Source organism: Paenibacillus prosopidis (assembly GCF_003337375.1).
GTDB lineage: Bacteria > Bacillota > Bacilli > Paenibacillales > Paenibacillaceae > Pristimantibacillus > Pristimantibacillus prosopidis.
This window is the reverse complement of the sequence record NZ_QPJD01000001.1, coordinates 449,248-506,918: the sequence shown is the minus strand read 5'-3', so window position 1 is coordinate 506,918 and position 57,671 is coordinate 449,248. Positions and strand designations below refer to the sequence as shown.

Genomic DNA, 57,671 nt, shown 5'->3' with positions numbered 1-57,671 from the left:
CCCTCCATTCCCCGTTGCCGTAGGGGACGGCAAACGTTACCCGCGCCCCGCTCTCGGGACGGTTCCCGTACGTAAGCGATGCTTCCGGGCCAAGTAAACTGATTAATCGCTGATTGACATTGTGAACGCCCAGGCCGGTGCTCCCGCTTCCGCTCATCGGGACCGTGCCAAGCTTGTCCAAGAGGCCGCCCGGAATTCCTTCACCGTTGTCCTCTACGATGATCCGCACCGCGTTCCCTTCCCGCTTCAATTCAATTCGAACCCATCCCCCGTTCGTTTTTTTCTTAAGCCCGTGCTGGATGCTGTTCTCAACGAGGGGCTGCAGCGTTGATGGCGGGATCAGAACCATCTCAAGATTCGGCTCCGAGACGCATTCCACCTTCAATTGATCGGCGAACCGAATCCGGATGATCTCCAAATAGGTGTTCAGATGCTCCATCTCCCGGTAAAGGGGAACAAGCGGCGACTGGGTCATCGTCAAGTTCATCCTCATGAAATGCCCCAGCTGTACCGTCATATGGCGCGCATGGTCCGGATCGATCCGGATTAATGTCACGATGGAATTTAACGTATTAAACAGAAAATGCGGATTAATCTGCGCTTGCAGTACCCGGAGCTCCGCATCCTTCATCAGCGCTTCCAGCTTCTCGCCCATCGCGCTCGTTAACTGGCTGGAGATCAGCTTTCTCAAACCGTATGCAAACTCAACCTCCACCTTGCGGATCTGTTTGGGACTGCGAAAATAAAGCTTGATTAATCCCGCCGTCCGGCCCGATTGGTTGAACGGCACAATGATGGCTGCTCCCAAATCGGGATGATGAGGCTGGATTTGTTCCCGGTTAGCCGCAATCTGAATCATTCCGGTACGGATCGCCGTTCTCGACAATTCCGTCACAATGGATTCCCCGGGGACGTGCCGGGAAGTGCCGATACCGGCATGCGCAAGAATCCGTTCCGTGTCCGTCACGCCCACGGCGTCGGCATGCAATTCCCGCAGCAGAATGGCTGCCGTCTCCCGTGCCGTCTCATAGGACAGTCCCTGCTTGAGGTGAGGAAGCACCATTTCGGTAATGGTAAACGCCCTTTGGGTTTCGTGCGCCGCCGCCCGCTCCTCTTCCCTCAGAGCAACCTGAATCATCGCGACGAATAGGGCGATACCGATGCTGTTCGTAATGACCATAGGAACACCAACCCGATTGACGAGCTCGATAGCCGTCTCCGAGGAGGTGGTGACAATCAATAGGACTCCCATCTGAAGGATAGGGGCAAACACCCCGATGAACATCGCTTTGACCGGGGCGATAATCCGTTCTTCATAGAAGAAACGAGCGACGAATCCCGCCAGAAGGCCGATGAGCGGAGAAGAAATGGCATAGGATGCGCCGGCAAGCCCTCCTAGAACGTAAGCATGCAGGCCTGTCAGCAATCCTGCACCGGCACCGACATAAACGCCTCCGAGCAGCCCGGCCATTACAATACCGATGAGCGCGGAATGCGCCATCATCTCATCAGGGGCAAGCGAGGTCACCCAGAACGCGGAACCTGTCTCCTCCGAGCTCACGGCGACGCCCGCGTACGTCCCTACAATACCGATCAGGCCGAACAATACGGCAAATACGATTCCCGTTCGAAGATTGATATCCCGGTCCAATATATTTCGGAACAGCGGGATGCGGGTCAGTATAAACATAAGGATCAAGAGCATCCCTATTCGCTCAAACAAAACAAGCGTGAGCTGTTCCACAAGCACCCCTCCCGCCATTTGAAAGCCCTTTCATATAAAAGCGAAAACAATCTCATTCCTATTTTAGGATAATGGCTTATTCTCGTCCGCGCAATCTTTAAAGTAAATACAATGAAAAAAGCCGCTCTTTAAGCGGCTTTAATGGGACGATATTCTTTCTTCCAACATTTATTTCTCGTAAGCATTACTACCGCAACCGGCAGCACAATTCAACAACATGTTATTGCAGTTAATAAAACCTGCGGGTCACTTTTATCTTCTACATCTGATCCAGCCAATCCAATTCATTGAGTTCGCTGTCCAACCGTTCGCCATTCTCATTCATCTCTTGAGGAACCGGACTGCTTCTTTTCTGCTTTGCAGCGGGATTTCGATATTCGTAGCCTCTTTTGATAGTACGACTGTTCGATTTACGATGTTCGGCACCATTTATTTTTAGGTTCGGGACCGGGCTTATGTCTCGTTTTATTATTTCGTCTTTCGGGCTTCTGTCTCGTTTTATTATTTCGTCTCTCGGGCTTCTATCTCGTTTTATTATTTCGTCTCTCGGGCTTCTGTCTCGTTTTATTATTTCGTCTCTTTGGCGGTGACGGCTGCGGTCCCGATTGATGCTCGGGTTGCCCTCATTCGACAAATAATTGTTCGTATAATACGGGACTGACTTCCTTATTAGCATGCTGCAACACACCACCCTTACAATAAATGGAACCCTTCAGCATATTCAAAAATTTAAGTTAAATCTACCGACAACTACTAAAATGTATTTATACCTACGGGCAGAGCGTCAAATAGCCCCCATCTTGTCATCAAGATGAGGGCTATTTGACGCTAATGCCTATTTTTACTGCCCTTTATTACTCATAATCCTTCGCCAATTCCATGAGCTCCTCATAGGCTTGCTCCGGCGTAATTTCACCGAACATCATTTTTTCTCCGACCGCTCTGAAGTCTTTCTGCGCGAAGTTGCTCCAGCCCTTAGGCTCCGGTACATACAACTGAGCATCCGGCGACGTATTTGAAATTAACGATATGCCCATTTTATCGGAAGCGGTAAATTTCGGCGTCAGCTGCTCGACGACCTTATTGGAGACAGGAACGCCGCGGGATGTACCCAAAATCACAGCCACCTCCGGATCATTAATAAACCAGTCGATAAACTTCTTCGCTTCCTCCACATGCTCGGAATTAGCGCTTGCGCTCCAGAACATCGACGGCTTGAGCCAGCCGCCGGCCTGCTCATTTTTCGGGATCGTCACGAAATCGAATACCCCTGGCTTCAAGCTATCAAAACCGTTGGCTTGTGCAGCGTGGGCGATACGCAGCAGGGTAGTGCCGTTTACCATGAGATCAAGCTGAGGGTCCAGTTCCTTATCCGTCACGCTCACCTCGCCCGGAGGCACAATCCCCTCCTTGCGCAGCTCGGCAAATTTATGTTGATATTCGAGGTAAGTATCCTTATCCAAATTCAGCTTGCCGTCATCCGTAAACACTTGACCTAAGCCTTTGCTCAGCTGATAATTGGCGTATTGCCCGAAAGCGGCGGAAAGATCAGTTAACGCGTAATGATCGGAGCCCAGCTTGGCTTTCGCTTCTTTGCCGAAGGCGAAATACTCATCCCAGGTCCAGCCGTTCTCCGGCTTCGTAATGCCCAGCTTTTCTACAGCCTCTTTATTAAAGATCATCCCGATTGCATTATTGCCCAGAGGAATGGCGTACAGCTTACCCTGATATTTCCCTGTGTCCAGAAGAGAGGCATCGATATCTGCCGTCGATATGCCCGCAGATAAATCGGCCAATTGATTACGGCCCGCATATTCCGCCAAATAGGATGCATCCATTTGAATAATGTCCGGTGCATTTTTCGCCGCAGATTGAGTGGCCAGCTTATCCCAATACCCTTCCCAGCCGGAAAACTCAGGCTCGAACGTCACATTCGGATTTTTTTGCGTATACAAATCTAGCGCTTTTAAAGTTGCATCGTGTCTGGACTGGGAGCCCCACCATAAAATGCGCAGCTTTACCTGGCCTGCTTCCGCCGCTTGCTCCGTGCTTTCCCCCGCCCCCGTCGTGTTCTTCGCATTGCCGCTGCAAGCAGCTGCTGTCAGAAGCATGATTCCCGTTAATAGAACGGTGATTGATTTCTTTACATTGATTTTCATAGTGGAAATCCCCCTTAGGAATGGATAAACCGTTTACATTTCATATATTAGCAACCAACCCGGTGACCTTGGTATACGAGGAATGCACAATTTCTTATAGAAATGCATCCTTTCTAGCCTTTTACCGATCCGGCCGTTATCCCTTCAACGAAATGGCGCTGCGCCAGGAAAAAGATCAGGACGGAAGGTACGATCGAAAGAAGGGACATCGCGAGCAGCTGCCCCCAAGGGACGGATGACTGGGAATCGACGAACATGCGGAGCGCCAACCCGACCGTGTATTTATCGACCGAGTTAATATAAATCAAATGGCCGAGAAAATCATCCCAGTTCCACAGAAAACAGTAGATCGCTACTGTCACCAATGCTGGCTTCGTCAAAGGCAGCACGATTCGCCAGTAGATGCCGAACCAGCTGCAGCCGTCCATTTTGGCCGATTCATCCAGCTCCTTCGGAATGCCTCTAATAAACTGCACCAACAGATAGACGAAGAAGGAACCGCCGATTCCGCCTGCCAGCGTGTGAGGAACGATAAAAGGCAAAAACGTATCGACCCAGCCCCAGCCGTTAAACATCACATACTGCGGTACCATCGTGACCTGATGGGGCAGCATGAGCGTCAGCAATAGGATCGAGAACCATAAGCCGCGCAGCGGGAAATCGAGCCGGGCAAACGCAAAAGCGGTCAGACTGCAGGCAACAATACTTGTAAGAAGCACGCCTATAATTAATTGAAAGGTGTTCAAATAGAAGTGGGTAAACGTAAACCCAGGTATCGCCGTCCATCCGTCGATGAAGTTGCTCCACATCGGCTGCTCGGGAAAGAGACCGGGCCTCGACATTTCCTCATTCGTCTTTAACGAAGCACCAATCCACCAAAAGACGGGATACATCATGATAAGGCTTAATAGGCTGAGCATCACATTTTTTTGAAATAAGCTTCGTTTAGAGCTCCGCATCATCCTTTTTTCCTCCCGTCATTCTCGTAGAATACCCAGTACTTCGAGCTCATGAAGATCAAGGCTGTGCAAACGGCAATGATAATGAGCATGATCCAAGCCAAAGCCGAGGCGTATCCCATCTGCAGCCGTCCGAATGCGCGGTCATACAAATATAGAGCGTACATATACGTAGAGTTGATCGGTCCGCCCTCCGTAATGATGAATGCCTGCGTGAACATTTGGAAGGAGCCGATCGTTTGAAGCACTAAATTAAACAAAATGACCGGCGAAAGCATCGGAAGTGTAATGCTGAAAAACTGTCTGATCCTGGTGGCTCCGTCCACCGAAGAGGCTTCGTAAAGCTCCGTCGATATTTGCTTGAGTCCGGCCAAAAAAATAACCATCGAGGAGCCGAACTGCCAAACCACCAATAAAATCAGCGTTCCAAGCGCGGTTTGCGGATTGGTGATCCAGCTGACGCCTTTTATTCCGAACAAGGCCAGCAGCTGATTGAACAACCCGTCCGAGTCAAAGATATTTCTCCAAAGAATAGATACCGCAATGCTGGTCCCGATCAAGGAAGGGAGATAAATCATCGTTCGATAAAAGGACATGCCGCGAATATTTTGCTTAAGCAGCATCGCGATCAGCAGAGCAGCGAACAGCTTGAGCGGAACCGAGAATAAAACAAATAAGAACGTGACCTTAAGGGATTGGAGAAACACGGCATCGGAAGTAAAAATCCGTTCATAGTTCCCGAATCCGGTCCATTCCGGCTGCTCCAACAGGGAATATTTTGTGAAAGAGAAATACAGCGATTGCAGCATCGGCCAGAACGTCAATAAGAAAAGTCCAATCAGCCATGGAGCTAAAAATAAATATCCGGCAACCGGTGATTCCCATCTGCTCAGAAAACGGCTCAGCATCGACTTCTTTTTCAGGATCGGTCCCGCTTTCGCCGCATTAAGGGCTGTAGAAGAGCTCCGATTCATAGTAGCATCACCTCTGTCTGGTTTATTATGAGTTAATCATATAAGACCAGCAGACAATGAAAAATAGGAACGATGTACACTTTGTTATACATATTAACAAAAAATGAAGACTGCAAAATTCGTTGGCTCGAACCCCAGTCCTCAGTAAGATATCTACTTATTTTTATACAAATCTGTCGGATTGCAGCCGGTATACTTTTTAAATAACGTACTGAAATACGGCACATACTTATAACCGACCCGGTCCGCCACCTCGTAGATCAAGTGCTTCCCTTCCAAAATCATTTCCTTCGCTTTCTCCATCCGAATCCGCGTCAAGTAGCTGTTGAAGGACTCTCCCATCGCCTTCTTAAAGAGAAGGCTTAAGTAGTTTCTCGAAATATGAATACGATCCGCCAGATCGGATATCGTAATCGGCTCGGCATAATGCTCATGGATAAACTGGACGATAAAATCAACGGCCTGCCGATGCTTGATGTTTTCATTGCCGCTGCGGGAGCCGCAAATCATATGAATTTTGCCGTATAGCCACTCCTTCAGCTGCTCCAGTGTCGTTACGGTACGCAGCTCCCCCCGGGTAACCTCGTTCATCGGGACGATGTCTTCCAATTGAACGCCGACTTCAAATAGTGTATAAGCAAAAATAGTCCAAAGCTCCGTACCCAGCATTTCAAGGTTGCGGGCCGATACATCCCCGCCCTTGCTCCACTGGCCGAAGTATTCATCCACAATCTGCTTCGCCTTATCTTCTTGAAACAGCTTCATAGCCTCTGCCATTTGCTGATAAAACTTAACCGGACGGAGGGAGATCGGATAAGCTTGCTGCTCTTTTTGCCCGCCAGAGACATATTCGTATAAGTGAACGCCTTCCAAGGGCGTGGTGTTTTTAAAATAAAGAGCCTGGAAAGCCTCCTCGGTCGAATCGGCAATTTCCATCCAACTCGTCTTAAACGTTCCGATTCCAACGTGAAGCGTAATATCTAGGAAGGAGCGAACGCTTTGAATGATTCTTTCCCCAAAGCGGTAAGCTTGCTTCATCGTAAGGTCGCTCCATTCTTCATTCGGAGCATGAAGGATAATCGCCGAGTGGCTGCTGAATAATTCAACATAATGAGAATCCGGCCACTCTTCGCGGGAGAGCTCCTGAATAATGTTAGCGAGGGCGAACCTGAACAAGCTCAAATCCTTCGTTGAGGCCCTAGTCACACGATCCGTACGGATCATTTCAATGCCAATCACGGCATGGCGGCGTTCTTTCCAATACCGGTACGCATCAGGGATCATCCGGGTAACCGGAAGCTTTGTATGATCCGGTCCTGTGGAGATCGATTTGATCCATTCCTTCTCAACAAACGGTTCATATAGCTTCAACTTCTCCTCCAGCTCTTCATTCCGATGTCTTTGCTCCAGCTCTTCTTCGAGTGTCGCGATCGTTCTCTCCAGTACATCCTGAATCGTCTGCACGCTGATGGGCTTGTTTAAATAATCGGCGATCCCAAGCCGAAGCGCTTGTCTTGCATATTCAAAATCCGCGTAGCCGCTTAAAACAATAATTTTCCCGTGAAAATTCGCCTTATTCAGCTGCTCTACCATATCCAGGCCGCTGAGCACGGGCATATAAATATCGGTGATTACAATATCGGGCTGACACGCTAGAACGACCCGCAGTCCTTCTTCTCCGTCCATCGCCTCCCCGACCCACTCCGCGTCAAGCTCTGTCCAGGGGATGACGTTTTTCATTCCTTCCAACACGCTCCGGTCATCATCTATAATTACAATTTTCCACATGCCGCATCACCCTGTTCTTCTTTATTGTTTAACGCCGGAATGCGTATGAGGACCGTTGTCCCGGGGCCATCCGTATTCGACTTCAGCTCTAGACCGTAGCTGCTGCCAAAATAAATGTCAATGCGTTCACGGACATTCCGGATCCCGTATCCCCCGGTTTTTCTTTTTTTTGGCTCCTGCCAATCATTCCTTAGACCGATGCCGTTATCGGTTATGCGAAAGACGACTACAGCATCCTTGGTGATTTCCGCACATACCTCGATCAAACCCTCTTTTTTCCCGTGAAACCCGTGCATAATCGCATTCTCGATAAAAGGCTGCAGCGTCAGCTTCGGAATAGATAAGTCCTTGATGGTTTCAGGTACATCTACTCGTAAAATGAACTGCTCACCCAGCCGGATCTGCTGAATCTCCATATAGCATTCCATGTGCAGCAATTCGTCACGGATACTGATTACGCTTTCACCGTTCGAGAGGCCGATGCGGAACATTTTGCCCATTAACTCCAGGATGCGGCTCATCTTCTCCTGCCCGCCCGCAATCGCCATCCAATTCAGCTGATCCAAGGTGTTATACAAAAAATGCGGATTGATCATCGCCTGCAGCGCTTTGATTTCCGCTTCCTTCTGCCTCCGGTACTGATCCTCTAGCGATGCATACAGCTCCTGAATACGCTCAATGAGCTTGCGATAGCCTGCAAATAACGCTCCGAATTCATTACGGTACCCCTTCGGCAAACTAATTTTGTTGACATTGACTGAATTTCGGCTCATTTCATGCAGCAGCAGCCCGATCGGCTTCACAAACTTCCGGGAGAAAAACAAATTGAAACATAGGGCGATAAGCATAGCCGAGCCTCCTGCCAGCAGTAATACCATAGCAAGCCGAACGCTTCCTCCCGTAATTTCCTCCCATGGAGTCGATTCGATCAGCGTCCAATCCCTATTGAAGTGTTTGGCCCATACCATCAGATATTCGCTTGAATCCGTAAGGCCGCTGCTCACAGCTTTCGTTTTCATATAACCGGACTCGCCGTTTATGTTTTCCAAGTAGGCCTTGATCTGGTCCTGCGACATGGTGCCGCCGCCGATCATCGTAATAAGCCGTCCCCCGGAATCGAGCAGAATCCGGTTTGCCGCAGGATTATGACCTTCTATCAGCTTCTTAATCGAAGACGCTTTAATATTCAACAGCAGCAGCCCGCGGTAATCACCTGCAGCCGAATACACCTTGCGGACAAAGCTGATGACCTGCTTCTCGCCTTGAGCGGTTCGGATCTCGTGCTCTCCGATCCAACCGAAGTCGTTATTTTCGATAGCCGGGTTGTACCAGTCTTCTTCTTTAATTAAATCATGCTCGATAAATTTCACAGGGCCCTGAGGCTCAAATTGAAGCGTTTGCTTAACATAGAAATGAACGGACTCAATATCGGGTGTCGAAAAAGCAAGCTGCGCAAGGAACGACTCCATTTCCTTACGCTTCTTGTAATTGGTATAGGGATTCTCCGCCACGTTGACATAATCCAGCAGATTCGTGTTCCGGGTGGCCGTCAAGGAAATTTGTTCGATCGATTTCATTTGGATATCAACTTTATTATAAAGCTCATTAAGCAGACCTTGCTGGTAATAGGACGTATTCTGCACCATCTGCTGTGCGGAGTAGGAATAGGCGATCCAAATGACAATGGTAAGAAGCGTTACGATGAATGCTGCTGAACCGCCGAACAGAAGGTAGTCGATGCGGTATTTTTTAAACATGCTGGTTCGCCTCCTACAAAATATCATTTTAGTACCCTTAGGAGACACTATATACAAATAGAAGCGTAGAATACAAGATTGAAAAAGGTTAAGGTAGAAATTGTGAATACTTACATCCTTACTTAAGCTTAACTGGTTATTAGTGCAATACGCATCTCCGATTTGGTGCTTTTCTTATACAAATAAGTTGTTTAGGATGTTAATAGAATACTCGAACGTTTATATCATAATAAAAGAGAAACCCTCTATGTACACTGGTACCCATAGTCTGGACACTTGAAAAAAGGTGTTTAAGCTATATGCTGGAGTTGCAACGGAGGGGATTAGATGAGCAAGAAGCGCTTTACGGAAGAAGAACGAGAAAAAATGTCTAAGAACAGGTACGTGCTTAGAGTAAGTGACAAGGCGATAACCTATGCCGATAAATTTAAGCGTTATTCATAGACCAATACATGACAGGTAAAAACCCATGAGTGATCTTTGAAACTCAGGGATTTGATGTTACCGTCATTGGAATGAAGCAAGTAGAACAGTCTGCCAACCGTTGAAGAAAGCCTATGACGAAGGGGGTATTGTCGGACTATCAGACTCCCGAAAAGAAGCCTCTGGGCGTCCTTTGCAGCGGGAACTATCGAAAGATGAGGTCATTGCAAAACAAGAAGCAAGGATTAGGCTGCTCGAATCAAGTAGATCTATTAAAAAAGCTAGATAGACATACGTTAAGTTTTCCGAACGCTGGCTTGGTAAATCCATAATCCACCGCCGTGTGATGCTTACGTTGTTTGGGGAAGTTACTACTTATTTTCTCCAATGTTTTCCTGAATTACAAATTGCAATATTGTTCTTAATTTCTGAGCGATTGATCACCATCTCTCCAAAATGTTGGTAGAGCATTTTGGAATTTGGTTTACCATTCGTTTGTGCTCCTCATTTCTCATTATCATTTACCAGGTAAAGGAATTAACTATGAAATTGCAGAATATTTTAATATCCCAAAAAAAGAAAGGAACTCTATGATACACATGAACATACCGAATTATATTGAATTTCTACGTAAAGCTATTAATAATGTGAAAGAAGTTTATTATGGCTCTCAAGATTGGATTAACTCCATGCTAAATGCTCATAATGTTGGTGCTGAGGATCCAAGACGAGAACAGTTGATACCTTATTTGACGCGACACCATGAGCGTGTCTTTTGCTATGAACTTTATCATCAGTTTCGGAAGATTATGGAGAATAATAATCTAAATGATACTGTAATACTTCAAGCAGAGCTACGAAAATCTCAAGTTGGAAAGGAGATTGAACAACTATTTGCAGTACAAAGGACCGATGGAATATATTATCCAGATTTCTTGATACATGAACCCGGTACATTTGATCATCAGGACTTGATTATCGAAGTTAAGGCAAATCCCAAGGTTACACGCGAAGAAATGCAAAATGATCTTTTAAAAATCGATCAATTTATTAGCAGATATCATTATCAAAAAGGAGTTTTCTTAGCAATCAATGTCAGTGACACTAAACGAAATCAACTTACTACAAATGTTGAATTTCTAAATTTCCTTGAAAAACAAATTACAAATAAAGATAAAATCTTGCTTATGTTTAGAGAATCCGCAAAGAAATCGACAATTTCAATCAATATTGCCAAGTTATGTAAAGATTAGAGACGATTGAAAAGTTCTTCATGGTATTAAATTGAACCCTGTTCCCTCTTAAATATTGTTGTTTTAACGGGACTAGGGTTCAGAAAAGCGAACCGTGGCTGTGTAAAACCACAATTTGCCGCGTTGTGTTACTGAGGTTATTTGGGGAGGTGGCCTAAGAGAACAAGTCCCATCCTCCTTTCATCCTTTTACCAAGTAGGAAGAAAACCTTTATAATGATGCAAACAATGTCCTTATCCGGCTCAGAGTCCAATTATCATCAAAGCTAACTTTTACTGATCCACGTGTGCTGTCTTCTCGCATTTCAATGCATTGTCCATCGTGATTATAGGTAAATGCATATCGTTTCCCTTTAATTTGAGCCCTAAGGACGTTTTTCATATCTCCATCATGTTCTTTAACTTCTAAGTGAGTTCCTTTATCTTTGTAAGCTATCACTCCTCCAAAAAGTGCCATGATACAAGCTTCCACATTCTGAGCATGATGCCCAGCACGCGCAAGAACTCCTCGTAAATACTCTCTCATTTGATCGGAATTCGTAAGTACTATCATTCACATCCGAAAGTTTCTTTAGCAAAACTGTGTAGATCAGGTTTATAAAACTGCTTAGTTCTACCTCCAGCAACGGGATGTGCAATCAACGTACCTTCCGTGATTGCTGTCCCGATTCTGCGATATGCGATATGCACTTTTTCATGTTCTGGATCGGGATCGTTAGTCATTTCAAAGGAAATTGCCCTAGCTGCATCAATCCTCGTCAGGTAATCCGGGTGATTAGATTTTGCTTTTCCGCCCACAGTAACACAACCCTCCTAAGCATTTGCCTTTTTTTGTCCATCCATGTATGTTGCAAGGATAGAAATTGAAAGCTTTTTCATTAATCCCATAGGCCCTTTCCTTATATCTGTTGTATCAGTCTGAATACTTTTTTATTAACTTCCGTAGAATTAAGTGATTGAATATGTACCCAAAGAACATCATCTTTTGGCGGGATACTGCCAATCATATAAACTTTTCTAATTTTCCGATGTTTAAAAGCACGCACAACATTCAATAAGTTTCTGAAGTAAGTTCTAAATAATTAAGGATCGACTTCAGGCTCTCGACCAAGTAGAACATTGTTTCGACCTACAAAGTGTATGTTTGAATTATCCCAAAAAAGGTATATGTTTTCTTCCTCGTACATTCACTGTGTGAGCACAAAGCTCCATTTACTGATAAATACGGTTAATCCGTTTCTTGAATCCCATCATATTGTTTGGCGTTCAATGGAGGGGCCAGACATCTTAGAAAATACAAATGCTCTTTGCCCAAATTGTCATAGAAAAATTCATATACATGCACTTGATGAAGACGTAAAATAGCTTCAAATGAAAGCAATTAATAATCTTGAAGAGTTAAGAAAAAAATATCAGTCACTTTTGAATCCACATAGCTAAAAGTTCTCCTGTTGCTATAATGAACTACCTGTTATAATTCAAAATCGTACGATTTCGAACTGTTGAATTTGCGACGACTTTAGCAACAGTTTACATATCAATTCTACATCAATAGTGGACGATTCTATTGGTGACCCATAAACGAAGGATTTCGAACTGAAATCGAAAGTATTCAAATATCTCAAAGCAACTTCTCCAATCTATCTATGACCTCCAAATAATGATTTTTAACATCATGTTCCCAGATCCTAATTATGTTCCATCCTTTTCGATTATAATATTCTGTAACTTGCGCATCTCTAGTGACGTTTTTCATTATCTTTCGTTGCCAATATTCCGTGTTGGTCTTTGGTATCCTACAATGCTCGACACATCCATGCCAAAAGCATGAATCTAAAAAAACAATGGTTTTCTTCCTCTTATTTGAAATATCCGGAGATCCAAACAGATCATCAACATTTCTTCTAAAACGAACTCCTCGCCTCCATAATTCTTTGGTAACTTGATCTTCAAAACCTGTTCGTTTAGATTTTATTTTTGCCATGGTCTTAGAGCGGATTTCTTTGGACACGTTATCAGCCATATTCGTCAACTTCCTTATACAAGTTAATTTCACATCGCTCAAAACTCAAAACTATGTTATGATATCAACAGAGAACTGACGTTCTGTAGAGATGTCTGTATTCAATTATACCCATCTCTAAGCTAAATATTATAAGTTTAGTTTAGCTAGATCTTCAATAAGGAGATAAGAATGTTAACATTTGCTGAGTATTTTGCTGGTATTGGACTTGTATATGAGGGTTTGAAAAAAAGCGGTTGGAAACCTGTATTAGCTAATGATATTGATGTAAAGAAACAGATTATTTATGAGATGAATCATGGATCAGATCATTTCTTATTAAAAGACATATATGATGTCGATCCATCTACCGTCCCTTTTGCAACATTGGCTACAGCAAGTTTCCCCTGCACTGACCTTTCACTCGCTGGAGCAAGAAAAGGTCTTGAGGGTGCAGAATCAAGTGCGTTCTGGGGCTTCATTAAGATTCTCAAAGGAATGAAGCATCGCTTGCCTCCGATAGTAATGCTGGAAAATGTACCGGGATTTCTCACTTCAAATAAAGGTAAAGATTTTTTGGATGTAATTCATTCTCTCAACGAGTTAGGGTACAGATGCGATGCATTTCAAGTTGATGCTTCATACTTCGTTCCACAAAGTCGGCAACGAGTTTTTGTTATCGGTGCCTTAGCAAATCTCATTCCAGAAATGAATAATTCATCGATCCGTTCGACCAGATTACGTCCAAAGGTATTAGAGAAGTTAATCAGTGATAATGATATGAACTGGGGGGAGTTCCCGCTCCCCGAGCTTCCTACAAGATTACCCAGAAATTCTCTTATTAATGTCTTAGAAGATATTCCGGAACAATCTGAACTATGGTGGAAAGGCGATGAGCTTTCTAAGCTTCTCGATCAAATGAGCGATAAACATAGATTGATCATCGAAGAGATGATAAATGCTGATGAAACCACTTGCGGGACAGTATATAGGCGTATGAGAAATGGACAAGTTAGAGCAGAACTTCGGACCGATGGCATAGCAGGGGCGTTACGAACTCCTAGAGGCGGAAGTAGTCGACAATTTGTAATAATTGCCGGGAAGGGTAACTGTAGGGCCAGAGTACTTACAGGAAGAGAATATGGGCGATTACAGGGTGTTGAAGATAAATTTGATTTAAGCGGGGTTAGTGAAAACCATGCCCGGTTTGGATTTGGAGATGCTGTTTGCGTACCTGTAATAGAGTGGATAAGTGATCACATTCTTCATCCTTTAGCTTTAAAAATTTGAACAAAACACGATCCCCTGAGGATCGTGTTTTCTTTCATGTTTCATCATGAACAATAGTCACTCTAACTCCTCAAAATATTTATTTAGCCTTGAAAAATGAGCATTCAAGGACAGCTTTATTTGAGGATTGCTTTTAACAACAAGATAGTAATCTAATAATGCGGTGAAATGTTGAGCCTGTCTAGGTAATCTTAGCTCCGGACTTTTTCTGTTTTCTCTTTCTTCATCTGGCATAATTGCAATCATTTGAAACTCTGGAACAATAAATGATTCAAGATCTACAGGCCTACTGGGAATTGTACCATTCATTAGAGGACTGATATCATTATAATGATGATATAATTTTTCTTCTAGGTCATCTAATTCACTAATATCATCTACTTCCCAACACCTTACATATGCAATTTCCCATACATCAACTTGACGATTAGCAATTATATCACTACGTGCACTTGTAATGTGCCGTCTAACTCTTGTTCTCACTCCATCCTCGGATTGACCAACATATATAGGTACATTATCTAAATCACATAATGCGTAAATACCAATATAGTTTGGTATATTTCTGGCAGCTCTATCTCTAAACGTTTGGGACAATTTCTACATCTCCTATAGTGTTTGTTTGCTAATAAATATACCAGTTATGGAAGTTGAGCGCCATATTTTCCTGGATTCAGGTACACTAATGACCTCAATAAATATATAGCATGTACTTGAGGTCTCTTCGACTGTCTCAATATCGCTCAAATGGGGTATCAAAAAGGAAGGGTATTGAGACGATCTAAAAAAAACTGCAATAGTCAACAGGAGCTTAATCAGCTTATTTTTCTTTTTTCATATGGTAGTCCGAAGAATTCATTTATGAACCGCCATTCTTCACCGTCCCTATAATAAAGCATAGTGTTACTATTTAGTTGGACAGTTACCCCCACCGACATTAATGCTTCTCTTTCCACAAACCAAATCACTACTGGATTGCTACCCATACTACGCACAAGTTCAATATATTTACTTAGATCATAATACACATACGTGGTGAGTTGACCTATATAGATTATTGACTAATAAGTGATTAATTAGATTAATCCCGATAGAATCGTCCTTTATTATATCTTTTGAGTTGCCTTTCTCATGGTTCAATAAAATCTCTGAAAGTATATTACCTTGATCATCTTCTTTAAAAAGCACTTGAATTGGGTATAGTCGCTGGAGATCATTTTCCTCAATAAATTTTGTAAATCGCTCAACCACAATGGGCTGGCTGAATATTATAAAATGCTTCAACAAGCAACGGTCGTTCTATACTCTCACCGATGATGACACTTATGTCCGGCAGTGTTACTTTTTCTTCAATTTCATTATTGTTAGCATTCACTTTTTCCTCCTCCGTAATTGGTGGTTTCGTATCCGCATTCTGTGACCCTACCCCGAATAGATAGACACATAGAAAACCTCTATAATAAAAGTGGAGGGATTTACTATGGGGCAACGGAAGAAGTTTGATAAAGCATATAAAGAACAGGTTGTATTGCGAATTTTAGCCGGGGAATCAACGGTTACAGATGCGGCTAAGGAACTGGATGTTCATTACACTACAGTCCGAGACTGGGTGAAATTTTATAAACGTGACGGAGACAGTGCGTATCCAGGCAGTGGCCATCTTAAGGCTGAGGATGATGAGATACGTAAACTGCGAAAGCAGTTGGCGGACCTGAAAGAGGAGAATGATATCCTAAAAAAGGCGGCGGCCTACTTCGCGAAAAATCAGAAATAATGAGGTTCAAGTTTATCTTTGAACACCGCTTCGAGTTTCGGATTGCGAAGATGTGCCAGGCCCTTAGTGTCTCAAGAAGCGGCTATTATGCTCATATCAAGCGTCCAGAAAGCAAACGCAGCAAAGCGAACCGCGAGTTGCTTGATACGATAAAAGACATCCACACAAACAGTCGCTGAATCTATGGATCTCCGCCGATTACTAAGAATTTACCACCCGAGAAGAAAGCCAGTCGTGGCCGTGTGGCGCGGTTAATGCGAGCTAATGGAATCCGATCGAAAGTGGTAAAGAAATATAAAGCAACAACAAATTCAAGTCACAATCTGCCTGTCGCAGATAACATTTTGAACCAAAATTTTACAACGAGTAACCCAATGAGAAATGGTTGAGCGACATTACCTACATAGCGACTGCTGAAGGCTGGCTTTATCTTGTTGGTGTACTGGATTTACACGGCAGAAAGCTCGTAGGTTGGGCCATGGATAGTCGTATGAAAACGGAGCTTGTCTGTGCTGCTTTGAAGCCGAACAAGTGCATCCAAACTTATCGTACATTCTGATCGCGGCGTTCAATACGCTAGTAAAGGCTACCAGAAACTCCTTAAGAAGAACGGGTTTATCTGCAGCATGAGTCGCAAAGGCAACTGTTATGACAATTCTCCCATAGAATCCTTTTGGGGAAAGCTGAAAATGGAATGGCTCAATGTTTACACAATCAAGACAAGAGCTGAGGCTAAAAAGGCTGTATTTGAATACATCGAGCTCTTTTACAATCGCCGGAGAACACATTCCTCCAACGATTATGTCCCGCCATTCCTGGTCGGAGAAGAGATGTAAGTATTAGGCTAATTGGTGTTACTGAGGCTTTCTACGTGTCTACTTTTTCAAGGCAAGGTCCTAGACATGCACCATATGCTTGAACTTAAGGTATATGACACTTTTTTGTTCTTGTTTAACAAAGCCTTTATAAGGGTTTTCTCTATGCTACGTTTTTGTTGTAGTTTGGTGGTTTATGTTATGGTTGGTCAGTAAATAGTCAACATCAAAACGAACAAAAGAACAGGGATTCCCCTGCTCATATTTGTTCGCTTATTTCTAATCCAGTAACCCAATTTCGTCAATTTTTCTAGTTTCCTTTGTTTCCAATGGAAACCAAATTTTTTCATTTGCGTTTACAGAGTGAGGTGACAACCATTCAAGCACATTTGTTATGAAATACGCTGGTGCAAGATTATTCTGAAGTGAATAAGTATGCCAGCGATTTGGGCGACCCTCCGGACTATAAGACCAAAACCTTGAGAATATCGTTGTCCCGAGTGCAACATGAGTTATAACCCTCTTAATATCCCCATTGCTTTTTTCTTTGAGCAGGTGTAACAATCTTTGATGGTTTCTTACATCTGTATCATAGGAAAATAAACCAGTAAAACAAGGAATCGGATTCGTAATATGGTTTATCATTGCGGCGTTATCTGCTAATTTGTCAAATGCGGTAGAAACTATATTATTGTCTGTATTTGACTTTACTTCAATGATCCCTCTTACCGCATCCGGCGTAACGAAAACAAGATCTCCATCTTTAAATAAGATTGGGTAGGAAACATCATATAGCAACACGTCAATTTGAGTCGAACAACGATCCCGAGTATAAATAAAGCCCCTACCGACTTTTATTGTTTCAGGTACATATCTTCGCAACACGTTACGTAACACTGATTCTTTCCACTCACCATCCGTTACCCAATGAGGATCTTCCATTAAATATCTAATCCGTGATTGCATGCTGGTGAACTCTGCTGAGATAGACTCATAATATTTCATCATATCCATGATTGAGTGTACCCACGATCATCTCAAATAGCCTGCGATGAAGACGTGTCACTGTCCTCATTAAGAAAGTCCAAGAACAGTAATCCTTTCATTATATTTTCATTCAAATTCAAGTTCCAACGCTGAGACATGAAGGCTAGCATTTTTTGACCACGTTTGTAAATCTCTTCTGGTCCCCAATCTTCATTTTGTGCCACTTCAATCTCACTATATGATCCATTAAAATATCCTTTATTCCCGTCTGATTGAACCTTTTTGTCAGTGAAACAACTGTTTTTTAATGATGAATTTTTGCTCCGTGAGAGAGCTAGTAGATTACCAAGAGAGTGCAGTAGGTATCTCTGTTGATCATAACTGTAGTCTCCAAATGAAGATTGCCAGCAGTCGCCTGATGCAACATGTGGGTATATATGTTCGATTGTGTCAGGATTTTTATTAAAACTATACCACCTGAGTTTTTGATCCCCTTGGGCTTGATTCTGTAGGGATAATTCATACTCATACAAAAAATACTTCAATGAGGACCACCCATAAAATCCGTTGTGATCGAACTTATATCTATCCTCAATGTATTTTTTGAAAGAAGAAACATCCATGTGGAAATTTGTGTTGCTCCGCATTTCTTTAATAATTGTTCTTACGTTGGTTTTACCATGATACAAATTTAAAGCCTGCTTATAAAAATTCGTATCTCCGGTATTCGATCTTTTTTGTGACAATCGAAACACAACAAATATATAACGTTCCATCTCTATCAACAATTTTATCACTTGATCCGAATCACTCCGTTGAAGAGCCGCCATTATAAGCGGGGAAAATGCTCCGAAGTGTAATCGCTTAAGTTTTCTCAACCAATACTTGTGATTGCCGTTAGCATCCTCAGTGTTAAAGTCCGGATTATTTATAAAAAACCACTGCTTCACTGTATCCTGGAGGCTTGAAACGTATTGCTGTATATCGTTAGTGCCTAAAAGACCTAACATCACTCTCTTTGAAGTAAAATGCTCATTTAAGAGGAAGTCGGCATATGCATTTGCCTTTTCCCTAGTGTACTCAAAGTACATAATCCAGTGATTCAGCAAGAAAGTGTCATCATCAAGTGGATCGTTTTTATTCTTACCAAGATATTCATAGACCGTCTTCCAACATTCGTTTATGTTATTACGTAAATTGTAGGTACTGTCCCTATCATCCTCATCCGTAAAACAAGTCGTTAAATATATAAGTCTATTTTTTAATAACTCTAAGGTTGATAGTCTTTTACCCCGATTATTCATCGTTTCGAATGCAATAAACACATCGACCTGTTCAGCGATTTCAAATATATTGAATTTGAGTTGCATGGTAACTTTCCGGTAAAGTTCCTCAAGATTTCCAAGATCCAAGTTTTTTATTTTTCTCACAAAAAATTCTTTTGCATCTTGAAGTTTTTTTGTATAGAGAGTTTCTACATCGTGATTTGTATTGGAGCCTTCATTGAATATTCTAGTTTTGAGATATTCATAGCTTGGATTGTCTTTTTCGTAACCGAATAAATATGCTTTCAGTATCCCCCCTGATTTATACTGGCAGATATACTTTTTCCTTATTTCCTCTTTTTCGTCATGAAGTAATGTCTCATCATCCGCCATTTTTTCTAATATAACCTGCATCAAAATGACGGCAGTAGTTAGCCGTTGTTGACCATCAACTACGTAGTACGCCTTGTAGCCCTTCTGGATTATCCAGTATTCCTCTTCCCACTTTTTTGCTCTTTCTGCATCTACCTCTTCTAAAGTTAGTACTCCAGTATAATGGGGTCTGTCGTTTTGCAAATTACAAATATCCTCCCAAAAGTCCCCTAGTTGGCTGCTTCCCCACGCGTACCCTCTTTGGTAATCAGGAATTCTATATATTCGGTTTTCAAATATTTCAAAGAGTGATTTCAGGTTGTTTTGAGCCAATGTATTGTCCCCCCGTTAGAATATCTATCATAAGTATAACACCACATTATTAGAAAAAATATCCACATAAAACCGATGGTAATTCGTGATTACCAATTTACTTTATCGAATTAATCCCTAAACTCTTCGGGAAACCTAGAATCTGATTTGAGCGTTTCTTCTCGAATAAAATTTTCTTCCTTTTCGAATATTTTTTCATATAATTTATCTTTTTTGTCACACTTCGGCTCATATCTTATGACTGCTGATTCCTTATCTCTATTTGTGGTTGATGGTCCCCATTCACTATATCCATCAAATTCAACTACCCCAACTTTCTGATAACGAAATTTTTTTAACATTAAATCAAAGAATTTTGAGTCATGAGTTGAAATTATGATTTGTTTGTCAGATACTCTTCCATCACTAATTACCCTAATCAAGTCTACCAGTGCCAGAACATTTAGATCGTCCATACTTTGTATCGGATCATCCATTGCGATAAAATTTAAAGGAGACCATTTTTGCTGTAGAGCCATCGCTAGAAAAAGGGAAATAGCGACTGCATTAATTTGTGCTGAGCTATAAATAAAGTTAGGGTTCCCGTTTAAATTATCCGCCCCACTAGATACTTGTAACATTAAATTATTTGATCCCCACCACTGATCACTTTTAAAATCAATTTTATCAAATTTCGGATGAGAATTTATTTTCTCATAAATAAGCTGAATGGTATCAAATAACCCTTTAATTGCTTTCTGACTTAACAGATCAATAGCATTGGGTACGTTTTTGACCAAATCGTCTAGAATTTCATAGTGACGCTGTAGAATGAGTAATTCATGATTCCACCGATTAAGTGTTTCTTTGTCTTGTTCTTGTTCCATTTTCAAAACATCCATCTGAGCGTATTTCTCAAACAGAGCTAACTCTTCCAATAAAGCAGAAGCAAGACTCTCCTTATCGTCAAGCTTCTTTAATGTTGTTGAGAGTTCTTTCGACTGTTTTTCAATGTGCACAGTTACGTTATTAGTATTATATCTATCTTCAGTTTGTAATGGATCGTATCCTATTTGATGTAAGTTATGATAATATCGTTCGGAGAAATTCCGCCTTTCCCCCATTTGTCTAATAATATTCGATAAAACCACATCTATATTAAAATACTCATCCTGAGCTGCCTGGCCTAATAGAGAGTTATATTCTTGAATTATTTCTTTTTGTTTATCTTGCAGAGTAGACATTTCTACTTGATAACTATGAAAACCAATTTTACGTGCCGTCTCCTCAAACCTTCGAGTTGAAATAGTTAAATCTTTGCTCTCAATTTGGACCTGTTCCAGCTTTAATAAAGCCTGACTATGCATATCATTATTATATTTCACCTGGGCATTTATTTCGGTGACCATTTCTTCTAATAGTTGAATAGCATCTCTTAAGCGATATTCAGTGTTACTAAGTACCCTTTTTTGATGTTCAAATTTCGTTTTTTCTTCCAGTAATTCACTTTCTAATAATGGTAAGCTTGGGTCCATGTCATTTTGTTGTATGTGAATATGATTCAGAATTTCATTGGGGCTTTTGAGTATTCCGCAAGCTGGGCAAGTTTCTATATCATCTTTACTCACAACAAAATCCTGAATCATCGTTAGTAGTTGACGATACTTCTGATCCCTTACCTTCATTTCATCGAGTAACATTTCTAATTTATTAATTTTGCCTTTACTTTCCTTCAACGTACGCTCTTCTATAATACAAACTCTATTTAGGTCAGTAATAATTCGAACTTGTCTATCTGCCTCTAGACCAAACTTTGTGCTATTATCAATCTCAATCTTCGAAATAAGTTCCAGAGTATAAAAAATTAGTACCTCAAACTTTTCGTAATCAGGTATTCTATTTATAACTTTAGTTAATGATGTAGCAAGTTCATACAAGCGTTCTCGTTTTGTTACATATTCTTCCGCTTCTTGAAAAGCATTTCTTTCTTGTAATCTTGTCTGCTCTTGCAGATCAGTATATTTGACGTAATTATAAAACATTTCTTGTAAATACTTTATATCATTTAATTCTTCTATCAATTGCTTGGCTCTCTCAAACCTACTCTTTTCAATTTTGAGTCGACTCATCTCGTTTTCATTAAACACCCACTGATTATAATTTTCATTTAGAAAGGAAAGTGGTGTGCCAAGCTCATTATCTAACTTAACTCGACTTTGTTTACTAGACATTAATAATTTATGTATAAAAGTTTGAGCTAGATTAGTATCTGATGAACTAATCACTTCATTAGGAATATTCAAAACATCAGATGCTTCTTTTATTTTCTGTTGAATCGAGATGTTATTATAGGATGTCGTGAGAACTCCTTTTTTTTTTAATTCCTCTATTAGATGATTCTGATGATTAATACGATTCTTCATCTCTACTACTAAAGCACTTTTTTCTAACATTTCATTTTTAATTTTCTTTAAACTGTCTGTAAACTGTTCTCTAAATAAATAAAATTGCTCAGTTCCTATTAATGAAGAAACCATATTATAACGTTCTTTGCTGCTGTTGTTACGTAAAAGTGAGTTCAATTGTTCTTGACCTAAGACATGAGTAAGAGAAAGTGTTTTTTCTATTTTAACTTTATCCACCCATTCAAGATTCACTATAAGTTTTCGAAGAGTATTTTGAGCAGTTTCACCTTCAAATACCTCTCCCCTATAATTAATTGTTAGATCTGAGTGGCCGTAATCAGTTAACCCCTTTTTCTTTTGGCAAGCCCGTTTAATTAAAATATTTTCATGATCGTCGTATAAACACAACTTTACCTCTGCACGCTCTTCAGCAAATAAATTATTCAAAAACTTTGAGTGATTTCTTTCAGCAATGTTATTTTCATAGCGTGATATTTGTCCGGTTAAGGCCCATTCTAAGGCATCAAAAAATGATGTCTTCCCGTGCCCGTTTGGTCCATACACAAGCAAAATTTTAATTCCTTCTAAGTTGAATCTTATCCTCTCACGATAGCCTCTAAAGCCAATTACCTCTATCCACTTAATTCTCAATGTTGTTCACCCTTCCCCTTGCTCAATAGGGCCTCGAGAAGAAGTATACTATTCTGCATTTTGGAGGATTCAAAAAAGTTGGATCCGAGGATCTCAACGGTCTCATTCTTTAGTATCCCCTTTAACTCCATTAGAAAGTCCTTTTCTTCAAATAAAAGTGTATCTTGCACACCAAGCTCCAAATAAATAGGAAGTTTCTTTTCCGGGCGTTCGTCACGAGATGTAATTACAATTTTTCTAAAGTAACTCCGATCGTTCTCTATTTTTTTCTTCTCACGTGCATCAATTTGATCAGTTTCCAGTAACAAAATCATGTACATATCCCACCTTAAATCGTGAAGATTACCACGAAGCCTCCCCTGGACATCAATCGCTATATGATTTGCATCTTCCTTCCAATAAGACGTAAGTTCTGATAGATTTTTGTATATACATACAGCGTACATTTGCTCATCGGAAATATAAACCGCTTTTCTTCTCCCGTATTCAAGTTTGGACTCAAGATTCAAATCGGTTTGCTTTTCAAAAAACGCCAGTAAACTATTTATCATCAAACAACCTCCCTAATTGACTCTTCCAGTTCTCGAGGGTTACTGGCTACATACGCTTTTTCTTGAATACAGTTTGTGCAGCAAACCTCAACTTCTTCTAAAAAACTGTAATTATTCTCTTCTATACCGGTCATAACCCCTTTGCTTTCCGATGTTGTGAATTCTTGTAAAATCAACCCGAAAGATGGTGCATTCTTTTTACGACAATGCTTACACAATCGCAGATTAGGAATGTCTCGTGCATTTTCGATTATTAATGGTTCAGGAAATACTGAAATCGCTCCTCTATCCATAAATCTCCCTACCGAGCTACTCTTATGCCGTCTAGCTAGCTCCAGCACAATCTCAAAAGGAGTATTTTGATCTAGAGAAAAAATAACTTTTCTCCATTGTTTATGTTCGAGTTTTATGTTGGAAGTAGCAATGCTAGTATCGAATACCCAATCAGGATAACTACTTTGTAATAGCGAAAGTAACTCCCACAATTGTCGTATCCCATCTTCAGTCAATGGTTGTTCAAAATATGAAAATTGGTATGATTTAAGAAAAGCTTCGAACTCTTCATCAGATATTGTAATGAGCTTTTGATAAGCATCTTGGGACAATTGTGATAAGAATGGTTGCAAACTTGGAAACCGTTGATTGAACATTGCTATTTTCGGTTGTAGAGCAGATAGCTTGTTAGAAAATCGGCCATTTCCTATAGAACTGCCTACCGTATTTGATAAATTGCCCTTTCCATATGAAACTTGCCCATTATGGTTCTCATTACCTTGACTGTGGCTCCCACCACTTTGTAACGTGTCTCCACTACCATGACTAGGGCTACCTGTATTATGTGGAGGATCTTCTTGTTCAATTACCTCAATTATTCGGTCTCGAACAAATCTATAAGAGCGTGGAAGAGGATCTCCTAAATTAAGTATTGTAGTATGGCCACCATCTAATCCGTGCCCTTCCCACAAATCTGATTCCACATATGGGATAGCACTATCCTTATCCACCACTCTATCATGTGTCCCATAACAAAAGGAAAATTTAATATTTTGCATTTGACTGCGTAAGCCAATCCATTCACGTATCATTTGTTTAATAAATGTACTATTGGGCTTTAATGATTTTATATGTTCGTTTTTATTAATTAATGAGATCAAATCATTCAATTTTGCCATATCTGAACCATTAAAAGGAGTACAAAGGCTCACGTATTGAACCACTTTATGTATTTTTTGTCTTGAGGCTTCATTGGTCAAATATCGTATACCTACTAATCCTCCCATACTATGACCGACAATGATAATTCTTTTATAACAATTATATTCGCTTAGTTCCAACTCGCTCTTTAGTTCCTGAGCAATCTCATCAATTGGTTTTAGTTCACTAAAAATTCCATTCAATTTCCGTGTATCATAATTAACTACTCCAATATCGGCTCTCTTTTTCAAATTAGGATCAATTAATAATTGTGACTTCCAGTCCCGTCCCTGTTCTACAAAAGTATTGGGTGCGCTTAGACCATGAATAAGAACTACTAAAATTTCATTCTGTGTTTCAGATTCTGGTTTAAAAACATTTAACTTCATAGAAATATACACACCCCTCTGTCAGTTATCCATTGTTTTTTATTAAATTTCTATTATATTTTTTACCATTTTCATTTTTATGTTTTGAGGAGCATAGACTAGTTTAGATACGATGTAGCTGGGGGGATAATATGACCTTAAACGTGGTTGTCTTTGGTGCAGACGGGATTGTTTTGGCCAGCGATACCAGACTAGTAATAAATTCAAAAAATAGAAGTACTGGTCACTGGGTGGAAATTGAAACATTTCTTTCTGATAACTGTAGGAAGGTTTACCCCATTCCTTCTCATGGAATGGGGATATGCCTTCGAGGGGAATTATCCATAAATGGAGTTTCCATTACACCGCATATTGAGCAGTTTATCCAACTAGAGTCAGCCATCTCTCCTAGAACTGTAAGTGAAACTGCAGGGCGTATTTTAGAATACTTCACTAAGTTACCAACCATCCCCAACTTGAGTTTATTCCTAGCAGGTTACAATGACAATAAAACACAAAGCATATATGAGATTATGGTAAATAACAATGAGATAAAAAAAATTAAAGATCGAGATAATATAGATTTCTTTGGAATAACATACGGAGGAAGCGTCGATATTTTAGATTTATTGTTTCAACATCCTTCTAGTATCCCTTGGGCTCTCTTTAGAATACAGGATTTGATTGATTTCGCAGTATTTAGCATCAGAACAACCATTCAAGCAATTCATTTCCAAGAAAGATTAAAAAGTACAGGAGGTAACATAGATATTTTAGTCATCCAACCAGGTATAATCTGGAGTGAAACTAAATTTGTACTATAACTAGAAAAAATCGAACTATCTTTTCTTACTAACTCAGTATATTTTATTAAGTCTGTTAACCAAGTTTCTTTGCCGTTTTTCCATACCTTAAACCCAACCCCAAAAACCATTATTTTAAGTGGAAAGCCAAAAATGGTGGTTAAAAGTAATTTACAAAGGTGTAGTGAAATTAATCGCTGTGTTTGGCGTGACCGTTTAACCAAATTAAGTGAGCGTGAGGGGAAGGTGGTAAAGACTGAAACAACACATGCTTTAAAAAAATATAATCAACATCCATAGCAAAAAAAGAAGAACAAAAGTTCGGTGCCATTGGCTATAAATAAGATTTTTCATGCTTTCCTCCATTATGTAAGCCATCCCGTAAACTTCTACCAACTCACTCCATGTTAATTGAGATATTTGATGATTGCAATATATTCCTTTTTAAGTTTTATATCTTTTCATCCTTCCATAAAAGTATTTACTTATTTACTAGAACAGTTGTTTATTTAACACAAAAACAAAAAAAACCAACCATTCAGTAGTAAGCGTCAAACCCAGCCCACCTTTAACATCCACTCCATTCATGAAAAAATGAGCGTATCCTAAATCAAGGCGGCTATCTCATGGACAAACACCAACGCTTGCAAGAATGGACCGCTAGAATCGAAGACTTGAAAACCAGCGATTTGACCATGTCTGCCTAGTGCGAGGCGCATGGACACACCATTCATCAATTAAACCGTCAAAGCAACCCCTCCTCTTCCTCTGCATCCTCATCTGCGACTTGGCTTCCTCTTGCCATTGCCAGCCATTCAGCGGATCCATCCTCGCCATCATCCTCCGTTGTTCGGGTCGGACATGCCGAAATTGAAGTCAGAGCATGCTTCATCCCGAGTTGCTCCGTGAAATTATACGTGTGCTGGAGCTCCCATGCTAACGCTGTCAAACATCGACCGTGTGTATTTGGCATGCGGCAGCACCGATCTTCGAAAGTCGATCGACGGCTTAGCTGCACTCGTTCAAGAAGGTTTTGGACTCGATCCCTTCTCTTTGTGCCTGTTCGTGGTTGTAGGGCATGACTAGATAATAAATTCTTCATTCCTTAACCAGCTCCCCATTATCCCAAAATTTGTTTGCCCATAGTATTCACCACTCCATCATCAAGTTTCTTTTCAGTCAATATTCGTATTCGTAATATTTTTCCAAAAATCCTTCTATTGCATAAACAAATTAACTGGACTCGATGCCAATACTTTCTGTCTTCTAGGTTATGAACGTCAATAATTTCTTTGCCTTTCAAACGTCCCATGCTTCAAGAAACATCTAGAATCACAGAAAAAAATTAAAGAAGCCGTCCTTAATATAGGACAGCTAAATAAGTATAATTATTTAAAACAAAGTGCCAATAGTAGGAATAAATTCTGCCAACGACTTCTCTTCAATAATTTTCTTTTCTTTTACCACGTAAATGTATGTCTGACCTGCAACTTCTTTTAAATCTTCAATGTAATTCTCCGATGGCATATATAATTCATCATTAGTAACAATAATATATCGTGGTTCTCCGTTAAACCTCTCGCTATAGAAATCCACTAATGAGAAGGTGTTAAACATTTTTATATTTCCGCGCCCGTTTTTTCGTTCATGCTCCTCAATAATATCCCTGTAATCAACAGCGATGACCCTTTGCGCCTTTCCTCTAGGGACAATTTCAAGTTGAGCAATTCTTTTAGGTGGCTTCATTCCTATATTCTTCTGTCTTTGAACTAAAGCTAATCTTCGTTCTTTACGCATTTCAACATCGATCAAATTGGCGTCAACTTGATTAATTAGGGCACTATTCCGATTTTCTTCGTTTTCGTGCTCGTACTTTGTACGCCGCTCAATCAGATCGTCAATTTGTTTTTTAAATGTTTTGTCTAAGTAGCTCATTACTCGATTTAATTGCGCTTCACGCTTACTACGAACCTCATCCCGTAATTCCATTGCAGTTTTTACAGCGGCGGTATGTATAGAACTATCCATTAACTCACTTAATGCAGTAAGTTCTCCAACAAAGTCTTGTTGAAACAACCAATATTGATCTAACCTAAGTAATGAACCATCTTGACGTTTAGCCAGAAAGATTAGTTCATCAGCCAACTCATTCCCTGTACCGTCCGTAACACTGTTTAGATAAACTTCAACTGACAATGGCTCACTTACCGAAAAATAAACCATGAAGCGGTCTATTGCCATTTTTTCGTTTTCTTTACGCGTAAGGATCATCCCTAATTTACACAATGGATGATCTTCAGATATGATATCTATTCCGTCCTTAACATAGTCCTTATAAAAAGTAAATCGTATCGCTTCTTCTAATTGATATAATGGAAGGCGGTTGGTCTTTGATATATCCCGAATGTATTTAGGCAGTCGCTCAATTCGTTTAACCTTCTCATTCTGAGTCTGGTGAATGCGAACATTGCATTTTTTCAGGATATGCTCTGTAAAAGGGCCATAATTACGTTCTGGTAACTTTTTGACTACCAAATCATGCTGTTCTCTTCGCATTTTAGGTAAATCAAATACATCCTCAGAGAGCCTTTCCTTTTCAACTTCTTCAAGTAACTTTTTGTGTTCTTCCGATAGTTTTCTCTCCATGGACGCGATTATGTCATCTAACTTCTCACGATGGATGACGGCAGCCTGCATCAAAGAAGCTAGATCGTTGAAATCCCCATCAACAATTTCCCCGATGAAATCATAAACAAGATCCGCACCTAAATCTTCTCTCATTCGTTCCATTTTTTCAAGCAGACGAATCATGACATCGCCTTCTCGAGTATTGGAGGCAACTAAGTTAAACACGGCTACTTCGTTTTTTTGACCAATACGATGAATACGACCCATTCTTTGTTCAAGTTTGTTGGGGTTCCAAGGAATATCATAATTGATCATCTGGTTACAGAATTGAAGGTTTATTGACTCTCCACCGGCATCTGTAGCTAGCATAATCTGACAATCATTTCGAAACAGTTCGACCTGTCTTCTACGTTCATCCATAGAAAATCGCCCAACAATCTTAGCTATTTGAGGAACACGAGTTATTAATCGCTTCTCCAAAAAATCAAGTGTATCTGCTGATTCCGTAAATATTAGGATCTTTTCCCCTTGATTCAGCAACCCATTCCAACCAAATAATGTTTGTTCCAACTCGTCATACTTTCGTTCTACCGCATTTTCCTTTAGGTATGACGTTTTCCTTACAAGTCGCTCTAATTCGTTTATCTCGATTCGTAATTCCTCTGGATCAAGGTTATTGGTGGCACTTTCAAGTTCACCTTCTAGTAACTCTTGCGTTTCTAAAGATTCGTCATCATACTCTTCCCAGTCGAATTCTTCTTTATTTTTAGTTTGTTTTTTCTTACTTGCCATCGTTTCATCTAACAATTTGATCAACCGATCTCTTCGGCGTTTGAGAGATAAATCTATGGCATTAACAGAAGAACTTAACCTTCTCTGAAGTAACATCATTGCAAATGCTGTGCTGTTACTTCCAGCATTCATGGCGCGATTAAAGTACAGCCGAACATAATCCGTAACAGCCTCATAAAGATCAAGCTCGTCTTCTGACAAAGTGTATTGAATGGTTCTAGTAGTTCGCTTAGGAAAAAGTGGTGTACCATCAAATTTTTTGAGGCTTTCTTTTAATCTACGAATGATAAAAGGATTCGCCTTTTCACGAAGCGATTCCGTGACCGACAGATTAGAGAAAATATCATCATCTACTAGGCGCATAAGATGCCTAAAATTTTCCATATCACCTTTATGAGGAGTTGCGGTTAATAAGACACAATGCTCGGCTTGTCGAAGCACCGCTTCACCTAGATGGTACAGTCTTGTCTTCGATGTTTTCTTTTTGGTTACACCATGAGTGTAAGCCGCCATTTTGTGGGCTTCATCCACTATGACAAGATCAAAATGCGCTTCATTTACCAAGCTCTTCACATCATCGCGAGCTGCCCAATAGACGGATGCAAGACAAAAATCATGTTCTATGAATGGATTCTTAGACCCGTATTGTTTCGTTACAGATCTATTAATGATGAAGAAATCCTCATGAAATTTCTCTTGAAGCTCTTCCTGCCATTGTTTAAGAACTAAAGGCGGAACCAGAATTAAGATCCTTTCCACACTTTCGCGTGCCTTAAGCTCTTTAATAAGCATTCCCGACATGATTGTTTTACCAGCACCTGGATCATCCGCGAGTAAAAAACGCACCTGGGGCATCTGTAACATCCGACTATAAACCGCCTCAATCTGATGTGGCAACGGAATTAAATTCTTATTGCCAAGGGCCTGCTTAGCAGAATACTTCCCATTTACTAACAATGCATGATAACGTAAGTAATGTTGAAGATCGCTTGAAGTCATTTGATGGCTAGTACTACTTTGCTCACTTAATCTCTGTAAAGTTGCTAGCTCAACCCCATCCAACATCAACTCATAGTATCGATTAGAATCCCGCCCAAGTGCTGCAATAGAGTAAAAGCCTTCATCGAAGGCTTCTACTTTTTTTATCTCAACCGATTCTGGGAACTGGGCTCCTTGAACAATCTCACCAACTTTGATCATCGTATCACCCGCTTCATTTCAGTCCAACCATAGCCATGTCAATTCCTTGGCGTGTAACTTGTAAATGACTTTGTCTCATTTCACTTTCCGTCACGTCTAATGCAAATGGAAATATGCAAGGTTCATTTGCGATTTGTTTTAATTCTATCGCTGATCTTTCAGTGGCTTTCAGAAGCACCTCTGTCATCCACAGTTTTAAATCCGACTTTTGGATTTGTTTTTTATCAGCACTCTGATATATTCTTTTCTGCTCAGTAATAACTTCTAATGATTTAAATGTTCCTAATACTGCTGTTATAGAAACACTTACTCTTCTACGTTCACCATATAAGGAGAATATCTTTCTTCCCAGCTGCAAGCTTGAAAATTCACCGTGGAGTTGAATTAATCGTCCGATTTGCTCAGCCATATCTTTCAAAAATGGGTATGCAAGTATCATTAACCCCCAGTGAAGGAGCAGCCTTTCATCTTTAGATGCATTTCCGAACATTTGAATGGCACGATCTCTTAATTCCTCGTTTTCTTCACCAACCAAAACCCAGATTTTAAACAAGATTGTTCGTGCATTTACCCTTGCCTTTGAGCCTGCTATGTCTGACATCAAATACTGATCGACTAAATCATACATTTGTTGTCTGCTATCCGTCCTTGTTAATTCTCGAGCAATAAAATCCAGTTGATGTAGTTGTAACTTTTGATCAAACCCAACTGCTTTCTTCATATCCTACACCTTCATCCCATTCTTTTCTTCACTCGTACGAAAGGTACTATTACTTCTTCAATGCTTGCGCCACCATGACTGACTACAACTTCGCCTTCTTTGACATAAGCTTCTCCAGATTTCGCCAGTAGCACATGGAATTCATCGGGCAATCCACTTTTTTTCCACTTTTGAGATGAATACTTTTCAGCAGCTCGATCTCTCAGTACTTCTGTATTGTATATCCGAACTCGTTCCCCTTTAGTATTTGCAAGAACACCTTCTCGAATAGCACCGATTCCAACGCTTTCTTTGTTCCCATGATCAGATGTTATATATACATCAAATCCAGCATCTAATAAATCACGAAGTAATGAGCGCAAGTAACCCGTTCTTAGCCAAATGGAAATCTGACTATGCATACCAATTTGGCCTTGAATAGTGTTATGCGTCAACTTATCAATTATATCCACAACAAGCCCCGCAACTTTGGTACTTGATTTAGATAAAGCTTTTATCTCCGAGTGATTATATTCAACTTTTCCTAGAGACTTCTCATACGAGATATGTATCGGAGATACTCCATACCGAGTCCAGCAAGTTTTCCACTCTTTTTCCTCATTAGCTGTTGTATGAATCGATGCATAGTAGGTCCTTGGTATTTCGCCCGAAAATATAGCTTGTCTAGATACTGAAGTTATCGTCGGAATCCAAGCAAAAGTTCCATTTTCTATAAAGTTAAAATAATGTTGTAGATCCGTACGAATTTGACTCCACTGCACAAAGCTCATACCGTCCATCACTATTATAGCTATTTTAGATGATCCTTGTAGTTGCACGTATTCTGCGACCTTGTGGAGCATAACCGGCGCATGCAGATCTGTCAGAGAAGCTAGGGCACCATAATGAGAATTGAGCCATACCATAAATCTCTCTTCTATTACTTGCTCAAGTTTTCTTAATTTTTTTGTGGTGTTGTCCGTAGACTCTAACTGAAATGTAATTGATTTTGCAGAACTGTACAGTTGAATAAGCTCGATCCAGCCGCGGCGATCTACCTCAAATTCTAACAATTTTTCTATCTGGGAAATATGTTCGATTATTGATGAGATTCGAGAGTTTACTTCGTCGCGTTTTACACCAAAGTATAAGGATTCGGACAAATTCTCATTATTTATGATGGAGGGTGTTAATATCCCAATACGAAATAAACCTGCTAGTGTATTTTGTAGCATTGGATCACTGAATGCATGATTTTTAGACGCTCCATCTTCTAAAAAAGAGTTCCACTCCCGTTGTAGGAAGGAAAACAGCGTCTCTGAAGAAGAAAATATTTCTGAGACAGCAACCTGAGGATTAATGAACTCTTTATTTATTAATGCACTCTTTAAGTACTCCTCAATAACTTCAGGCATTGAATAATGGAGCAGATGCCGATTAATACACAGCAATATACATTCTGCAGCCGTATCAATAGAGTCATATGATAATTTAAAAATACGTCTAAGCAAAAAATCAATAGTACAGCTATCTGATTTATTGCTCGGGAAATCATCAATAAAAGATAATGCATCTAACGTTCTTGAATCCAATTCTCGTACAATTGATGCAGATAGATTAGGGAACAACTCACTCTTACTTAATGAGATTTGATGCCCTTGAACCCATACATCGTAAGGAATATCATTAATGGAATCTGATTTAGGTCGTATCAATAAAAATTTATTCAATGATTTATGTCGATACTGGCTCTCGTACCAATACCTAAAGGTAGCTCGGTCATGAAATTCCACGATTTCTATCCCTAATTTATGTAACTCACTGACAATAACCTCATCCTGTAATAAAGAGTTAGGATCACTAACCATCGTAATATGGTAGAAAGGTGCTTGAAAATGTTCAAGCACCTTTTGACGCCAATTTTTACTCAAATGTATTTCACTTCCTTAACTACAAACCGAGTCTGATCTGCGCGTTATCGTAGTACATTAGCAATTTATCATCTTCTTGTAGTACGTTTTCGGGAAGACGTTCACCTATGGTAACGATCGTTTGATAATCTTTTTCGCTCCATGCTTTTTTGAATCCAGCTCGAATAGCTTCAGTACGAAATTGCTTGAGTTTTTTACGGTTACTAACCATTCCATCACGATATGCTTCAAATTCACGTAATAACGATTTTTCGCGTAATTTTTCCAAATCTGCCTGCTTGTTTGGATCTGGAACATACCATCGGTCTTTAGCTTTTATCTTTAATGTGAAGTCATCCTTAGTAAGCTTACGTAGATCTTTAAAATCGGAACTTAAGTATGTGTGAATTTGGCTTGGAACAGGACTATTAACTTCATATTGTAAAAAGTTCTGCTCTAATAATACATCCAACTCAGGAAGAAGTTCATGCTTGGATATATGCTGAATTTCTCTCATATATTCAAGATGTAAATCTTGACGGGTTTGAGGCTTCTTCAATAGCTGTTGCCGTAACCATTGTATAGCAGAGTTCTCATCACAAACAAATAGAGAAGAAAGTACTAACTCGCCAGAGACCATTTTCTTCCGGTCATATTCTACAACCTGCTCTGGTAAAAAGTACATACCATCGCGAACGGGAAAGCGTTGACTTAATCCAGCTTGAAACTCCTGGCTAGAAATCGGTACTGGATACCCTTTACGTACATAATAGGCCACTACTTGGTCATATAAAATACGGGGATCTCGTTCAATAATGGTTAGAAATTTTGCAGTTCCAGTTTCGAGCTTTATTATTGGAAGATATTTTAGGTGAGTACGAACAAAATCCCAGACACCTTCATGGGTTTCTGCCTCTTTTGAAAATCGTTCCTCAAATCCGCCGTTTGGTTTGTATGCGGAAATTGCTAAGTCCTGTTTAACAGCAGTTGTCCCAATGATCGCATTTAGACCACCTCGCTTTTTATCAAGTGCTGAAACATTAGCTACTATAAATCCTGCCTCTTGTAATGCCGACTGTATCACATTCCAAACTGCTGCACTTGTATTCGAAAACTCCACAGTCATCCATCTGCCTGGTTTAAGCATTGAATTAGCTGACATAAAACATTCTCTCATCAGGGCATGGTAGTCCTGAAGTGATTTTTTCTGAGATTTATCTTCAATTGCTTCATTCTTTTGGTTAGTTGTAACCCCTAACCAACTTTCTTGTATTGAATTCAGCTCAGAATATGCGATATTTGATCCAAAAGGCGGATCAAAAAACAAATAATCATATACTTCTGACATATTTTCATTATAAATAGTACTTGAAGAGGTTGAAATTAAGATATTCTTATTTACAGTCGAAAAAAGTGCTTTCTTAATTGACTTAGAGCGATCAGACATCAAATTAAAGGCATTCATTTCAATTTGATTGGATGGGATATAAAGCGTCCCCCTCCTATGTCCAGCAGTAGCACCGCCTTCTTTTTCTTTACTTCCACCAATACGCGTAATTGCTATTTGATGCTGTTTTGACCCTCTTTGAATTGATCCAGTTAAAATCCACTTAAGCCACGCCGGGCTCTTCGCATAAAATACGCTAAAAGTATATAAGTTTCGGATTGAATAGAATTGATGAACATGAGTAATGCCTATAGGATCATTTCTTCGAGTTTCTTGTCCAAATATTAGACGGTCGTTTGGGATCCAATACGGAATAGTGATCTTTTCAATCCTCTCAATTAATTCTAAATCAGAAGCATCAGGTGCCTTCTCAACTCGTTTCCTGTTTATTGTATAATTGATAAGTACAGGTACTTGTTTCGCCTGGCGTACAGTATCTTTTAGTACAATATCATACTTCGATACCCAAGCGCGCTCCATTCCCCGCTTGGTTAATATTACATCGCAGTTAGGACAAGGAAACTTATCTCTGACTGAACCAACCTCTTTATCAACCGCTACATCCCAAAAAATCACTTCGTGGGTACACTCAGGACAAACAAAGACATCAGACCAGACTGTATAATTAATTACTCCTAAATGCCCATCTGAATGCCTTGTCTCGTACATCCAACTACACTCTTTCTCAACTTCAAATAAAATTCGCTTTGTTTCTTGCTCAAACAATTCCTTATTAATTGGTGTATTGTAATTGTTTGCAATAAAAGTTGCCGCGGGAGATAGGTCGTTTAATACAGCTCGGCGTTCACCCAATTTTGAGAAAGGTAACCAAACAGTTTTCCCTTCTTCATTTGTCTCTTCTTTCAAAATTGTACCGTCTGGTTTTACTTGATACCCTAACCCCATAACCACATTGCGGTCACCACACAATTGTGCTGCCACACCTGTCATTCCAGTGCCACAAAACCCATCATAAACAATATCACCCGGATCGGTATAATGAAGAATATAGCGCATGATAGCCTTATGTGGCACCTTAGTGTGGTAACTATGTGCATTGTAAATTGGATCATTCTTACCCTCACTTACATCAGCAGCAAAAGGTTCACGGTGATAATGGTATCCTTCTGGTTTAGGTGGTTTTTGAGTTACCCAATCATTAATGATGTCCAGAATCCAAGGATTTGGGCATGCAGTGTAATATGGTGGATCAGAAAGTGCTAATATTGACCTATCTTCACCAATGGGAAACCCATCTATATTTTTTAGTTCCGGCAATTTTTTACGTAACTCCTCTGTAAAATAAGCGCGACGTGACTCATCATTCTCAAATGTCATACCCAAACAAGTCACAGGACCTGTTTGGCTGTCATTTTTCATCTCAAAAAGAGTCCCTTGCTGAACTTTATCACTCATATTTGTATTACTCCTTTTTTAACATAATGCGTAATCGACTGGATGATTCGGAACCTATCTGTTCCTTAACCAACCGCTCAAATCGAAGACGAAGTTCTTCAATTGTTAATGGGTTCCCGTCCCCTGCCATCTCTAATAAACGGGATAGTGGCAATTCAATTTTCTGGATTCCTTCCAGAACTTCTTTAATCGTCTGTACTAAGCGCACATCGACAGGAATTCCAAATGATTTAGTTTCCATGAATTGATTAATCATTTGTTTTTGCTCTTCATTAAGCAGTTGAATATTTTCTTTCAATTCTCTATCATTCAGATTGGTCAACAATGTATTTGTCCAAGATTCAAGTAACTCTTCAAGCTCGTTCTCAAGTTGTCTTAGGGTTACCTGTTGTGCATATTTCTCATCTTTCGGACGGTATTTACAATGTGGACAAACTGAAGAATGCTCCAACTCGCTCTTTTGTAATTTCCAGCATATTTTTAAGTCATCTGACTTAGCCTTCCATGTTTGCAATTGTTGTACTGGTAGAATGGGAATAGACGATATTCTCTGTAATGCATCAATTCGTCCATCACGTTTAAGTTGATTAAGCTTGTTTTCCTCCGTTGCACCTAAACGCGAGTGGGAGTGCTGAGCATAGTAGGTGGTGATATACTGCTCCTTCAGTTGATCAATAACCTTAAGCTCAGCAGTACAGTCTCTATCAGCCTTCAAGGCAAGATATAGATCCTCGAGCATCCCCTCCACTCTTGCATACCAATCATCTGTAATCGGAACATGATTCCTTGCACTTACAATATAATTGGCTTTTTTCGTGATCTGAGAAGCACGCTCACGCCATTGAATAAGTTGATTAACTACTGTAATAAATTCTTGCTGGCTCTGAATTTCCTCGATACCTTTTTTAAAGTTTTTTAATTTAGCGGGTGTATCAAACACTTGAAGACCTTGTAAGAATTGATTGAGATTTTGAAGTTTGCCTTGATACTCATTCAAATCCTCATCCGATAATAAGGGCAATTCCCATGTCGGAATTTTATCCTTGAGTTCATGTTGAAGCTTAACGACTTGCGTTAGCAGATCTTGTACTTTTGTCTGAAGTGTTTGAACACCATTAGTTTGAGAATCAAGTCGGAGCAAACCATGAGTGATGTGAAATAGATCAAACAACGCTCTTAATTCAGCCAAAGGTAGATCACTTGGCTTCTTAATGTGACTAAACTCTGCAATACCTTCCGCTTTCAGTCCAATCAATTGATTAAATTTCATGGAGTCATAAGTTTCACCATTGATCGTTATAACAATATCGCCAGTGTGAACAAGCGCAGCTAATATTACACTAAAGAGTTCAGGTTCTAATTGAAATTCTTTTGTTTTCTTGACTTCCCAATCTCCCTGGGATTGAAGAACTTCAAACAACTCAGAAGCATTTAGCACCTGTCCATTACCTTTGTTATTCAACAATTCCAATACCCATTTTGCATATCCCGATTTGTAGCCACTTACTTTTTCACCATCTAATAATAGAAGGCCATCTAATATGGTTCTTGCTGTTTTGGTTTTTGGATTAGAGATTTGAGTTAAGGTCTCTGGAATATAAGTTTTTAACATTGCCTCTCGTGCTATGCTAACGCTCACCAGACTAAACGTTGGATAGTCCACATATTTTTCCTCAAACCAAGTGGTTAAACAATCATCTGCTGCGGCGTCGATAATCTCACGCACCGTCGCCATTGCAGGAGCAGATAGACTCCAATCGGCCAATTTCTTTGTAACACCTTTATAAGTCATCTTATACGCGGATGGCATATTCTCAACAAGCCATTTCATTAACATCCGTAAAAATTCAGTTGCTTTATCATCATACAATTTTTTAGTAGCACTTGAAGCTGTTACGGACATCTCTCTAGCACCTGCGTATAGTCGCAGCGATTTATGGAATACCTCATCTTTTGTGTCCAACTTAAAGAATACTTCATCTGGTTTTGCTTCATCCTTAAATTTAGGCAGATCATACGGTTGCAACATATAAATGTAGAAATCTCGTTCCGGTTGGGCGGTAGATCGCTCATTCGGTGCCCCGAAGAACAAATACCCTGGTCTCGTAACCCTTCTGGCATGCCAGCTTAGTTCGTGTTGCCAAATTCTAAAGCCGGACACATAACTAAGTGAACCATCATCCGTGAGCTTTTCGAGCAATTCAAAATAATAACGGTCTAATTGATTGCCTACTAACATTTCTGCCTTTTCTTCTATTAATGAATCCACATCTGTGACTTTTTCAAGATCAAGATAATATTGTCCATTATCTCGATTAAACGAAATAAATTGATAGCTTACCGATTTCATAATTTCGTTCAAGACAGTATCTATGGTAGCATTCAAGAAATCAGAATCCAGGTCTGGGAAATCAATGTATAAGAACAGCTGATCCCTTAGCTCAGAAGATGTGACCCCAATTTTCACTTTGATATCATCTGTAGTTAACCTAAACACGGAGAGAGCACGTACTATACGCTTAGCCATCGGCTTATACGAAGCCTTCGCTTTAGGGAAAGAATTTTCAACACGATCCATGAGTACATCTGACTTTTCCAACACTTCTCGCACATCTCTATCAGTACGTAAAGTGCGATCTCCCTGGATATAGAGCCAATAGTTATCGAAAGAAACGACTCCAGGACTATTATCTGGAACATCAGTATCAAGTAACTTCTCTATTTCTTCACTGATTGTTGTTAAAGCCACACGCTTCTCAACAACTCGGACATTTTCGAAGGCCGACAGATAAGCAGGATGAATGGGAAATAATGCAGCATATTTCTCTATTTGTTCTCCAAGTTTATCGAATAAAGGGGCGAATTTCAGCAAATGTTCACGTATAAGTGCTTTTTGACGATCATCTTTCCGTAACAACCTCTGGGATACAACAAACTCAATGTCCTCACGAACTATGATTGCCTGCACAGTTCGTTCCTTGACTCGACGAAGTTCCGCCGCGACAAATTGGAATTTCGGATTATCGAATAGCATTTCCTGTACTCCCGTCATAAAACGGAAACGTGTAGTTTGGCATATTTCCCCCATCGCACGAAGAAAACCCAAATCAAGAATTAATTCTTGCTCTTTACGGGTACGTAAATAATCAAGAAGCTCATCAATAACAAGTAAGAAGCCATGATCTGGATATACCTCGTGGAAGGCAGCCATCATTCGTTTCATTTCGTCTTTATTGCTGATTAATGTGGAAATATTGGGCATTATATAGTCAACGCCGAGTTCTTGAAGATAATTCGTCATCTCTTGATACAAAACTTCGCTGAGCGGAACCTGAATCCCATCGAACTCCACACGTAACACCTTAAATTTTCCTTCAATTTCTCTAGCTGCCTTTTCAGCAATATATTCATTGTGTATAAAATTAGATGTTCCATCGAATTCAGCAATAGCAGCAATTACGCTCATTAAGTGGGATTTACCGGTACCGTAGTTACCAACAACCATGATCCCTTTGTGATCAATTGGTCTTTGAAATTGAAGTTGTTCGATGATCACCTCATCAATAACTTCTGCCATCCGGTCAGAAATGACATATGTATCGACAAGCTTCTGGGCTAATTGATCTTCAGCTGTGTCCTTCAATACGACGACAGACTTAATTGGTTCAAATTGAATTAAATCTTTATATTTCATTTGTAGATCCCTCCATGTTTAATAGGTAAATATACAATTACTATATTCATCATTTCGATAATATTCGGGGTGTTCAGGAGTTGCATAATTAAGCACTCCATGCTCCTCTTTACCTGGCCATAAGACCATTAATACAGTATTCCCACTCAGTGCTTCCAGTAACTTAACTGGATTTTGTTTTAGCTCAGGATCAAATAAATACTCAATATTGTGTAGAAAGACAACGTCATTTTTTTGATCGTTGATTGCCTTCCTTAGCCATTTTACCACCTCATACGGACGTTTGTCTGAAGAGATTAATCTTAATCGATCTGATAAATATAGGTTAATATTAATAATCGACATACCATCTCTCTTCAGATCATTTATTATACTTGACTGATTTGATTCTTCTGAAATTAGAAATAGTAATTTATATCTCTTATTCCGAATACTCGAAATTTCGGATTGTAAACGTTTAATTTTATTACTCAACGATGTGTCCCACCTTTGTCTACCTGTACAATTTCTGATTGATGTGCTCTCACCATTATAGCCTATCATTATGACAAGTAGCTGTCACCGAAAGTACGTTCTACCCCTCATTAAATAGATCAACATCGAGTTAACCTTGTTTTTCCTTATAGTCCAAGATTTATAGTCCTTATTTATTGATTATTAGTTATTCTTTATTTTTTTGTATAAATCCTGATTTAGACCTATTTGCATTTCTGTTTTCACAATCTTTTGATTTCAAGAACCTAATTTATACGTAAACTATCAAACATGAAATCTATATTATACCTTTGATAACCATAATAGATCTTTAGGCAAACTCTATTGCTTACCGTATCTTGTAGCTCAATCTAATTATCAAGAGGAGATGATCTTTTGCCAGCAAATGTCGAAAGCATTTTTTACGTAAGGGAAGCACCCTGGTACGGACTAGGCAATTTCGGCTGAAGCACTTCTGCCTCTATTAGATTGGCTATTTCAAAAGTATTACCGTTTAAGCTTGTTCTTAATAGGCTTGAATCCCGAATTTCAACAGCTTCTTTGGTAGAAGATCGTCAAGATTTTGGATATCACTATCAACAAGTTCAATTAGGTTAAAGCCGTATTTTGTGTAAACCTTTAGTTTTTCTTTTTTCCGTTCAACATATTTTCCATCGTTCTCCAAGCCCCAAAACTCAATATAAACCTTTCCAACAGGAAGATAAAAATCACAATAGACCTCTTCCTCCACAGGTAGTCTCCTTTCATATGCATGGACGATCTCCGACATGTATAGCCAATTATCAATTAACATTTCTGCACGAGAACGAACATAGTGCCCATCAGCTGCACGATGCTTGGCTTCAAATTTATCACGAAAATTGATCATTGAAGGTTGTTGTTTTTCTTCCTCTTTAGCTTCCTCTGCCGGTACTCCTTGAACGGACTGAAAGGTTTCGAGTAGTCTTTTATTTGTAAGTATGCTTGATTCCCAGGATACGTAAGGGATGCCGGTTTGCTCAAATTCAAATTGTTTGCCACCCAAGCTTTCTCCCAGCTTCGTCACAATCCAACCTTTAACGCTTTTTTGAACCATACCAAGCTCAGAAAGAATGGGATTAACTCTGAATTTGGAAATATTAAAATGCTTACCAAGTGCAACTGCACTTATTAGCTTTTCGGCCCCTCCTTGCTCAGACAGAAATTTTTTTATATTGTCATCCCATGCTATATAGGTTCCGTGTTGAGGATGGCTCTTCGTTGTTCCACCCAATTCAGTTCCTTTATTAGTTAACACCCAAGCCTCATCTTCTCTTTGAATACATCCAGCATCCGTTAAAGTTTGGAAAAGTTGCTTCGGCTGTATTCCTAATTCTCTCGCTAAAGCAGTCGTTGATATTTGCTTTTGGCTCATATGACCCTCCATGTTTTATCTACATCTCAGCCTTCTTCTCAAAATAACCATGCAGCCGATACTCGCAAATCTCTCTCGTCCATACATGCACAAGCTCGGCATGTTCCGACTGAATCTCTAACTGAGGCTTAAACTCCCCATTGTCGAACGTAATCTGCCCCTTCGAGCTCCCGCTCCACATACTCATGGGCATATCCGTAATTAACGCTGTCACCTTCTGCTCGTCATACTCTTTTAATCGAAGCGTCTTCTTATCCGAAAAATCGATCCTTCTCCGATATTCCTTCTCTGTCAAGAAGCGATGGAAGAAAGGAGCTGCTTCTTGCGGAGTAATAGGAGCATGCCATCTAGAAGTTCCTCTTTCGAGCATTGCTAGCAAAAGAACCATTTTATAGCTCTTGGCCATCAGCGTGCTTTCCACTTCTTTGAACCACCGCTCATATTGCAGATAAGCCGCTTCCTCACACTCGTTCAGCTCCTTACACCAATACAGAAACCCGACATATGAGCCGAATTCCTGACGATCTCCTTGCTGCTCATTTTTCCTAGCAAATAGAGCTCCAAATAATGAGGTCGGCGGCCGAGCTCTTCTTTTACCTCTAAATAAACGCTGCGCAGCTTATCCTTACGCGGTTGCTTCTTGCGGGCAAGCTCCTCGAGCATATCAATAACGCTCATGTCCAGCTCGATTATGCAGCCGGCCGGCGGGATTGGCGTTACGCTTTCTCTTTTTCCAGCGGCTTCATCTCTTGCTCCCGTGTCAAATAGACTCAGCTTTATATCCGCATTTCGGTAGTTGCCAATCAGATCGATAAGCGTGCAAGCCTGTTTCCCAGCATGAAGCCGGAGCCCCCTCCCCACCTGCTGCGTAAAGACCGTAAGAGATTGAGTCGGCCTTACAAACAGCAGCGTATCGACAGCTGGAATATCGACGCCTTCATTGAATAGATCTACTGTGAAAATAATCTGAAGCTCTTCACTTTCCAACCTTCTAATCGCTTCCTGTCTCGTCATCGAACGAGTATCCGAGTGCAAGCTCAGGCTTGCTACGCCCTGCTTTGAAAAATAGTCAGACAGGAAATTTGCCTGTATAATCGATGAGCAAAATCCAATTGTTCGCGTCTGCTTATGGCGATTCCAAGCTTCATAAATGTTGAAGGCTACCTCTTCACGCAACTGAACCGCGAGAAGTTCGTCTTCATCATATTTCGTCCCTAGCCAGGTAAGCTGGGTATAATCCGTTTCGTCATATACGCCGTAGTAATGAAATGGAGAAAGCCAACCCTTTTGGATCGCCTCGATAAAATGCAGCTGATACGCTACGTTCCCATCGCAAATTGCAAAAACATCTTTCCCGTCCATACGATCTGGCGTAGCCGTTATGCCTAGCAGAAATTTAGGATGAAAATAAGACAATACCGTCTGGTACGATTTTGCTGCGGCATGGTGAAATTCATCGATTACGATAAGATCAAAGGCCTCTGGATCAAATCGTTCACGGTGCATTTTCGTGCTCAAGGTGTAAATGGACGCGAACACGAAATCCGTTCCGGTTTCTTTGTCAGAGCCATTATATAGTCCAGCCGTTTTGTCCGGCATAATGTGAAAGAAGGAGCGCATCGCTTGATTCAGAATTTCTTCCCTATGAGCAACAAACAGAACACGCTGAAACCTTTCTTTGGCGAAAAAGCCGGCCAGGTACGTCTTTCCGAGCCCTGTCGCCATAACGACCATCGCCTTGTCATAGCCTTCCGCATACGTGATATCGAGCGCTTCAAGCGCTCCTTGCTGGGCCTTTCTTAAGGCCGACTTCTCATTAGGTGAAGCATCCTCCTGCTTGTACTCCTTCTGAGGGAGCATAAGCTCCGATTCCTCCATCTCGGTAATTGACTGGACAAGTTCTGGATATTTCTGATGATAGGCTTTGTAGGCCGTTTCGTAATAAGCAATGGTCGTTTCATTTAGCGGCTGGGTAAATTCATGATAAAAATTCCTCATGAAATTCACCAGCGCATGCTGGAACGTAAAAGGCTCAGCCTGAGCGTTTACGGCCAGATTCCATTCCACACCCATCCGAAAAGCAGACAAAGACAGATTGGACGAGCCCACTATGAACAGCCCTTGTCCGTCGCTGTAATCGAATAAGTAGGCTTTTGGATGAAAGGATGTGCCCCGGCTGCGCCATAATCTCGCTTCAATGTTTGGATGAATGTTAAGTAAAGCGCGCAGCGCCTCCGGCTGAGATACGAATAGATAATCGCCAGCAAGCAGCTTGACCTCTGCTCCTCTATTCAAGGCTTCCTTCAGGTGCGGAGCAAGCAGTATGACCCCGGATTCCATGACGAAAGACGTTAATATGTATATCCCCGAGGCCTTCTTAATGCTGGGGATTAGTTCATCTGCAAGGTTTTCTGTAATAAGCTTAATATCAGGCATCTTCCACCTCGATCAGATAGATCCCGTCTTTAAAGCCTCCCCGCTTGTCCGCTTTCTCTGCGCGTATTCGCTCCAGCTCTTGGACGGACGCCCCGTGCGCATCAGCAAGAGCATGAATAACCTCCAGCATATCGGCTAGCTCTTCGATGGCTTCGCTACTCGATTCAGCAGCCAGAAATTCGCTTGTTTCCTCCTGCAGCTTAGTCCGCAGCTCCGTTAAATATTCGTCAGTTTCGAGGATTCTAGTTGTCAAAGTCAAACCTTGCTTCGTTATAATTTCCGGTATCCGATCGCGGACAAGTTTGTTGTATATAGGCATATTTTTCTCCTCCTATTGAGTGTTCTCACTCTTCATCGTTCGAGAGAGTCTTTCCATTACGTAATTTTGAAGCGATTGGTCCCTACAGAAAATGTAGCAGCCTTTCATTCCTCGGGACATTAGTATTTTATAAATGTTTTTAACAAGGGCATTGAGCTTGTCAGGGCTATTCTTAAGCCCCTTTTTCCCGGTTTTATCCTTATAGTCATTATAATTTGAATACAATTCTCCTCTTTCGGCATTGTACTTTAGATCGTCTCCAACAATAATGCCGACATAGTCGAATTCAAGTCCTTGTGTTGTATGAACACAGCCTACCTGATCAATTCCATCGGGATGAATGGCCCATGATTCACGGATTGCATAACCGTTCCAAGGCATTTTAAATTGATGCTCATCTAAGATAACATCCTCGATCTGTCCATTTGAATTTCCTTGCTTAGGTGCAGTCCAATCCCATGCATATCCCGCCAATATCCGTGCTTTATGGCCTTTACTTTGCTTATCCTTAATGAGCTCATACAACCGATGTGGTGAATCAACCACACGAAAATCAAATGAGTCCTTATCCCATCCGTTATAATTACCGGTTTCCTGAATTCCCAATAAATCATCAACCCAGTTTAAATACCCTTCTGCACCTGCACATCTGAATTGTGCATGCAATGTATACTCATGAATTTCACAATTTTGATTGTTAGCTATTCGTTTAATTTCTGCAATTGTACCTATATCATCTGGACGAATTCTTTGATGATCATCAATAAAGAACACACTGGTCCTTGCGCTTTTTACGATATCCTCAACTTGATTAATACCCATATACATATAACTGCCTTTTCCTTTAAGCCGGTGTGCTTCATCTACAATAAGTACGTCAAATTGATTCTCTTCCGTTTCCACAAAACTTCCTGAACCCATAAACAAACTTTTAGTTCGCATCTTTGACCTTGAACTTTGCTTCGTAAGCATCTCAATCATAACGTTACGAAATGATGAGTTAGGTGCTACAAATTTGGTATTCAAGCTATTACGCAATAGCCCTCCAAGTGCATTCATAGATATAACGGACTTCCCTGTACCAGGACCACCTTTTATAATAATAGTTCGCTTCTTGTCCTGTTTCTTTGCCAGCGATACGATTGTTTCATAGGCAATCTTTTGCTCATCAAGCAATACAAATTCGGAGTTACCTTCAAACAGAGCATTAATATGATCAACTAGAGATTTAGATGGTGTAATTTTTCCATTCTCTATGTCATAAAGGAGCTGCAGCCCTTTGCCTTTACCCACATATTTATAGATAAATTCTTGTAGTTTTCTTGTCTCATGCTGTAAGAATAACGGTGCTTCCATTATCGTCTTCTCGTACTGCTCTGCTTTAAGCGGCTCCGGTGTTTTCTCGCGGTAATTATGAAGGAATGCCACAGAATGTGCAGTGACATCTGTATCATATACAGCCGAATTCATATCAACAATAAACTGTCTATAAGACCATGCTTGATAGGATGGATGAGTTGTTTCTCTAATTGCACCGTTTATAGAGGTTTTGACAATATCCTCTTTATCGGTGGTCCATGCTTCTTCCCACTGCTTTAGCTCTACAATAATAAAATTTCTATTATGCTGCTCGTCTTGTCCAGCGATGATGAAGTCTATTCGTTTACTTGTAGCTGGAATATTATATTCAATCATAACCCCACAGTCGTCAGCAACCTTCGAATTACGAATAATACGCTCCATAAACTGCATAGAATTATTCCATGAACGCCATTCCGATACGGACGGACGCTTCCCTAGTTTCTCTTTAAACGCTGATTCAATATTAATTGCTATTTTATTATCATCGACTGCCTCTTTAAATTCAGCAACAGAACTGCTATATACGATCACTAGGGCACCTTCTTGTAAATAATTTTTTGAATTGTTTTGGTATAATTCGACAAATTAGGTGAAGAGTCCTGCTTAAATGGGCTTTTTTGAGGAGGAATGATGGTGAAGACCTATACAATTGGATTAATAAAAAACTAAAAATCGTTAGACGCATCCGTGTTAGGGAATGGTTGTTTGCATACAAAGAAAAAACTCAGCCCGTAATAGAGCTGAGTTTACATTTTACAACAGGAAACCTTTTGGCAGTTGCTGCGTCTTATACATATTACATTTTATGGGGGAGATCAAAATGAAAATAACTTGTTTCTACGGTTCTTATCCAGATATGGGCTACATTTATTTAAAGCCTTCAGAATTTTCCACAAAAAATTTAGAATCAGAAAACGAGCTTGCACAGCATATAAATATTCATCAAATTAGCATTCCTTATCTCACAGACCCAAATATTGCATCATCTCTTGATAAAATGTCGGTTGCTGCGCATACATTCGAAGCTGATTATGAGAATGGATATGATACAGAGTATGGCAATGATATGGATGATGACGGTTATATTACTGGAATTGAATTAAATCTCCAACTTGACCGATTTGTTGATCTTATGAAAAATCAAGCTTTCAAGGTTATTCGAACAGAGTGGCGAAGTACGGAGTTTCATTTGATCACATTAGACCATTGGGAGAATGTGTTTCAATCGAATAATGTCATTTATAAATTGAATAATCAAGAAGACGCCTTCGTTATTGTTCAACTTGAAGAGCCCGAGAAGCTTGGTTACCACTACACCGATAAGGAAGATAGAAAGCCTATTGCTTTGTTCAAAGCTTTAATTTCCTCTAGAAATGATATTTATCCCATTGATTATTTGCTGAAGCCGGAGTTTGTCATTATAAAAGATATCGGTCCGTTCCATTCTTAATTTGTTGGTTGAAACCTAATTACGTTGAGTTAAAGCGTAAACCCAATTATCGGGCGGTGATCATGATAGAACTGAACGGACGGAAATTGGGGGTAAAAGCTTCTCAAAAAATAGTCGCTTCCCTCAAAAGCCCTCGAAAAGGCTCTAAAGAATTGAAGAAGTACATTAAAGATGCCTTTGAAGTAAGCAAACAGGTGAAAAGAAAGTAAAAGAAGCCCCTTATATTTTTAATATAAGGCGCTTCTTTTTATTTATCTTTGGATAGCGGAGACATCGGATGAAGCGGCGTGCCGGTACGCAGGTAAATCTGATGTCCGTTCATCTAGTTTCTAATGCACTCCATCCAGGCCGCACTGCGATTATCCGCCCAAGTGATGCATTTGGAGAGCGGATTTACCAGCCACCATGCATCCTATCCTTTCTGCCTCCGCAATGATATTAAACAAATAAGTCCAACGTAAGGATAAACGCAAGCGCTGCAACGGAAATAATCGTCTCTAAGGCAGTCCATGTCATAAGCGTTTCCTTGACCGTCATGCCGAAGTATTCCTTAATAAGCCAAAACCCGGAGTCATTGACATGGGATAAAATGAGTGAACCAGCGCCGGTAGCTAGAACAAGCAGCTCGACATTTACACCCGGAACAATGGCCGCGATTGGAGCGACAATACCTGCTGCCGTCATCATCGAGACGGTGGCCGAGCCTGTAGCGACACGGATCATGGCCGCGATTCCCCAGCCGAGAAGAATCGGCGATAGGTTCGAGGCAGTGGCAATCTCCGCGATATAATCACCGATGCCCGAATCGAGCAGCACCCGGTTAAATGCGCCGCCGGCACCGATAACGAGCAGGATCGTAGCCGTAGGCGCCAAGCAATCATTCGTAAATTTGAGAATACGGTCACGGCTCATGCCGCGGAAGAAGCCAAGACTGAAGAAGGAATAGATAGTAGCGATAAGCAGCGCGACGATCGGGTCGCCGACAAATTTGCATGCCTGAAACAGGATTGTGCCTTTCTCCAGAGCCAAATCCGCGATCGAGGCGATGAGCATGAGAAATACAGGAACCAGAATCGTGAATAACGTATTGAAGAAACCAGGCAGCTTATTCGTATCACCGTTCTCCGTAAGCTGATCACCCATTTCCTTAGGGACGGACTTATGGATCCGGTTGCCGATCCAATTCCCATACAACGGACCTGCGAGAATAGCAGTCGGAAGCCCGACAATTAGGGCATACAAAATGGTTCTTCCAACATCGGCGTCGAAAATACCCACCGCTGCCATCGCAGCCGGATGAGGAGGAACAAGTCCATGCACAACCGATAAGCCCGCGACTAGCGGCACACCGATTTTGACAAGCGATACGCCGGTTTGTCTGGCAATCGTAAATACAAGCGGAATGAGCAGAACGAAGCCGACTTGGAAAAACACCGGAATGCCGACGAGAAATGCGACGAACATCATGGCCCAATGGACATTTTTTTCGCCGAAGAGACGGATTAGCGTCCGGGCGATGCGTTCAGCGCCTCCGGATTCCGCCATCATTTTACCCAGCATGGTGCCAAGTGCAAGCACGACGGCTAGGAAACCGAGCGTATTGCCCATACCCGTTTTGATTGAATCAATGATACCCGTATGATCTTCGGTAGTGAACAAAGGCATACCGGCGGCAAGCCCGGTACCGATCGCCGTGACGATGAGGGCGACAAAAGGATTCAGCTTAACAACCGTGATAAGAAGCAGCAGCACCGTAATGGCTGCTAGAACGATAAATAATAACACAAGTAAACCTCCCAATATAGTATGATTTATTTACAGGTACAGGCCATTACAGCCGCATACCGCCAATACAAAATGGTCTTAAGAGAATCGGTCTCTGTATTCCTGAGGGGTCATGCCGAATTTCTTTTTGAAAGCATAGTTAAAGGAATGCGGCCGCTGATAGCCAAGGCTTGCAGCGATTTCAAAAATTTTGTCTGTGCTATGCTTCAAAAGATACTCCGCCTGGTCCATGCGCACACGCTGGACATATTCGCTTAAATTTTCTCCGGTTTCCAGCTTATACACCTTCGAAACATATACCGGATGAAGATACACATGACCGGCGATCGATTGCAATGAAACATCCTGCTGAACGTTTTGTTCAATAAAAGCATGGATTTCCTGGATCAGGCTCGTCCTTGAATCCTTCGTCTCGCGGTCCATGTCCTCGCGGATCCTGTGCAGCGTCCTGAGCGACCATTCGCGAAGCTGATTCACGGAACGAAACGGAAGACCCTCGGTCATTTTTCCGTACTCAGCCCCGAGCAATTCCGATAAATGCCTCCCGTTTTTATGCGCTATATACGAATAGGCGGAAGCGATCGTGAAGTAAATCTCAAGGAGATGCTCCTGCGAACCGGGCTCCATATCCTCCATGTCGTCAAAGATCATCCGAAGCTTCTCGTCGATGTCTCTCCACCTGGCTGCCTCGAGCAAATGAATCAATAAAGGCGGTTCGTAGAGGCTTTTCAGAGACCCGATCCCCTCTTCCGAACGATCGTCTTCCAGCCGCATAAACAGCCCCTGCTCACTTCCGATCCGTTTGCGGAATGCTCCAATCGAACGGCTGTACAGCGTTGCCAAATCATAAGGGAAACGCCCGTCATGACAGACCATGACGGAGATTTTACCCTTTAGATACGTGCCCACCGCCGTTTGCAGGGCAGCCGCAGTACGCTCGAACCAAACCGTGTCGTTATCCTCGGCTGCCTTTCGTTTCGCCGTCATCGCAAAAACGAGATAATCATGAGCATCCTTGGCATACCAAATCACATAACGCCCGCCGAACAGTTCTTCGACCATATTACCGATTGCATATTCCTTCCAGGATAGATCTTGATGATCAGACTGGAGAAACAGTTCGTCCAAACGTACTACCATCAGCGAAAAAGATTGCCATTCGTGATCGGAAAGCTCCAGCATCTTCATTTTGTCATGTAGGGCTGCTGTCTCCAATCTTCGGCCCTGAAGCAGCTCAAGGAGCAAATTCGTCCTCAGCAAAGGGAGATTTTCTTTAAAGGTATAAGTCAGCCTCTGATTAGAGATGACTTCCTCCCATTCCAATTCCAGCTTTGCAAGTACCCGCTCGACTGTGGCCAGCAAATCCTCTTCCTTTACCGGTTTCAACAAGTAATCCTCGGTCTGGTACAGAATCGCCTCTTTGGCGTAATTGAAATCCGAGTACCCGGACAATAATATACATTTTGTTTTGGGCCAGAGCCGGCGAATCTCCGCGATTAATTGCAAGCCCGACATGCCTGGCATTTTAATATCGGTGATAACGATATCGATGGAAAATTGCCTGAGGAACGTGAGGGCCTCAAGTCCGGAATAGGCCTTAAAAACCTGCTCTACGCCAATAGCCTTCCAGTCGATTGTGGTGGAGAACCGGTCAACGACATGAGCCTCGTCATCCACGATCAATAGTTGAGTCATGGTCTCCCTCCTCTAGCCTGGTATTCGCAAAGCTGCTCGTCCGGTTCCATGTCAGAACGGCTGACAGCCCTCCGCCTGGCGCATGTCTGAATGATAATCCCGAGCCTTCGCCAAATTGATATTGTAAACGCCGGTGTACGTTCCACGTCCCGCATCCGAGTTCATCGGTCATCGGTTCATTAAGTTGAATCATCAGCTGGCGCAGCCTGGACTCAGACAGCCCCGCTCCATTATCGGCTATAGTAATCCGGTTCCACCTGTCATTCTGCTCGCCTGTTATCGTAATAATGCCGCCCTCCACCTGATGCTCGATACCGTGAACGATGGCATTCTCCACCAATGGCTGAAGAAGGAGGCGCGGTACAGGCTCATCCATCATTTCTTCCGGGACGGTTATGGTGAATGCCAGACGCTGCATCCTCAAATGATGGATATTCAGGTAGTGACGCACCAAATCGAGCTCATCCCGAAGGGTAACCTGCTGATTCTCCACCCTTGAAGTGTACCGGTAATACTCAGCCAAGTTTTCGGCCATTGCGATTACCGCATCGCGATCCTCCAGCATGGCGGAATTGATAACAAAGAACAGTGAATTATACAGAAAATGCGGGTTTATCTGAGACTGCAGCTGCTTGAGCGTTGCCTCGCGGGACCGCAGCTTCTCCGTATAAACATCCTCGATCAAGACCTGAATGCGGCCAGCCATTTCATTGTAAGGCCTGATTAAATCATCAAATTCGTTCTTTGCTTCATATTCAATGCGCGAGGATAAATCCCCCCGGCTCATCCGCTTCACGCCTCTGATCATTTTTTGAATCGGAATCTGGACGTTACGGTAAAGCAGAAACGAAGCCATTACACCGATCATAAGCAGAAAGGCGATTGAACCGTAGAACCAATTGCGTGCCGTTGTAATGGGAGACAGGATCCTTTGGACCGGAACATAATCCACCAAATACCAGCCCAGTTGGCGTGATTTGACATAGCTCACCAAATACGATTGATTGTTGATTGCAGTCGTTTCCTGACCTGCATCCGTCAAGGACCCGTTCAACACATTCCGGATAATCTGTTCTTCGATCAGCAAGTCAGGCGTGCTATTCCGAATAGGCCGGTAATCCGGATGATACAGGAACGGATCACTGAGCTTGTCCTTCCGGTAAATATCCAGCAGGTCAGTAATGGTCTCCACCGGGAAACGGACCTGAAATACCGCATCAGCTTGTCCTACGGTTGCCGCATTGGCGGGTTCGCTAGTCTCCCGGATAAAGGTGCCGACCGTTGAGCCTCGGGAATAATCCTCACCGTAGAGCCAGGTCTTCCGGATGGGACCGTCCCAATCCCACGCCCCGATACCGTTAACATAAATATTAGAGGACAGCACCTTCTTGCCTTCCGGCATTGCGATCGTCAAATCATTGGTCCAGCTGCTGGATACGCTTTGAAGGCTCAACTTCTCCGTTATGCGGGATTGTGCCTTTAACAGATTGCCGGCCGCCTCGCCGGTTCCTCCGATAAAATCCCGGATGTGCGGGTCGTAGCTTAAGATAACCGGAAATAGGGATAAATTTTCAATATTCGAATCCATCCGGTTCAAGAAAAACGATAATTCATTCAAATTGGAAGAGCGGAGCTGCTCCTCCACTACACTGCCCGCAATCCGGTTGGAGTAGCTGTACAAGAACAGAACGGGAATAAGCAGCAGAATGATCGTAATGATGATCTTGCCGAATATCGATATCCTGTAACGTATGACGATCACCTTCTCATTCCGCTTCTTTATCCAATATCGCCTGCAGCGCGGCATTTGCTTTGTCCGCCGCCTGTTGAAGATCGGGATCACCCGTTATCACCCGTTGAACGATTTCTCCGACTGTTTCCCGGGCCTCCGCCACGTTGACGACGGTAGGACGGTCATGGTCGACACCGCCTGCGCCTTCTTGTTTGATAACCTCGACCATCTCTTTCGGGAACCCTTCCGTACCCCCTGGCATGTTCCAAACGGAATAACGGGCACCGGGATTTCCTTTGCGCTGCGTTTCAAGTACGATTTCCTTACTAGTCGCCCACCGGATAAAAGCCCACGCTGCTTCCTTGTCGACGGCTCTAGGATTCATGGCCAGTCCCCAGGATGTGATATTGTAGAACCTCGTGCCGCTTCTACCGGCAGGGAAGGAAGCAAATCCGATATGCTCGGAGATATTGGAACGCGCCGGATCGATTGCGCTTTTATAGATTGAATTTGCATCCGTATAAAAGGCGGCTTTGCCTTCGGCAAAAAATGCGCTCGCTTGCGGCCAGGACATGTTGATTACGCCCGGAGGCCCGTAATCTCTTAGAAGGCCTCCATATATGCTGAAAGCTCTCATCGCTTCCGGTGTATTAATGGTCGCTTTCTGTCCGTTCGTGAAATCGCCGCCCTCGGAATACAGAAAAGACGAAACCTGAGTGACCAATGGGGAACGCTGGCCCCTTGCGATAAAACCGTAAACGCCGTTGTCCGGATCATGCAGCTTCCGTACAGCGGATATAAGCTCCTCGATCGTATCCGGCACCGGGATTCCAGCCTTCTTCAAAAGATCTTTCCGGTAGTATAAGATTTCCTGCTCCATAATGACCGGAATACCGGCAAGCTTTCCATCCACGGTTGCGGAGCGAATGGCTTCGCCTGAAAAATCGGCGTACGCGTACTCAGCGTCCTCTCTAGCATAGTCATCGAGCGGCTCGAGCCAACCGTTTTTATAAAAAAGCTTCCCTTCCTGCAAGGGGCGGTACATAAATACATCGGGCGTTGCGGATCCCGTTGTCAGCTGCAGCGTAAGCTTCTGGGTCAGCTGGTCCTCGAAAAATCCTTGAATGATCACGTTCATGCCCGTTGCGGCTTCAAATTCGGGAAGGAGCGGCCTGATCGCATCCGCCCAAGGATGATTGGCCGTTACCAGCGTAATGGTTTTACCTAGAAATGGCTGCGCTAACTCCCCATTTTTATCTCCGGAATAGGAAATGCCTGTACACCCCGTCGCCAAGACGGAAACCAATAGAGTCCAGATTCCCGTAAGCATACACAGTTTGCGAAATCGCTTCATAGATGTCCTCCTTGCCCGCGTCGCAAAACGATAATAATAAGATTACCCGAACCCTTGTCGTTCTGCCATAACTAATACTTAACATCAATAACCATTCGTAAAGCAACTAAAAGAAGGTTGTCCCTTCAGCGGAATAATATGCCAATGGGACAACCTTATTTAATTCAAAGGACGTTTTAGCCCTTCACGGCGCCGGCCGCCAAACCGCTGACGACATAACGCTGTGCAAGCAGCGCGATTATGAGTACGGGAAGGGTGATGATACACGCAGCAGCCATTAGCCCGCCCCAGTTGATTTCCGAATATGACATGAAGTTGAACACCGCCACCGGAAGCGGCTTCGTTTGATCACCGGCAAGAATGATGGAAAACATAAAGTTATTCCATGAGAAAATGAACGAAAGCAGGGACGACGTAATGATACCGGGGCCGGAAATCGGTAAAATGATTCGCATAAAAACTTGATGACGCGTACAACCGTCAATCAGACCCGATTCCTCGATTTCGGTAGGAAGCGCTTCGAAGAAGGAAATCATGATCCAAATAATGAATGGCAGTCCAACGAGCATATGACTGAGAATCAAAGACGGGAATGTGTCTATCAGCTCAAGCTTTGAAAATAGAATAAACCAGGGAATCAAGAAGGTGATCCCCGGAATTATCCGGGCTACGAGAATGACAAGCCCCAGCTTTTGAAGGTTATGTCTGGCGATTGCGTAAGCAGCCGGCAGCCCCAGCAGCAGGGCGAACAGCGTCGATCCTAGCGCGACCACGAAACTATTGAAGATGTATTTCAGAAAATCATATTCCTTGAATACATCCGTATAATTGTCCATCGTCGGCTTAAATATAAACAACTGATCCGTCGACATGATTTGCCCCTGCGTTTTGAAGGAAGCCAGAAGCATCCAGAAGAAAGGAAAAGCGAATAAAAGCAGCACCATAATGGTTAAACCGCCGAATATCAGATTTGCTGCCTTCTTATGCTTATTCATAGCGCCCCTCCATTCTTTTGCGCATCCAGATCATTACGATCGTCAGGCCCATGACCAACGCGAAGAAGAGGACAAGTAGCGAGGAAGCCATACCCAGCTTAAAATATTGAAAACCTAATACATAACCGTAAATGTTCAACGTCTCGGTAGCTAGATTAGGACCGCCCTGCGTTGTCGCATAAATAATATCAAATGTTTTTAACACATCGATCAAGCGCAGCATCGCAGCAACCATGATCGTTGGCTTTAATAGCGGAAGCGTAATCGAAATGAACTTTCTCCATCTGCCGGCCCCGTCGACGTCAGCCGCTTCATAGGGGTCGGTCGGAATTGTAGCCAGCCCCGCCATGACAATAAGAGCGATCATCGGCGTCCACTGCCAGACATCAACGATAATTAGCGATGAAATGGCCTGATCGGGGGAAGCGAGCCACAGCTGCGGCTTCAGTCCGACCGCTTTCAATAGCATGTTGGCCGCGCCGATTGTCGGCTCATAAATCAACTGCCACACGAGCCCCATCGCAACCGGAGTTGACACCATTGGCAGAAGGAAGATGGTTTTCATCACATTTTTGCCCCGAAAATCCCGGGTAAGCAGTAAGGCAATGGCAACCCCTAACACGACTTCAACAGCAAGCGCCGCAACCGTAAAAAACATCGTGGAGCGTACCGCTCCCCAGAACCGGGTATCCTTCAAAAGCGTCATGTAGTTGTCGAGCCCCACCCACTTTGGAGGCGTAATAGCTGACATACTCCACTCAAAGAAACTGATCCGTACGGTATACAGGATCGGGAATACCATCATGACGAGCACGAATATCACTGCAGGCATCGTATAGATCCATTTCAAATTTCGGTCAAACCAGTTGTACTGCATATGGAACTCCCCTTTTCCCCCAGTTCAAAATCATTCATCAAAAGGGTCACGGAATGACCCTTTTGATGGTAAGGCCGTCCTCGCCTTTATTTTGTTTTTTCGTTATCGATGATCACTTGCAAGGCTTCATTCGCTTTATCGGCAACCGGTTGAATGTTCTTCTCTCCAGTCATGATCTGCTGAACGATCTCGCCTACCGCATCGCGTGCTTCACCGACGCTAATGACGGTCGGACGGTCATGGTCGACACCGCCCTTCACGCTTTCTTTGATGACATCTACCAGCTCGGCCGGAAATCCGGTTGTACCCTCAGGGTTATCCCATACCGAAGAACGGGCTCCGGGATTGCCTGCTTGCTGGGTTTTCAAGACCATCTCCTTGCCAGTCGCCCACTCTATGAAGGCCCATGCCGCTTCCTTGTTGACTGCATTTGCATTCATAGCCAGTCCCCATGAGGTAATGTTATACGGTTTGGAGCCGGCCGAACCGGCCGGGAAAGGTGCAAAGCCTATTTTATCGGCAATTTGCGACTTTGATGGGTCCGTTGCGTTCTTATAAATCGAGTTCGCGTCCGTGTAGAAAGCTACCTTGCCTTGCGCGAAAATGCCGATCGCTTGCGGCCATGACATGTTAAGTACGCCTGGAGGGCCGTAATCCTTTAATAAGGTACCGTAGGTTGTAAAAGCTTTAATCGCTTCCGGCGTATTGATCGCCGCCTTGTCTCCATTCGTGAAATCTCCGCCTTCGGAAAATAAGAATGAGGAGACTTGCGTGACAAGCGGCGAGCGCTGTCCTCTGGCTACGAAACCGTACATTTCTTTAGCGGGGTCATGAAGCTGTTTAACCGCCGCAACCAATTCATCAATCGTTTTCGGTACTGCTATCCCTGCCGCTTCCAGCAGATCCTTGCGGTAGTATAAGATTTCCTGCTCTGTAATGATTGGAATGCCGGCCACCTTTCCGTCAACGGTCGCCGATCCGACAGCAGATTTGGACAAGTCGGCGAAATCGTATTCGGGATCTTTATTCACGTATTCATCCAAAGGATGTACCCAGCCGTTTTTGAAAAACAGCTTGCCCTCCTGGAGCGGACGATACATGAACACGTCAGGCGTATTGGAGCCCGTGGTGAACTGGACTGTAAGCTTCTGTGTCAACTGGTCTTCAAAATAACTTTCCACTTTTACTTTCATCCCCGTCTCAGCCTCAAACTCGGGAATGAACGGTTTAATCGCATCTCCCCAAGGGTGGTTCGCGGTTACTAACGTGATGCTCTTGCCTTCAAACGGTTTTGCGGCCGGCGCGGCGTTATTCACTTTATCTGTCTGCGTGTTCTCTTTGCCCGCTGCCGTATTGCTTGTTTGCCCGCCGCCGTTCGAGCATGCTGCCAGCATCGTTGCAGCAAGCACGATACTTAATCCCTGGCCCAGCCAGCGTTTTCTGAACATTTTCATACTTAACCCTCCCGAATAAACTTTTTTGTATGCGCTTTCAATACAAATATACAGATTCAGGATGACGGATTATATAACGAAGACTAAACATCGATAACTATACGTTAAGGTATTTATTCGCCGGCAGTCTGCCGCTTAAAAGGTGTTCCAAACATTGCATAATTTCAGATGGCAGGGAACCGTCCCGCCGCTTTAACATGAATTGTCGGACTAATTCTCAGTCTCCCTTACATAAACTAAATTAGGATTTAGATGCAAAGGGGTGAAGTCATGGCATTGAAAATATGGGTTGCTCGCAACAACGATACACTCCGAATCATTGCTGATCAACAGCGTATACCGATAGAAAATCTCCTAACACATAATCCATTCATCGAACATCCCGATCAGTACATTGCTGGAAAACTGGTATATCTTCCTGTCTTCACCGAATCGGACACGAGGCCAGTAGCGATTCCTCCGATTTGTCACACACCATCAGAATATATCGAAAATTGGATTCCTCTGACTCCATTGGAAGCTATGGCGGATAACGAATACGATGTTTTAATTGTAGGAACAGGTGCCGGAGGAGGAACCATGCTCTGGAGACTGTGTGAACAGTGGCGGAACAACGGTAAGCGGATTGGCATTATTGAAAGAGGAAACATTGTAATGCCAACGCATGGCCGCAACCTTCCAATGATGAATCG

The 57,671-nt window shown here is 41.9% G+C and carries 42 protein-coding genes and 4 pseudogenes (1 of these 46 running past the window's edge); 10 read left to right on the top strand and 36 right to left on the bottom strand.

The window, feature by feature from the left end; genetic code table 11:
* The 7 genes from DFP97_RS02090 to DFP97_RS02060 form a co-directional block, all read right to left on the bottom strand.
* On the bottom strand, window positions 1-1,744 hold the 5' portion of the coding sequence (locus DFP97_RS02090; RefSeq protein WP_114378296.1) for a LytS/YhcK type 5TM receptor domain-containing protein. The gene continues 20 nt to the left of window position 1, outside the view; only the first 1,744 of its 1,764 coding nucleotides appear in the window; its start codon is at window positions 1,742-1,744; the stop codon falls past the left edge of the window.
* 259 nt (window positions 1,745-2,003) lie between these two features.
* Window positions 2,004-2,420: a hypothetical protein gene (locus tag DFP97_RS02085; protein WP_114378295.1), complete on the bottom strand. Its 417-nt coding sequence runs from the start codon at window positions 2,418-2,420 to the stop codon at window positions 2,004-2,006.
* Window positions 2,421-2,598: 178 nt separating this feature from the next.
* Complete coding sequence (locus DFP97_RS02080; protein WP_114378294.1) at window positions 2,599-3,903, bottom strand: ABC transporter substrate-binding protein; 1,305 nt, start codon at window positions 3,901-3,903, stop codon at window positions 2,599-2,601.
* Between the two features lie 113 nt (window positions 3,904-4,016).
* Window positions 4,017-4,865, bottom strand: coding sequence for a carbohydrate ABC transporter permease (locus DFP97_RS02075; RefSeq protein ID WP_114378293.1), 849 nt, complete (start codon window positions 4,863-4,865; stop codon window positions 4,017-4,019).
* Window positions 4,862-5,836, bottom strand: a complete 975-nt coding sequence (locus DFP97_RS02070; RefSeq protein WP_114378292.1) for a carbohydrate ABC transporter permease — start codon at window positions 5,834-5,836, stop codon at window positions 4,862-4,864. Before DFP97_RS02070 ends, DFP97_RS02075 begins: the two co-directional genes overlap by 4 nt.
* A gap of 153 nt (window positions 5,837-5,989) precedes the next feature.
* Window positions 5,990-7,624, bottom strand: a complete 1,635-nt coding sequence (locus DFP97_RS02065; protein ID WP_114378291.1) for a response regulator transcription factor — start codon at window positions 7,622-7,624, stop codon at window positions 5,990-5,992.
* The gene (locus DFP97_RS02060) at window positions 7,609-9,381 is read right to left on the bottom strand and encodes a cache domain-containing sensor histidine kinase (protein ID WP_181873319.1); all 1,773 of its coding nucleotides are present in this window, start codon (window positions 9,379-9,381) and stop codon (window positions 7,609-7,611) included. Before DFP97_RS02060 ends, DFP97_RS02065 begins: the two co-directional genes overlap by 16 nt.
* A 327-nt stretch (window positions 9,382-9,708) precedes the next feature.
* Between DFP97_RS02060 and DFP97_RS32055 the strand changes: the two genes are divergently transcribed.
* Window positions 9,709-9,825 (top strand): HTH domain-containing protein, encoded by a 117-nt coding sequence (locus tag DFP97_RS32055; protein ID WP_342773242.1) that lies wholly within the window; start codon window positions 9,709-9,711, stop codon window positions 9,823-9,825.
* A 578-nt stretch (window positions 9,826-10,403) separates the two neighbouring features.
* Entirely contained in the window at window positions 10,404-11,057 is a 654-nt protein-coding gene (locus tag DFP97_RS02050; RefSeq protein ID WP_147275010.1) for a hypothetical protein, read from the top strand.
* A gap of 210 nt (window positions 11,058-11,267) precedes the next feature.
* Here DFP97_RS02050 and DFP97_RS02045 read toward each other — a convergent pair whose 3' ends face one another.
* Together DFP97_RS02045 and DFP97_RS02040 are read right to left on the bottom strand one after the other, a co-directional pair.
* Window positions 11,268-11,582: a hypothetical protein gene (locus tag DFP97_RS02045; RefSeq protein WP_181873318.1), complete on the bottom strand. Its 315-nt coding sequence runs from the start codon at window positions 11,580-11,582 to the stop codon at window positions 11,268-11,270.
* Window positions 11,583-11,605: 23 nt separating this feature from the next.
* On the bottom strand, window positions 11,606-11,854 hold the full coding sequence (locus DFP97_RS02040) for a hypothetical protein (RefSeq protein WP_114378287.1): 249 nt from the start codon (window positions 11,852-11,854) through the stop codon (window positions 11,606-11,608).
* Between the two features lie 342 nt (window positions 11,855-12,196).
* On the opposite strand from DFP97_RS02040, the gene DFP97_RS32050 reads away from it, so the two are divergent.
* Window positions 12,197-12,421, top strand: a complete 225-nt coding sequence (locus DFP97_RS32050; protein ID WP_342773241.1) for an HNH endonuclease — start codon at window positions 12,197-12,199, stop codon at window positions 12,419-12,421.
* Window positions 12,422-12,677: 256 nt separating this feature from the next.
* Here the strand turns inward: DFP97_RS32050 and DFP97_RS02030 are convergent, their stop codons facing one another.
* The gene (locus DFP97_RS02030; protein WP_114378286.1) at window positions 12,678-13,079 is read right to left on the bottom strand and encodes a very short patch repair endonuclease; all 402 of its coding nucleotides are present in this window, start codon (window positions 13,077-13,079) and stop codon (window positions 12,678-12,680) included.
* A gap of 171 nt (window positions 13,080-13,250) precedes the next feature.
* Between DFP97_RS02030 and DFP97_RS02025 the strand changes: the two genes are divergently transcribed.
* Window positions 13,251-14,348, top strand: a complete 1,098-nt coding sequence (locus DFP97_RS02025) for a DNA cytosine methyltransferase (protein ID WP_114378285.1) — start codon at window positions 13,251-13,253, stop codon at window positions 14,346-14,348.
* A 57-nt stretch (window positions 14,349-14,405) separates the two neighbouring features.
* Here the strand turns inward: DFP97_RS02025 and DFP97_RS02020 are convergent, their stop codons facing one another.
* Window positions 14,406-14,945 (bottom strand): GIY-YIG nuclease family protein, encoded by a 540-nt coding sequence (locus DFP97_RS02020; RefSeq protein WP_114378284.1) that lies wholly within the window; start codon window positions 14,943-14,945, stop codon window positions 14,406-14,408.
* Between the two features lie 646 nt (window positions 14,946-15,591).
* Complete coding sequence (locus tag DFP97_RS31860) at window positions 15,592-15,723, bottom strand: hypothetical protein (RefSeq protein WP_281270924.1); 132 nt, start codon at window positions 15,721-15,723, stop codon at window positions 15,592-15,594.
* A gap of 105 nt (window positions 15,724-15,828) precedes the next feature.
* Here DFP97_RS31860 and DFP97_RS02015 point away from each other — a divergent pair.
* Window positions 15,829-16,958: pseudogene (locus tag DFP97_RS02015) on the top strand (IS3 family transposase).
* Window positions 16,959-17,216: 258 nt separating this feature from the next.
* Here the strand turns inward: DFP97_RS02015 and DFP97_RS02010 are convergent.
* The 5 genes from DFP97_RS02010 to DFP97_RS01990 all read right to left on the bottom strand — a co-directional run bounded on the left by DFP97_RS02010 (window position 17,217) and on the right by DFP97_RS01990 (window position 25,063).
* Window positions 17,217-17,951 carry a DUF6602 domain-containing protein gene (locus tag DFP97_RS02010; RefSeq protein ID WP_114378283.1) on the bottom strand — a complete coding sequence of 245 codons (735 nt, stop codon included), beginning with the start codon at window positions 17,949-17,951 and terminating at the stop codon, window positions 17,217-17,219.
* Between the two features lie 23 nt (window positions 17,952-17,974).
* Window positions 17,975-19,894 carry a DUF262 domain-containing protein gene (locus DFP97_RS02005; protein WP_114378282.1) on the bottom strand — a complete coding sequence of 640 codons (1,920 nt, stop codon included), beginning with the start codon at window positions 19,892-19,894 and terminating at the stop codon, window positions 17,975-17,977.
* Window positions 19,895-20,004: 110 nt separating this feature from the next.
* Window positions 20,005-22,929, bottom strand: coding sequence for an AAA family ATPase (locus DFP97_RS02000; protein WP_114378281.1), 2,925 nt, complete (start codon window positions 22,927-22,929; stop codon window positions 20,005-20,007).
* Window positions 22,926-23,480 (bottom strand): ABC-three component system middle component 1, encoded by a 555-nt coding sequence (locus DFP97_RS01995; protein WP_114378280.1) that lies wholly within the window; start codon window positions 23,478-23,480, stop codon window positions 22,926-22,928. Before DFP97_RS01995 ends, DFP97_RS02000 begins: the two co-directional genes overlap by 4 nt.
* Window positions 23,480-25,063, bottom strand: a complete 1,584-nt coding sequence (locus DFP97_RS01990) for an ABC-three component system protein (RefSeq protein WP_114378279.1) — start codon at window positions 25,061-25,063, stop codon at window positions 23,480-23,482. Before DFP97_RS01990 ends, DFP97_RS01995 begins: the two co-directional genes overlap by 1 nt.
* A 131-nt stretch (window positions 25,064-25,194) precedes the next feature.
* On the opposite strand from DFP97_RS01990, the gene DFP97_RS01985 reads away from it, so the two are divergent.
* Complete coding sequence (locus tag DFP97_RS01985) at window positions 25,195-25,866, top strand: Ntn hydrolase family protein (RefSeq protein WP_114378278.1); 672 nt, start codon at window positions 25,195-25,197, stop codon at window positions 25,864-25,866.
* 724 nt (window positions 25,867-26,590) lie between these two features.
* Here DFP97_RS01985 and DFP97_RS30565 read toward each other — a convergent pair.
* On the bottom strand, window positions 26,591-26,737 hold the full coding sequence (locus tag DFP97_RS30565; protein ID WP_181873317.1) for a hypothetical protein: 147 nt from the start codon (window positions 26,735-26,737) through the stop codon (window positions 26,591-26,593).
* A gap of 41 nt (window positions 26,738-26,778) precedes the next feature.
* On the opposite strand from DFP97_RS30565, the gene tnpB reads away from it, so the two are divergent.
* Window positions 26,779-26,931, top strand: a complete 153-nt coding sequence (tnpB, locus tag DFP97_RS01980; protein ID WP_114378277.1) for an IS66 family insertion sequence element accessory protein TnpB — start codon at window positions 26,779-26,781, stop codon at window positions 26,929-26,931.
* A gap of 306 nt (window positions 26,932-27,237) precedes the next feature.
* Here the strand turns inward: tnpB and DFP97_RS01975 are convergent, their stop codons facing one another.
* The 10 genes and pseudogenes from DFP97_RS01975 to DFP97_RS01930 all read right to left on the bottom strand — a co-directional run bounded on the left by DFP97_RS01975 (window position 27,238) and on the right by DFP97_RS01930 (window position 46,168).
* Entirely contained in the window at window positions 27,238-30,465 is a 3,228-nt protein-coding gene (locus tag DFP97_RS01975) for a DEAD/DEAH box helicase (RefSeq protein WP_114378276.1), read from the bottom strand.
* A 13-nt stretch (window positions 30,466-30,478) separates the two neighbouring features.
* A complete protein-coding gene (locus DFP97_RS01970) occupies window positions 30,479-31,186 on the bottom strand; it encodes a hypothetical protein (protein ID WP_114378275.1) in 708 nt (235 codons plus the stop codon).
* Between the two features lie 11 nt (window positions 31,187-31,197).
* The gene (pglZ, locus tag DFP97_RS01965) at window positions 31,198-33,096 is read right to left on the bottom strand and encodes a BREX-3 system phosphatase PglZ (protein ID WP_181873316.1); all 1,899 of its coding nucleotides are present in this window, start codon (window positions 33,094-33,096) and stop codon (window positions 31,198-31,200) included.
* Between the two features lie 19 nt (window positions 33,097-33,115).
* Window positions 33,116-35,938, bottom strand: coding sequence for a DNA methyltransferase (locus DFP97_RS01960; RefSeq protein ID WP_114378273.1), 2,823 nt, complete (start codon window positions 35,936-35,938; stop codon window positions 33,116-33,118).
* A 7-nt stretch (window positions 35,939-35,945) separates the two neighbouring features.
* A complete protein-coding gene (locus DFP97_RS01955) occupies window positions 35,946-39,632 on the bottom strand; it encodes a DUF6079 family protein (RefSeq protein ID WP_114378272.1) in 3,687 nt (1,228 codons plus the stop codon).
* A gap of 18 nt (window positions 39,633-39,650) precedes the next feature.
* A complete protein-coding gene (gene brxF / locus DFP97_RS01950; RefSeq protein ID WP_181873315.1) occupies window positions 39,651-40,106 on the bottom strand; it encodes a BREX-3 system P-loop-containing protein BrxF in 456 nt (151 codons plus the stop codon).
* Between the two features lie 526 nt (window positions 40,107-40,632).
* Complete coding sequence (locus DFP97_RS01945) at window positions 40,633-41,520, bottom strand: glycerol kinase (protein ID WP_114378270.1); 888 nt, start codon at window positions 41,518-41,520, stop codon at window positions 40,633-40,635.
* Window positions 41,521-41,539: 19 nt separating this feature from the next.
* Window positions 41,540-43,956 (bottom strand): annotated as a pseudogene (locus tag DFP97_RS01940) (DEAD/DEAH box helicase family protein).
* On the bottom strand, window positions 43,949-44,275 hold the full coding sequence (locus DFP97_RS01935) for a nucleoside triphosphate pyrophosphohydrolase (protein WP_114378269.1): 327 nt from the start codon (window positions 44,273-44,275) through the stop codon (window positions 43,949-43,951). The pseudogene DFP97_RS01940 and the gene DFP97_RS01935 overlap by 8 nt, the downstream one beginning before the upstream one ends.
* Before the next feature lie 12 nt (window positions 44,276-44,287).
* Window positions 44,288-46,168 (bottom strand): DUF2075 domain-containing protein, encoded by a 1,881-nt coding sequence (locus DFP97_RS01930; RefSeq protein ID WP_220271116.1) that lies wholly within the window; start codon window positions 46,166-46,168, stop codon window positions 44,288-44,290.
* A gap of 289 nt (window positions 46,169-46,457) precedes the next feature.
* On the opposite strand from DFP97_RS01930, the gene DFP97_RS01925 reads away from it, so the two are divergent.
* On the top strand, window positions 46,458-47,087 hold the full coding sequence (locus DFP97_RS01925; protein ID WP_114378268.1) for a hypothetical protein: 630 nt from the start codon (window positions 46,458-46,460) through the stop codon (window positions 47,085-47,087).
* Window positions 47,088-47,149: 62 nt separating this feature from the next.
* Entirely contained in the window at window positions 47,150-47,296 is a 147-nt protein-coding gene (locus DFP97_RS30560) for a hypothetical protein (protein ID WP_181873314.1), read from the top strand.
* Window positions 47,297-47,343: 47 nt separating this feature from the next.
* Here DFP97_RS30560 and DFP97_RS31320 read toward each other — a convergent pair.
* From DFP97_RS31320 to DFP97_RS01890, 8 genes and pseudogenes are all read right to left on the bottom strand, one after another.
* Window positions 47,344-47,478 (bottom strand): annotated as a pseudogene (locus tag DFP97_RS31320) (FGGY family carbohydrate kinase); the annotation flags it as partial.
* A gap of 47 nt (window positions 47,479-47,525) precedes the next feature.
* Window positions 47,526-48,872 (bottom strand): GntP family permease, encoded by a 1,347-nt coding sequence (locus DFP97_RS01920; RefSeq protein WP_114378267.1) that lies wholly within the window; start codon window positions 48,870-48,872, stop codon window positions 47,526-47,528.
* A gap of 78 nt (window positions 48,873-48,950) precedes the next feature.
* Window positions 48,951-50,567, bottom strand: a complete 1,617-nt coding sequence (locus DFP97_RS01915; RefSeq protein WP_114378266.1) for a response regulator — start codon at window positions 50,565-50,567, stop codon at window positions 48,951-48,953.
* Window positions 50,542-52,329, bottom strand: a complete 1,788-nt coding sequence (locus tag DFP97_RS01910; protein ID WP_245975828.1) for a sensor histidine kinase — start codon at window positions 52,327-52,329, stop codon at window positions 50,542-50,544. Before DFP97_RS01910 ends, DFP97_RS01915 begins: the two co-directional genes overlap by 26 nt.
* A 4-nt stretch (window positions 52,330-52,333) precedes the next feature.
* A complete protein-coding gene (locus DFP97_RS01905; protein WP_245975826.1) occupies window positions 52,334-53,653 on the bottom strand; it encodes an ABC transporter substrate-binding protein in 1,320 nt (439 codons plus the stop codon).
* A gap of 176 nt (window positions 53,654-53,829) precedes the next feature.
* Entirely contained in the window at window positions 53,830-54,648 is an 819-nt protein-coding gene (locus tag DFP97_RS01900; RefSeq protein ID WP_114378264.1) for a carbohydrate ABC transporter permease, read from the bottom strand.
* Window positions 54,641-55,525, bottom strand: coding sequence for a carbohydrate ABC transporter permease (locus tag DFP97_RS01895; RefSeq protein ID WP_114378263.1), 885 nt, complete (start codon window positions 55,523-55,525; stop codon window positions 54,641-54,643). The genes DFP97_RS01900 and DFP97_RS01895 overlap by 8 nt, the downstream gene beginning before the upstream one ends.
* An 86-nt stretch (window positions 55,526-55,611) precedes the next feature.
* Entirely contained in the window at window positions 55,612-56,979 is a 1,368-nt protein-coding gene (locus DFP97_RS01890; RefSeq protein WP_114378262.1) for an ABC transporter substrate-binding protein, read from the bottom strand.
* A 270-nt stretch (window positions 56,980-57,249) separates the two neighbouring features.
* Between DFP97_RS01890 and DFP97_RS30555 the strand changes: the two are divergent.
* Window positions 57,250-57,671: pseudogene (locus DFP97_RS30555) on the top strand (GMC oxidoreductase); the annotation flags it as partial.

Bases quoted from the DNA above. Each gene is read 5' to 3' on its own strand.
- DFP97_RS02085 (WP_114378295.1), bottom strand. From the start codon at position 2,420: ATGCTAATAAGGAAGTCAGTCCCGTATTATACGAACAATTATTTGTCG.
- DFP97_RS02080 (WP_114378294.1), bottom strand. From the start codon at position 3,903: ATGAAAATCAATGTAAAGAAATCAATCACCGTTCTATTAACGGGAATC.
- DFP97_RS02075 (WP_114378293.1), bottom strand. From the start codon at position 4,865: ATGATGCGGAGCTCTAAACGAAGCTTATTTCAAAAAAATGTGATGCTC.
- DFP97_RS02070 (WP_114378292.1), bottom strand. From the start codon at position 5,836: ATGAATCGGAGCTCTTCTACAGCCCTTAATGCGGCGAAAGCGGGACCG.
- DFP97_RS02065 (WP_114378291.1), bottom strand. From the start codon at position 7,624: ATGTGGAAAATTGTAATTATAGATGATGACCGGAGCGTGTTGGAAGGA.
- DFP97_RS02060 (WP_181873319.1), bottom strand. From the start codon at position 9,381: ATGTTTAAAAAATACCGCATCGACTACCTTCTGTTCGGCGGTTCAGCA.
- DFP97_RS32055 (WP_342773242.1), top strand. From the start codon at position 9,709: ATGAGCAAGAAGCGCTTTACGGAAGAAGAACGAGAAAAAATGTCTAAG.
- DFP97_RS02050 (WP_147275010.1), top strand. From the start codon at position 10,404: ATGAACATACCGAATTATATTGAATTTCTACGTAAAGCTATTAATAAT.
- DFP97_RS02045 (WP_181873318.1), bottom strand. From the start codon at position 11,582: ATGAGAGAGTATTTACGAGGAGTTCTTGCGCGTGCTGGGCATCATGCT.
- DFP97_RS32050 (WP_342773241.1), top strand. From the start codon at position 12,197: ATGTTTGAATTATCCCAAAAAAGGTATATGTTTTCTTCCTCGTACATT.
- DFP97_RS02030 (WP_114378286.1), bottom strand. From the start codon at position 13,079: ATGGCTGATAACGTGTCCAAAGAAATCCGCTCTAAGACCATGGCAAAA.
- DFP97_RS02025 (WP_114378285.1), top strand. From the start codon at position 13,251: ATGTTAACATTTGCTGAGTATTTTGCTGGTATTGGACTTGTATATGAG.
- DFP97_RS02010 (WP_114378283.1), bottom strand. From the start codon at position 17,951: ATGGATATGATGAAATATTATGAGTCTATCTCAGCAGAGTTCACCAGC.
- DFP97_RS01995 (WP_114378280.1), bottom strand. From the start codon at position 23,480: ATGATAAATAGTTTACTGGCGTTTTTTGAAAAGCAAACCGATTTGAAT.
- DFP97_RS01990 (WP_114378279.1), bottom strand. From the start codon at position 25,063: ATGAAGTTAAATGTTTTTAAACCAGAATCTGAAACACAGAATGAAATT.
- DFP97_RS01985 (WP_114378278.1), top strand. From the start codon at position 25,195: ATGACCTTAAACGTGGTTGTCTTTGGTGCAGACGGGATTGTTTTGGCC.
- DFP97_RS30565 (WP_181873317.1), bottom strand. From the start codon at position 26,737: ATGAAGCATGCTCTGACTTCAATTTCGGCATGTCCGACCCGAACAACG.
- tnpB (WP_114378277.1), top strand. From the start codon at position 26,779: ATGCTAACGCTGTCAAACATCGACCGTGTGTATTTGGCATGCGGCAGC.
- DFP97_RS01975 (WP_114378276.1), bottom strand. From the start codon at position 30,465: ATGATCAAAGTTGGTGAGATTGTTCAAGGAGCCCAGTTCCCAGAATCG.
- DFP97_RS01970 (WP_114378275.1), bottom strand. From the start codon at position 31,186: ATGAAGAAAGCAGTTGGGTTTGATCAAAAGTTACAACTACATCAACTG.
- DFP97_RS01960 (WP_114378273.1), bottom strand. From the start codon at position 35,938: ATGAGTGATAAAGTTCAGCAAGGGACTCTTTTTGAGATGAAAAATGAC.
- DFP97_RS01955 (WP_114378272.1), bottom strand. From the start codon at position 39,632: ATGAAATATAAAGATTTAATTCAATTTGAACCAATTAAGTCTGTCGTC.
- DFP97_RS01945 (WP_114378270.1), bottom strand. From the start codon at position 41,520: ATGAGCCAAAAGCAAATATCAACGACTGCTTTAGCGAGAGAATTAGGA.
- DFP97_RS01935 (WP_114378269.1), bottom strand. From the start codon at position 44,275: ATGCCTATATACAACAAACTTGTCCGCGATCGGATACCGGAAATTATA.
- DFP97_RS01925 (WP_114378268.1), top strand. From the start codon at position 46,458: ATGAAAATAACTTGTTTCTACGGTTCTTATCCAGATATGGGCTACATT.
- DFP97_RS30560 (WP_181873314.1), top strand. From the start codon at position 47,150: ATGATAGAACTGAACGGACGGAAATTGGGGGTAAAAGCTTCTCAAAAA.
- DFP97_RS01915 (WP_114378266.1), bottom strand. From the start codon at position 50,567: ATGACTCAACTATTGATCGTGGATGACGAGGCTCATGTCGTTGACCGG.
- DFP97_RS01905 (WP_245975826.1), bottom strand. From the start codon at position 53,653: ATGAAGCGATTTCGCAAACTGTGTATGCTTACGGGAATCTGGACTCTA.
- DFP97_RS01900 (WP_114378264.1), bottom strand. From the start codon at position 54,648: ATGAATAAGCATAAGAAGGCAGCAAATCTGATATTCGGCGGTTTAACC.
- DFP97_RS01895 (WP_114378263.1), bottom strand. From the start codon at position 55,525: ATGCAGTACAACTGGTTTGACCGAAATTTGAAATGGATCTATACGATG.
- DFP97_RS01890 (WP_114378262.1), bottom strand. From the start codon at position 56,979: ATGAAAATGTTCAGAAAACGCTGGCTGGGCCAGGGATTAAGTATCGTG.